Genomic DNA, 57,671 nt, shown 5'->3' with positions numbered 1-57,671 from the left:
ATGGCCGAGATACGAGGTCGAAAACATGCCGTGCAGGCAGAACCAGACTTTGGAGAAATCTAGCACGCGGCTTTTAGCCACGATGCGGTCGGTTTTATGCAGGTTCGACAACACCAGATCGAAGGGGCCGGCGTCGCGCAGCGCCATGTCGAGCTGTGCCGCGCGGCGTGACAGTTCGGTCAGCTTGCGCCACGGTTTGCGGTTTTCGTCTTTGATGACGACGTAATCCAGCCCCTGTGGCAGCGTGTATTCGCAAACCTCGCGCAACGAGAACAGCGACACCTGATGACCCTGACGCAGCAAGCCTTCGGCCAGTGTCAGCACCACTTTTTCGGCACCGCCGCCGGGCAGACCGTCGATAATAAAGAGAGTACGCATGTCAGCTCAGCAGCTCCTGATAGAGTGAGATAAGTTGCGTCGAGAGCCGCTGCGGCGTGCAGTCGAGAATGGTGTCCCGCGCCTTTTCGCCTTCACGTGAACCCAGAGCCTGCTTCGGCAGCGCCATGACCGCGCTTTGCAGCGCATCGATGTCCAGCGCATCGCAGACGTAACCATTGCTGCCAGCCCGGATAAATTCGGAGCCGCCGCAGGTTGGCGTCGTGATAACCGGCAAACCGCAGGCCATCGCCTCGAGGATCACGTTCGGGAACGGGTCATAGAGTGTGGGCAACAGCAGGGCATCGGCCATCTGATAAAACGGCAGCGTCGAGGTTTGCATGCCGAAAAAATGCACGCGATGGCTGCAACCCAACGTCGCACACAGCGCCTGATAGCGTTTTTCGTCTTTATCTTTGCCGACCACCAGAAGATGGCGATCCGTCGGCGCAATCGCTTTTATTGCCGCCTCCAGCCCCTTGCGCTCAAACCCTGAACCGACATAAATCAGGCAGGTGGCCTCTACGGGGAGCTGATATTGCCTGCGCAAGGCCTCTCGCCCGGCCTCGGTCGGAGGGAGAAAGCGCTGGCTGTCGATGGCATTGTAGATGACGCGGATCTTGTCGGCCGGTACGCCAAACTCTTGAATAATCTCCTGCTTCACCATGTCGGCGTTGCAGATAACCGCTTTGAGTTCGGGCGCGGCATACATCTGCTGTTCGGCCTGCATGACGTAACGGTGATAGCGGTCGGCAAAAAGCTGCCTGCCTTTCCAGCCCGGCAATACGCGTGCGCGCTGCTCAAGCCAGCGGCGGTGCACGCCGTCTCCGGCACGATACAGGTCACAGCCGGGAATGCGCTCGTGGCTCTGCACCAAATCGAAATCTTCTTTCTGCCACAGACTGCGCGCCGCGTTGGCGAATCCGCGGTTCGCGGCTGATACGGCCCAGTTTCCACGGGTCGCAGATATGCACTTTCCAGCCCGGTTTCACGTCGCCCTGCCATTGGCGGGTGATAACGTTCAGCTCGAGATCCTGATTCTCCAGCGCTTCCAGCGCGCGGGAGACAAAACGTTCTGCGCCGCCGTCGGGGCGATATTTTTGACGCACCAGCGCCAGTCGAAAATGTTTCATGGAAGTAACCTGTCTGCCGCATCAATGACTGCCTGAGCGGGAATGGCATCAAGGTAGCGTTCTGAAGTGTGAGTGTCGATGTCGTCGGGGTCAGGAAGCGGGCCGAAATCGCCGGCCCAGATAACCTCGCCCTTGGCCTGCCAGGGTTTCCAGAAGGTCAGCTTGGAAGGGCCAAACAACGCAATAAGCGGCGTTTGCAGCGCTGCGGCCATATGCATCGGGACCGAATCCACCCCGATAAACAGCGCCGCCTTGTCGATAAGCGCGGCTAGCTGACGCAGCGTCAGTTTTCCGGCCAAAGACACCGTATGGGCGTCGGGACAAAGTGCGAGGATTTTATCGACCATCTCCAGCTCGCGTTTGTCGGGTCCGGCGGTGACCAGAATAGGGAAACCGCGGGCCGACAACGCGCGGAATGTCTCGGCCATCTTCTCTTCGGTCCAGCATTTGAAAAACCAGCGCGAGGTCGGCTGCACGACAATAAAGGGCAGTTTTACATGATGGGCGTGCAGCAGTGCGCTTACGGCAAGCTCGTCCTGGGCTGAATAGCTCATGGTCGCCTGGCTCGCAGGCGGCGCAAGATTGAGTGGCGCGAGAATGGCGAGATTTTGCTCGACGGTGTGCAACTGGCCGTGACCCTGGGTGCTCACAAGCTGGGTATGGCATGCGGTCCATAACTTGCCGCGTCGCTTGGCGAAATCGAATCCGAGGCGTACTCGCGCGCCGGTCAGTCGCGTCACAATTGCGCTGCGCCACTGGTCTGCAAGATTGACGACCAGGTCGTAATCGCGCCGCATCAGTTGACGGGCAAGCCTGATTTCGTGGCCGATATGCGCCCGCACGCCCTGTTTTTTCCATTGGCGATCAATGGTAAACAGCTGCGACAGCGCGGGATGGCTGGCCAGCATGTCGCGCGTTTCGAGATACATCAGCATATCGATTTCGGCGTCGGGAAAGTGCTGGTGCAGCGTATTGATAACCGGAGTGGTCAGCAGCATATCGCCGTGATGACGTAGCTTGATAATAAGGATACGCCGCGGCGGAGTAGGCATTGTTTGTGCTGAAACCTGAGTCATCTTAAGTCGCTATTCAAAGATTTAGGTTACCGATTCTAATGGAGCCTGAAGAATGTGGCTACTGTTCCAGACCGTTCTTGCTATAGCTTGAAAAATATCAAAGAATAGACAACAAATTTTATTTAACGTTGTCGAATGAGCAGCGATATCAAGTTTTTTCTGATTAGGCGCGTACAATCTGCCGGCCTGACACGCAGAAAACTTTTTTGTGTTTTTATCGAGCAATTTATGACTAAACCCGCGTTTATTATCACAATCGACACCGAAGGCGATAATCTTTGGCAGAAGCACGACAGTATTTCTACCGAAAATACTCATTATCTGCCCCGATTCCAGGCGCTGTGTGAAAAGTATGGCTTCAAGCCGGTCTATCTTACCAACTATGAAATGGCGATGGATGCGCGCTACGTCGAGTTTGCCACTGACGTTATCCGCCGCGGCGCGGGTGAAGTCGGCATGCATCTCCATGCCTGGTACAGTCCGCCCCATACGCCGCTGACCGCCGATGACTGGCGTCACAAGCCCTATCTGATTGAATATCCGCGAGATGTTATTCGGGCCAAGGTCGATCACATGACCAAGTTGCTCGAAGATGCCTTCCAGACCAAAATGTTGAGCCACCGCGCCGGTCGCTGGGCATTTAACGAATACTACGCCTCGCTGCTGCTCGAATACGGCTATCAGGTGGATTGCTCCGTCACGCCGCATGTCAACTGGGCCTATTCACCGGGCAATCCCGACGGACAGGGCGGCACCGATTATCGTCACTTCCCGAGCGACGCCTACTTCCTTGACCCTGAGAATATCAGTCGTGCGGGGCAGTCGACCCTGCTCGAAGTGCCGATGAGTATTCATCTCAAGCATTCGGCGTTGATGAACAGCCTCAAGCAGAGCTATGACGCGCTGCGTGGCAAGAAACGTTCCCCTTCGGCGCTGTGGCTGCGTCCTTCCGGCGGAAACCTGGAAAAGATGAAGCAGGTTGCTACGCGTAGCCTCGCACAGGGTCATGATTACGTAGAGTTTATGCTGCACTCCTCCGAATTCATGCCGGGCGGCAGTCCAACGTTTAAAAACGAGCAGGATATCGAGGTGCTTTACCGCGATCTGGACCAACTGTTTAGCTGGCTCAGCGAGCGTACTGTGGGATTAACATTGGCTGAATATTATCAGCGGAAAGTGAAATAAGATGGCCAAGAAGTGGAAAACCGCCGTAGCAAACGCCTTTTTAAAAGGCTATACCCAGTTTGCCGGCCAGTTAAGACCTCGCGACTCCTTTGAATCCAGGCGTATTTTTACCAGCATCGTTATCTATTCGACTACGGCGCTGGGCGATTTGATGTTCAATACCCCTGCGATTCGGGCGATTAAAAACCGCTATCCGCACGCCTTTATTACGCTGGTTTCCAGCCATAAAAATAAGGGGCTGGTGGCGAAAAGCGCCTATTTCGACGACGTGGTGTACTGGGACGAAAAAGTACGCGACATGAGCGGCGTGGTTAAGGCGCTGCGTAAAAACAAGCCCGAGCTGGCTATCATCCTGCACTCGAAGCCGCCTTACGACGTGATAAGTGCCGTGCTGGCGGGCTGTGAATACATCGTCAAAGATGTTTATGGCAACGGACCCAGCGGTATCGAACAGTGGCTGGCCAACCCGCGCACCCCGTTTGAAGGCCATCTCATTCAGCGCAAACTCAATCTGGTTAAATTTCTCGGCGGCGACAACACCAACAAAGAGATGTTTATTCCGGTCGATTTCCCCGCGATAGCCAAACAGCCGGGCAAAATTACGATTGGTTTCCAGATGGGGGCGTCCGAAAAGCTGCGCTGCTGGCCGGTGTCGCGTTTTGTCGAACTGGCAAAAGTCTTGCTGGCGAAAGGGCCGCAATACGAAGTGGCGCTGATCGGCACGGAAAAAGAGAAAGAGCACGAGCAGGCGTTTCTTGCGGCATTAACCGACAGCGAAAAACAGCGCGTTATCAGTTACATCGCCAAAACCAGCCTGTCGCAGCTGTTGGGCATCATGAAGAATATGGATGTGCTGGTCACGGGCGATACCGGACCGCTGCATCTGGCGGTGGCACTCAAAACGCCGACGGTGAGTCTGTTTGTCACTGCCGTGCCGAAATACACCGGACCTTATCAGGATCCCGATTTGCATCAGATTATGTGGGTGCCGGTCGACGTTGAAAATATGGATAAGGCGGTGCGTGAACAGCCGCTGTCGATCATTCGCTGCGAAGAAGTGCAGCAGCGCATCGAGACAATCTTGCAGAGACAGATTTAACATCGCGCGGGGAGGCGACTCTCCGTCGATCGTTAGAGAAATACCTGGTGATACGCGGCTTTGGCAAAAATCTGGCTGGGGATTGCACTCTGCGGCGACAGGTTGATCACCCGAATGTGTTTCTTCTTCAACTGTGCGCTGGCGTGGGCCATCGCCGGAACAATCAAATCTTCCAGACTCTCTGCCAGGAAACTCGGCAGTTTGTTGCTCTCCGACTCGTAAAATCTTGGTTTGTTGAAGTTATTCATGTCCAACCCGACGATATAAAGCTCGTTGAATCCGAGATAGGCTGCAATCTGTAGCGCCCAATAGGCAACGGTGCCTGCATCAAAGATGCCGTGGCGGATGTCGGTGGTAAAACCGATATCGGGACGGTTGTCGGCAAACGAGGTGCAAAGCACATTGGCATAGCGCCGACCCGGTTCGGTGGCGGGTATCTTGGGCTGAAAAATCTTGAACGCCGCGTCTTCAATCAGCGCCAGCGAGCATTTGATATTCGCGAGCGTAAGCCGGTCGACGATTCGCGCAATGCCGTGTGCCGTCGTGAACAGCGTAAGATGGGGGTCTGAAACGATTTCGGCGACCATCTCGGGGCGGCAGTCGAGAAAACCCATGTCAACGATGACGTAAAATTTGAAATCGACGGACTCGTGCAGCGACCAGGCGCCGTTTAACCCCATCGAGGGGCAGGGTGCCGGATGCTTGAACTGGATATCCCGCACAGAGGGACCGGTTGCGGTCAGCATAATCGGGCCGCTAAAAGCACCCGCGAGCGAGGCCAGACTCACGATGGGAATCGCTTCTCCGCGAAAGCTCAGGCTGATGATTTCGCCACTGGTCGCCCGCGAAATACGCATATAAGGCCACAAGTTTTCATTGTGGCGATAAGGGCGCTTATGCGTATAGCGGTAGAGTTGTTTAAAGAAGGAGCTCACGACGCCTACGCTCCTTTTCCAGCAAACTTTTGACCTGCGGCGCGCTGATGTCGGCCATCGCGTTACCCTGCTCAGGGCGGCAGGTGGTCTGGTTCTGGCCATAACCGCCGATAAGGCCGGGATCGGTTGGACCATAAAGAGTAATGTTGGGGCGATCCAATGCGGCAGTCAGATGGCTAAGCCCGGTATCGACGGACACCACTTCCTGCGCACCGGCCAGAATCCCGGCCACCTTTTCCAGACTCAGCTTTGGCAGGACGTCGACGTGAGAGAAGCCTTCGGCGAGGCGAAGGGCGCGCTGGTATTCGTGATCGGCACCCCACGGCAGCTTGATGCGCAGCGATGAGTCGGCCATCAGACCAATCAGCTCGCGCCAGTGGGCTTCCGGCCAATGTTTATCGGCGCGGGTCGTGGCGTGCAGAAAGACCAGGTAAGGGTCGGCCTGTTCTGTCTCTGCGGCGAGAAAACGCGAGGCAATGGCGTAATCACCCTGTGTCGCGGGTTTCACGTAGCCCAGACTCCTGGCGAACAGCTCGCGGGTTCTCTCTACAGCGTGCTGTTTTTTATCAATAAAATGCTTCTTGTCATAAAACCAGCAGGCAAAAGGTTCACGGGCACTCTTGCTGTCCATGCCGTGCTTTTCGCCCTTTGCCACTCGGGTCACCAGCGCGGCACTTTTCATCAGGCCCTGCGCATCGATAATCATGTCATAGGTTCTTGATTGCAGAACCCTTTTGAAATCACAGCGTTGCTGGCGTGTTTCTGAGCCGAACCAGTTTTTGCGCCAGCGGCGAATCGCCACGGGAATGACGCGATCCACGGCCGGGTGCCAGGTCGGGATCTGCGCGAAGCCTTCTTCGACGACCCAGTCAAACGTGATGCCCGGCAACGCCTGCATGGCATCGGTGAGCGCAGGCAAAGTATGTAAAACATCTCCCATTGAAGATGTCTTGACGATTAAGACCCGCATACCGGCTCCTTGTTCGCCGTCAGGAGTTGTTCCAGCTCGCTGAGAACCTGAGTAGGCTGAATGTCGATCAGGCTTTGATGATAGCCTTCGGCGGCATCGCCCTTACGGACTTTGTGATAACCGGTGATCAGGCGGATAACCCGCGCCTGATGACTGAGGGGAGGAGTGAAATCGGGACTGCTTGGGCCGTACAGCGCCACCAGCGGCTTGTTGAGCGCGGCAGCAACGTGCATCAGACCCGAATCATTGGTCACGATAGCCTGACAGGCGGCAATCAGGACAACGGCCTGATCCAGCGAAGTTTTACCGGCAATATTCAGGCAGAATGCGCGGGCTTCGGAAGTCAGGGCCTGACGAATGTCTTCGCCTGCCGCATGGTCCTTGGCGGAGCCGAACAGGGCAATCTGGTAACCGGCGTCAATCAGCATCGCGGCAAGTGCCGCGTAATGATAATGCGGCCAGCGCTTGGCCGGACCAAACTCGGCACCCGGGCAAAAACCGATGGTGGGACGGGCATCGCTCAACGCAAAAGAGGCGCTGACGGTGGTTATTTCTGTCTGCGTGACGGCAAGCTGCGGCCAGAGTATGGGCTGCGGCAGGTCGGCGGCAGAGTGAATACGCGAGGCGTCATAGCCCAGCGCCGCATAGCGCTGAACCATAAGAGGAAACGCGGCTTTGTCCAGCGTACGGATGTCGTTGAGCAGACCATAGCGCATCTCGCCGCGCCAGCCGGTTCGCTTCGGAATGGACGCGAAGAACGGCACCAGCGCCGACTTGAAGGAGTTGGGCAGCACGAAAGCCTGCTGATAGGCCTCTTTGCGCAAGGCCACACCCAGACGACGGCGTTCACCCAGTTCGAGCGCACCGTGACCCAAAGGCATGGCAAGCGCCTGATTGACCTCAGGCATTCTGTCGAGAAGTGGACGGCACCACGCAGGCGCCATCACGTCTATCTCGGCAGCAGGATTATTGGCCTTGATCGTGCGGTACAAACTCTGCGACATCATCATGTCGCCAACCCAGGACGGGCCAATCACCAGCGTTTTCATCTCGCTAACTTATTCCCTTAAACTCAACGATTGAGCCAGCTCATGTACTCGCTCACGCCTTCAGCCACGGTTTTGAACGGCTTGTCATAGCCCGCCGCGCGAAGCGCCGTCATGTCTGCCTGAGTGAAGGACTGATAGCGGCCTTTCAGTTTTTCAGGGAAAGGAATGGTTTCGACAGAACCGGTCTGGTGGAACGCCAGTACGGCGTCGGCCACGGCCTGGAAGGATTCGGAACGGCCGGTGCCGCAGTTGAAGATGCCGGATTTTCCGTTCTGCCAGAACCACAGATTGACGGCTGCCACGTCGCCCACGTAGATGAAGTCACGTTTGAAATCTTCGCTGCCGGCAAACAGTTTAGGGTTCTCGCCCGCCTTGATCTGGTTGTTCAGATGGAAAGCCACGCTCGCCATGCTGCCTTTATGGCCTTCGCGCGGCCCGTACACGTTGAAGTAACGGAAACCGGTGATTTGCGACTCGGCTTCAGGCAGGATCTCGCGCACGTATTGATCAAACAGGAACTTGGAGTAACCGTAAACGTTCAGTGGCTGCTCGTATTTGCGGTCTTCGATAAAGCTGGTGTTCTGGCTGCCGTAAGTGGCGGCGGAAGAGGCATACAGGAACGGAATGCTGCGGTCGAGACAGTAGTGCAGGAGATCTTTCGAATACTGGTAGTTGTTGTCCATCATGTATTTGCCGTCCCACTCGGTGGTGGAGGAACAGGCGCCCTGATGGAATACCGCATCGATATCACCCAGATCGTCACCGGCGACGATGCTGGCAATAAATTCTTCTTTATCTATGTAATCCGCGATATCCAGGTCGACAAGATTGACAAACTTGGTGCCATCTTTAAGGTTATCAACCACTAAAATATCACGATATCCCATATCATTGAGCGATTTGATAATATTACTGCCGATAAAACCGGCACCGCCAGTGAGCGATAATCATGGGAATCACCTTAATAAGAGTTTTGACCGGACACCATGTCCAGTCAGTCAGTTGTGCTTATCATAACACTTCATCCGCCTGCTCACATTGGTAAGCTATCTGATTAGTCGTCGTAATCCAATAACGCGCGGCTCCCGTGACATATGCTACAGAATTGACATTTACCTGCCCGTTTCCTCGTTATTACCCCACCCAGTTAGTAGTCTCTGTGTTGAATGCGTAATTTCAGGAGATTATCTCATGTCAGTTTCATTCTATCGTCGATTACAGGACGAACTCGCCGAGGCACGTTCGGAAGGCCTATTCAAACAGGAACGGATCCTGACTTCCGCGCAGCAGGCGCATGTCACACTGGCCGAGGGTCGCCAGGCCATCAATTTTTGCGCCAACAACTATCTCGGACTGGCGAATCATCCGCAGGTTATCCACGCCGCGCAGCAAGGAATGGAGAAATACGGGTTTGGCATGGCCTCCGTGCGCTTTATCTGCGGCACGCAGACGATTCACAAAAAGCTGGAGCAGCGGCTGGCCGAATTCCTCGGCATGGAAGACGCCATTCTTTACTCCTCCTGCTTCGATGCCAACGGCGGCCTGTTCGAAACCCTGCTGAATGAAGACGACGCGATTATTTCCGATACGCTGAACCACGCATCGATTATAGACGGCATTCGGCTGTGCAAGGCGAAGCGCTATCGGTATGCCAACAATGACATGAACGAACTGAAAAGCTGTCTCGAGCAGGCGAAGGCGGCCGGTGCGCGACACATCATGATAGCGACCGACGGCGTATTTTCGATGGACGGCGTGATTGCCAACCTGCGCGGGATTTGCGACCTCGCCGACGCGTTCGACGCGCTGGTGATGGTCGATGATTCGCACGCGGTAGGTTTTGTGGGCGAAGAAGGCCGCGGCAGCCACGAATACTGTGAGGTGATGGGCCGCGTAGATATCATCACCGGGACGCTCGGCAAGGCGATGGGCGGCGCATCGGGCGGTTACACCGCCGCACGCCGGGACGTGGTCGAATGGCTGCGCCAGCGCTCGCGGCCCTATCTGTTTTCCAATTCGCTTGCCCCCTCCATCGTCTGTGCCTCGCTCGACGTGTTAACCCTTCTTGAGCAAAGCGGGGCGCTGCGACAAAAATTGCTGCGCAATGCCCGGCTGTTTCGCGAAAAGATGACCCAAGCCGGATTTACGCTGGCCGGTGCCGACCACGCCATTATTCCCGTGATGCTCGGCGAGGCCTCGCTGGCGCAGGATTTTGCCGCCGGTTTGCAGCAGCAGGGCATTTTCGCGACGGCGTTTTTCTACCCGGTGGTGCCACGCGGACAAGCACGGATCCGCACCCAGATGTCGGCGGCGCACAGCGAAGAGGATATCGAACGGGCCGTCACCGCCTTTATCACCACCGGCAAAACGCTGGGCGTGGTGGCCTGAGCGCCAGCCATGTGAAACGCGTCAAGGAGCTTTTATGAAGGCATTGGCCAAGCTTTTCCCCAGGCAGGGCATCTGGATGACCGATGTGCCGCTGCCGGTACTCGGGCATAACGACATCATGATCAAAATCCGCAAGACGGCGATTTGCGGGACCGACGTTCACATCTATAACTGGGACGAATGGTCGCAAAAAACCATTCCCGTGCCGATGGTGGTCGGACATGAATACGTCGGCGAAGTGGTGGATATCGGGCAGGAGGTCAAGGGTTTTGCCCTCGGCGATCGCGTGTCGGGGGAGGGGCATATCACCTGCGGACACTGCCGCAACTGCCGTGGCGGGCGCACTCACCTTTGCCGCAACACGCAGGGCGTCGGCGTCAATCGCGCGGGAGCCTTTGCCGAATATCTGGTTATTCCTGCGTTTAACGCGTTTAAAATCCCCGACAACATCTCCGACGATCTGGCCGCCATTTTCGACCCGCTGGGCAACGCCGTGCACACGGCGCTGTCGTTTGATCTGGTCGGTGAAGACGTGCTGGTGTGCGGCGCAGGGCCGATAGGCATCATGGCGGCGGCCATCTGCCGTCACGTCGGCGCACGCCACGTGGTGATTACCGATATGAACGAGTACCGTCTCGACCTGGCGCGGCAGTTTGGCGTAACGCGCGCGGTGAATGTCAGCAGGCAGAACCTCACCAACGTAATGAGCGAGCTGGGCATGACGGAAGGCTTCGACGTCGGGCTTGAGATGTCCGGCGCGCCGCCTGCGTTTCGCACCATGCTGAACGCCATGAATCACGGCGGTCGCATTGCGCTGCTCGGCATTCCCCCGGCGGATATGTCGATCGACTGGAATCAGGTCATTTTCAAGGGGCTGTTTATCAAGGGAATTTACGGGCGGGAGATGTTCGAAACCTGGTACAAGATGGCGGCGCTGGTGCAGTCGGGGCTGGATCTCACCCCGCTGATTACTCACCATTTTACTATCGATGATTTTCAGCGGGGTTTCGACGCCATGCGTTCAGGCCAGTCGGGCAAGGTTATTCTGGAGTGGTAGGGGCTTTGCCCCAGTCCGTCCACTGCCGCGAAATAAAGTTGACGACCGACGAATGGCCAAGGCTGTCGCCAATCACGCTAAACATCGCGCCTGCATAGACAGGCGGAATCGGCTGCTTGATAGCGCAGGTCGCAATGCCTTTCTGCTTCGGCCGGGCCGGTTTGGCAGGCTTGACCGGTTTGACCGGTGCAGGCATTGGCACCGGCCGCGCATTGTGACTCACCTGAGCATTCAGCAAATCGCTTGGGCGAACCAGCTGAATATCCGAGGGTAAATTTGCCAGCTCCTGTGAAATGACGGCCACCGTGCTTGGATGCGGGTGACCGATGGCAATCGCAAAGCCGTTACGACGCGCCAGCGCAATCGCCCGCTGGAACTGATGGCGGATTTCGGCATCGTTCTGCACGTCATCCAGAAACACGTTACGTTTTATTACCTTCACCGACGTGCCCTGCGCGGCCTGCACCGACCGGGTTCCGGCGATGGTCATGCTGTCCAGGAAAAACAGCCGATGCGGCGCCATGGCCTGAATGACATTCTGCATGCCGGTCAGGCTCGAGGTCATCTTGCTGCCCTGATGGTTGTTGATACCCACCGCATAGGGAATATTGGCCACCGCCTGGTCGACGATACGCTTCACTTCCTGCGCGCTCATGTCGGGCGAGAGGGTATTTTTCTCGAGGGGTTGTTTGCTGAGGGGCTCCATCGGCAGATGGATAAGAATTTCACGGCCCTGCTGGTGGGCTTTTTCCATCATCAGATGCGAGTCGGGCGCGCTTGGGAAAATGGCTACCGATACGTTGATCGGCATTTTCAGCACCTGATTTTCGTTTTGCGCCCGATAACCGAAATCATCGAACAGAATGGCCAGTTTGGCGGCCTGTACGTTCAGCGTGAACACCAGCGCACCACATAACGTCGCTAAACGTCTCTTTTTATATCGCAATGTCATCTTCCCAACCACGGCTGTGGGTTAACGGCCTGACCCTGACGACGGATTTCGAAGTACAGGGACGGCTGACCTTGTCCACCACTGGTGCCCACCTGTGCGATAGGCTGACCGGCTTTCACCTGGTCGCCTACATTCACCAGTGCGCTCTGGTTATATCCGTACAGACTCATGTCGCCCTTGCCGTGATCGACCACGACAACCAGCCCATAACCCTGCAACCAGTCTGCCAGCAGCACGCGACCATCGGCGATGGCTCTTACATCACTGCCCTCGCGGGCGGCAATAACAATACCTTTATAACGAAGCTCGCCCTGCAACTCTTCCCCGAAGCGATGCTGTACCGCGCCACGAACCGGCCAGATATCCTGACCGGCAGGACGGCCAAGACCGCCCGTTCGCGATACCAGCGCCTGTTCACTCTGCGTCGGTTTGTAGGTCGAACCCTGGGATTTCGCTTTTTGTTCCTTGGCACGCACGGCGGCGGCTTCACGCGCTTCTTTCTCTGCACGCGCCTTGGCGGCCCGCTCGGCGGCGGCAATCTTGTCTTGCAGACGCGTCTGGTTGGCGCGCAGCTCCACCAGACTGGCTTCGTCTTTATGCAATGAAGACTCGAGAGAGGTCAGCGTCTTTTGTCGTGCTGCGCGGGCCTGCTCGAGTTTTTGCTGTTGGGTCTGTTGATCCGAAAGCGCCGTTTTCTGCTGAACCTGCTTGGATTGCAACGTCACGCGCTGTGACGCCAGATCGCTGCGGGTCTTTTTCAGATCGTCGATATTTTGCTGACGTTCCTGATTGAGGTAGCTGAAGTACGCCAGAATACGCTCGCTGCGCTGGCTTTCTTCCCCGCTGAGGATCAGTTGCAGCCCGCTCTGCTTGCCCATTCTGAAAGCGGCATCGAGCTGTTTTGCCAGCATTTGTTCCTGACTCTTCTGCTGTTTTTGCAGTTTGTCGATGGAAGCATTCAGGCTGGAAATGTCTTTGTTGAGGCTGGAGAGGGTCAGTTGCGTGTCGCGCAGCTTGCGGCTGGCGGCCGCGATGTTTTTTCCTGGGACTGAAGCTGGTCGAGCAGAGATCCGCGTTGAAGCTTCTGGGCCTTAACGCTTTTTTCCTTTTCGGCGATGCTTTGCTGAATGTTCTTGAGTTGGTCCTTGTTGTCATCGGCAAAACTGTACCGTGGCTGAACCAGCAGTGCACCGCAGACAAGCAGTGCCGAACCGGAAAGAACTTTTCTCATCAAACTGAAATAGATAGATTTGCTCAAACTTTTTTCCGCTTGTCGACCCAGGATGATAGACACTCTGATCCCTGTTGGCTTTTATCGTAACACTAATCAACAACATGATGCGAAAACAAAAAAACTCGCCGTCATCATTCAAGATAGCGGGTAACAGGCTGCCTGCCAGTGAATAAACCGTAGTTGAATGAAACAGAATATCCGCGAATATATTTGTCAGCCGCCCCTTGATTTTTTCGGGATGCGCCGCAGTTTATAGTATTAGGCGGCGCATTCGGGCTGTAATTGCGCAAGACGCAAGGTATACTCGTGAGCCTTGAATTTCCCTAACTGTCGGGAGTTGTTACACCCCATGCAAGATATTATGCCATTCGTTAGCGCGCACCCAGTTCTGAGCCTGGCGTGGGTTGCTCTGCTGATTGCCGTGATTTTCACTACAATTAGAGCACGTTTCTCAAAAGTTAAAGAGATAACCCGCGGTGAAGCAACACGTCTTATCAATAAAGAAGATGCCGTGGTTGTCGACGTTCGCGCGCGCGAAGAGTTCCGTAAGGGCCATATTTCGACCTCAGTCAATCTGCTGAGCGCAGACATCAAGAGCAACAATGTCGGTGACCTTGCCAAGCACAAGGCGCAGCCGGTTATTGTTGTCTGTGCAAACGGCCAGACTTCCCGTTTGGCGGCCGAAGGTCTGGTAAACGCCGGTTTCGAGCGCGTTTACAGCCTGAAAGAAGGCATTGCGGGCTGGAGTGGCGAGAATTTGCCTCTGGCGCGCGGTAAGTGATTTCACTGCCGCTGATTCACCTTCAGCGGCAGGCACATTGATTATTTCCACAATATGATTCCGAGGTGCGTTATGGCTAAGATTGAAATGTACACCAAGGCGACCTGCCCTTTTTGTCACCGTGCCAAAGCCTTGCTGAACAGCAAGGGTGCAGCCTTTGAAGAAATTGCTATCGACGGTGATGCAGCAAAACGTGAAGTCATGATCGAGCGCAGTGGCCGCACGACCGTGCCTCAGGTATTCATCGACGGCAAGCACATCGGTGGATGCGATGATTTACACGCACTTGATGCCCGTGGCGGTCTCGACCCTCTGCTTTGAGGTGTGCGCATTTGCGCATGAAAGCGGGTGTTTCAAAGGATTATTTAACTTAAGGGTACTATTTTCATGTCAGAACAGAACAACACCGAGATGACTTTCCAGATCCAGCGTATCTACACCAAAGACATCTCCTTTGAAGCTCCAAATGCTCCACAGGTTTTCCAGAAAGAGTGGGAACCCGAGATTAAACTGGATCTGGACACCGCTTCCAACCAGCTGGCTGAAGGCGTGTTTGAAGTTGTCCTGCGTGTGACCGTGACTGCATCTGTCGCCGACGAGACGGCTTTCCTGTGTGAAGTTCAGCAGGGCGGCATCTTCTCCATCGAAGGCATCGACGGCACCCAGATGGCGCATTGCCTGGGCGCCTACTGCCCGAACATTCTGTTCCCTTACGCGCGTGAGTGCATCACCAGTCTGGTTTCACGCGGCACCTTCCCGCAGCTTAATCTGGCACCGGTCAACTTCGACGCCCTGTTCATGAACTATCTGCAGCAGCAGTCGGAAACCGAAGGTGCACAGCCACATCAGGATGCCTGATGAAAACTGTCAATGCTTCAATGACCGTTATCGGTGCCGGCTCGTACGGCACCGCTTTAGCGATTACCCTAGCCAGAAATGGCCACCCGGTTGTGCTGTGGGGGCATAACGCCGCGCATATTCAGGCGCTGCAATCCGCCCGCTGCAACCAGGCATTCCTTCCCGACGTTACCTTCCCCGATACCCTGATTCTCGAAACCGACCTTGCGACGGCGATTGCGGCCAGCCGCGATGTGCTGGTGGTGGTGCCGAGTCACGTATTCGGTGACGTATTACGTCAAATCAAACCATTTTTACGTGCCGATGCCCGCATTGTCTGGGCCACCAAGGGTCTTGAGGCCGAAACCGGTCGTCTATTGCAAGACGTCGCGCGTGAAGAGCTGGGCGATACCATTCCGCTGGCTGTGGTATCCGGTCCGACCTTCGCCAAAGAGCTCGCTGCAGGCATGCCTACCGCAATCGCTCTTGCCTCGACCGACGCGCAGTTTGGTGAAGACTTGCAACAGCTGCTGCATTGCGGCAAGAGTTTCCGCGTGTACAGCAACCCCGACTTTATCGGCGTGCAGCTTGGCGGCGCGGTGAAAAACGTTATCGCCATTGGCGCAGGCATGTCAGACGGTATCGGCTTTGGTGCCAACGCCCGCACGGCGTTGATCACCCGCGGTCTGGCAGAAATGAGCCGTCTTGGCTCGGCGCTTGGCGCTTCGCCCTCGACCTTCATGGGCATGGCAGGGCTGGGCGATTTGGTGCTAACCTGCACCGACAATCAGTCACGCAATCGCCGTTTCGGTATTATGCTTGGAGAGGGCCTCGACGTTCAGAGCGCTCAGGACAAGATAGGCCAGGTGGTTGAAGGTTATCGCAATACCAAGGAAGTTCGTGCTCTGGCGCAGCGTTTCAATGTTGAAATGCCGATAACCGAGCAGATTTTCCAGGTGCTCTACAACGGTAAAGACGCGCGTGAAGCCGCGATCAGCCTGTTGGCGCGCGCCAGTAAAGACGAGTCCGGCAGCCGCTAAGTTCGCGATGCCGATGCAGTAAAGCGCAGCCTGTAAAAACGTGCCCGCCAGTGAGTGAAGCTGGCTGGCCTACTATTCTCTGTTGCAGACCTTTTTTTAATAAAGCGGTAAGGAAGGCATGATGTCGTCAGAAGAGTTGGAACTAGTCTGGAATAACATAAAATCAGAAGCGCGTGCGCTGGCTGAGTGTGAACCTATGCTGGCGAGCTTTTTCCATGCGACATTACTCAAGCACGAGAATCTGGGCAGTGCGCTGAGCTACATTCTTGCCAACAAGCTGGGTAGCCCAATCATGCCGGCCATCGCCATTCGTGAAGTGGTTGAAGAGGCTTACCGCAACGACGAGCAAATGACCCTTTCTGCCGCCCGCGATATTCTCGCTGTTCACTCGCGTGATGCGGCCGTCGACAAATATTCAACGCCGCTGCTGTACCTGAAAGGCTTTCATGCGCTTCAGGCGTACCGCATCGGCAACTGGCTGTGGAAGCAGGACCGGCAGGCGCTGGCGGTGTATTTCCAGAATCAGATTTCCGTCACCTTTGGTGTAGATATTCACCCGGCGGCACGTATTGGCTGCGGGATCATGCTCGATCACGCGACCGGTATCGTGATCGGCGAAACGGCCGTGGTCGAAAACGACGTCTCGATTTTACAGTCTGTCACGCTGGGCGGAACCGGTAAAACCGTAGGCGATCGCCACCCGAAAATTCGCGAAGGCGTGATGATTGGCGCGGGGGCAAAAATTCTCGGCAATATCGAGGTGGGCGCAGGGGCGAAGATTGGCGCGAACTCGGTCGTCCTGCAGTCTGTGCCAGCGCACGTGACGGCGGCAGGCGTACCGGCCAGGATAGTGGGTCGTCCGGAAAGCGAAAAACCTTCCATGGACATGAACCAGTACTTCAACGGCGCGCACGGCTTCGAGTTCGGCGACGGTATCTAGTCTTTCAACGGCGTGCTTTCGCATGCCGTTTCTGTTTTCCCCGCTTTTATTCCTTAAGCAGCGCGCCCGGATAACCCAGCTGACGCCACGCTTCGTACACCACGACGGAAACGGCATTCGACAGATTCATGCTGCGGCTGTCGGGCTGCATGGGGATGCGTATTTTTTGCTGGGGCGGAAGGTTGTCCAGAATGACCGGCGGCAGTCCACGGCTTTCAGGCCCGAACACCAGATAGTCGTTGTCGCGATAAGAGACAGCGCTGTGAGCAGGGGTGCCTTTGGTCGTCAGCGCGAACAGGCGTTCGGGCGATTCGCTGGCAAGAAAAGCCTCATAGTTTTCATGATGCTTGATGTGGGTGAACTCGTGGTAGTCCAGCCCCGCGCGACGCAGACGTTTATCGTCCCAGGCAAAGCCCATCGGTTTGATAAGATGCAACTGGCAGCCGGTATTGGCACAGAGGCGAATGATATTACCGGTATTGGGTGGGATTTCTGGTTCGAATAAAACGATGTTAAGCATGCGGTCTGCGCCCCTCTGTTCGTGAGGGACGCAGAATAGCAGAATCTTAGCGCTGTTGCAGGGGAAGCCAGATAATCAGTCGAAGACCGCCCAGCGGACTGTCTTCGGCTTTAACCCAGCCACGGTGTTGCTGCACCGCCGTTTCAACGATAGCTAATCCAAGCCCCGTACCGCCCGACTCGCGATCGCGCGCTTCATCGGTACGGTAGAACGGTCGGAAAATCTGCTCGCGGTCTTCTTCACTCACGCCCGGACCATCGTCATCGACCATAATCGTGACGCCATCGCTGTCTGCCGTGAAATTGACGGCAATATGATGATGCGAGTAGCGCAGTGCATTGCGAACGATATTTTCCAGCGCGCTGTCGAGCGCGTTCGGGTTGCCAATCAGTTTCCACGGACCCGGAGGCGCGGTCACTTCCAGCGTTTTTCCCATCTGTTCGGCTTCGAATTGCGCGTTGTCTATCACGTCGGCCCACAGTTCGTTGGCTTTGAGATGTTCCCGCGTTAATTCGTTTTTATGCTGACTGCGCGACAGGACCAGCAAGTCGTTGATCATGCCGTCAAGCCGCTGCGCTTCCATTTCGATACGCTGCAACTCTTTGCCTTCGCCATGACGACGACGCATGAGCGCGGTTGCCAGCTGCAAACGGGTCAGGGGCGTGCGCAACTCGTGCGAAATATCGGAAATCAGCCGCTGCTGCGCGGTAACCATCCGTTCCAGTGCGCTCACCATCTGGTTGAAGCTCTGACCGGTAGCCAGAAACTCCTGCGGGCCGGATTCAAGTTCGGGATGCTGTTTGAGATTTCCTCGGGCTACATCATCGGCCGCGTTTTTCAGCTGTCGGGCCGGTTTGGCAAGGCTCCACGCCAGCCAAAGCAGCAGCGGAGCGCTGATAAGCATGGTGACAATCAGCAACAGCAGCGGTCGGTCAAACATCAGATTGATAAAGTCGGACTGCGCACTGCCCGCCGGACGAATCAGGTAAAGCTGATAGTTGTCTTCGCCGTCACGCACGGCAAAAGGCCCGACCATCTCGACTCGGCCGTATTTCTTCTTCTTGGGGCGATCGGAGTTGTCGGACTGGCCGATAAAGTTGCGCACCACCTGCATTTCATTGCGTTGCGCGCCTATGACCCGGCCTTCGCTTGTGACCAGCAGCAATCGCTGGCCCGGTGGTGCCCATTTGTCGATAGCGCGGAACAATCTGCGCCACCACATGAGATCATTGGCCGGATCGCCCGCCAGTTCGGCTTCGACGTGCTGTTCAATCATCAATCCCTGACGCTGCTCACTGTCGAGCAGCGGCGTAAGCTGACGGGAGTCTAGCTTGGGAACCATCAGAACCAGCATCAGAACCAGCGCGAGGGTAAACCAGAAAATGGCAAAAATACGCGCGGTAAGGCTGTTTATCATGTAGCAGATACCATTAGATAACCACGGCCACGCAGCGTTTTGAACCACGGATGGCCATCTTTGCGGTCCGGCAGTTTGCGACGCAGATTGGAGATGTGCATGTCGATTGCGCGGTCAAAAGGCGTCAGGCGCTTGCCCAGCACTTCCTGGCTGAGATGTTCGCGTGACACTACCTGACCCAGATGTTTGGCCAGCAGATACAGCAAGGTAAATTCGGTACCGGTGAGATCAAGCGGCTGTCCGCCGAAGCTGGCTTCCTGACGACCCGGATTAAGCTGCAGACCGTCGACTTCAAGCGTTGGCGAACTGTTGGTTTCGCCGCCGCTCTGCTGTTGCTCGCTCCAGTTTGAGCGGCGCAGCATGGCGCGGATACGGGCAACCAGTTCACGGTCGTTAAACGGTTTTGGCAAATAGTCGTCAGCGCCCAGCTCAAGGCCCAGCACTTTGTCCAGCTCGCTGCCGCGCGCGGTCAACATAATCACCGGCGTTTGGTGACGCTGGCGTAACTCTTTCAGAGTCTCGATGCCGTTTTTCTTCGGCATCATGACGTCAAGCAGCAACAGGCCGATGCTGCTGTCCAGTTTTTCGAGCGCCTGCTCGCCGTCGTAGGCGACCACCACGCTAAATCCTTCAATCTCTAGCAGTTCTTTCAAAAGTGAAGTCAGTTCACGATCGTCATCAACTAACAAAATCTTATTCATTGTAATTACCTCTAGACGCAAAATACGTCATCAATTGCCGCTATTCCATGACTTTACGTAGTTTTACAAGCACTGACGCTAGTTTGCAGCTCCAGGGTTAGACTGCTTTCCAATGATTCGCGTGATGCGAAAAAATTATAGGAGTTCGTGATGTGTAAGGTAGCTGCAATGGTTATGGCCTCAATGCTGTCACTTAGTTCAAGTGTAGCGTTAGCTGACAGCACAAAACCGATGCCTGCAGATACTTTAGCTCATGATGGCAATATGTTGGATAGACGTAACACTATGTTCGATGGAATTAATTTATCTGAACAGCAACGCCAGCAAATGCGAGACCTCATGCATCAGGCCCGGAAAGACTCGCCGCAAATCAATTTGCAGCAAATGGAAGCCATGCACGATTTAGTGACCGCCAAGAATTTTGATCAGGCTGCCGTCCGCGCCCAGGCTGAAAAAATAGCCCAGAACAGGTAGACCGCCAGGTAGAAATGGCGCGCATTCGTAACCTGATGTTTAACCTTTTAACGCCTCAGCAGAAAGAAGTGTTGAATGAAAAACATCAGCAGCGCATGCAGCAGCTCGCCGCGCAGATCTCCGGCATGCAACCTTCTACCGCCCAGACGCCGCTCGGTGCCGAATAACGTTTCCAAAAATTGATAAGACGTAAAGTCGACGAATTCATCAAACACGTTACTGTTTTCCCCAGCAATCTGCACCACGCACTCCTTCTTTTCCTTGCCATAGACACCATCCCTGTCTTCCCCACCGAAAGGTGGGGCTTTTTATCTTCATTACTCGGCAACCCCACAATAAATGTAACGGATTTGTTGCATTATCAGTCAGATGTCTTAATGAACAATGCTATCCTTAGGGGCAACGGCATAAAGAGTGACAAAACACGGTGTTTCTAAAAGAACTTAAAAACTCATCTAAAGTTTGTCACGCCACCCTTGTATAATCGGGGTCAGTGATATGTGAAAAGCGTTGAACAAAGCTGAATCAGCAGGACAGGTGACCTGAATCAATTCAGTTTAAGCATTTTGTTATATGATTTGAGCATTCAGACGACTAACCAGACAATTTTGCCAAAAGGCTCCGGTATAGCGGGTCTGCTCAAGAATTCTTAAGAAATTGCATCTAAAAGTTCAGAGGTAGTCATGATCAAGAAAATCGGTGTACTGACAAGTGGTGGCGACGCCCCCGGCATGAATGCGGCAATACGTGGCGTTGTTCGCGCAGCACTAACCGAGGGCCTGGAGGTCTTTGGTATCTACGACGGCTACCTTGGACTTTATGAAGATCGCATGAAGCAACTCGACCGCTACAGCGTATCGGATGTGATTAACCGTGGCGGCACCTTCCTCGGGTCGGCGCGTTTCCCCGAATTTCGCGATGAAGCCGTGCGTGGCAAAGCTATTGAAAACATGAAGAACCGCGGGATAGACGCGCTGGTGGTTATCGGTGGCGACGGCTCCTATATGGGTGCCAAGCGCCTGACCGAAATGGGTTTTCCCTGCATCGGCCTGCCGGGCACCATCGATAACGACGTCGCAGGCACCGATTACACTATCGGCTACTTCACTGCGCTCGAAACCGTAGTGGAAGCCATTGACCGCCTGCGTGACACGTCATCCTCCCACCAGCGTATCTCCATCGTTGAAGTCATGGGCCGTTACTGCGGCGATTTGACCCTGTCGGCGGCCATTGCGGGCGGCTGCGAGTTTATCGTGATCCCCGAGGTCGAGTTCAATCGCGACGATCTGGTCGAAGAGATCAAGGCGGGCATCGCCAAGGGCAAGAAACACGCCATTGTCGCCATTACCGAACATATCTGCGATATCGGCGATTTGGCGCGTCATATTGAAACGGAAACCCGTCGTGAAACCCGCGCGACAGTGCTGGGTCATATCCAGCGCGGTGGTGCGCCTTGCGCCTTTGACCGCATCCTGGCTTCCCGCATGGGTGCCTACTCCATCGAGTTGCTGCTGCAAGGTTACGGCGGTCGCTGTGTAGGCGTGCAGAACGAAAAACTGGTACATCACGACATCATCGACGCCATCGAAAACATGAAGCGTCCGTTCAAGACCGAAATGTGGGAAACCGCGAAAAAGCTCTATTAATGAGCCGTTAACGTCTCTACATGATAAAGCCTTCATAATTGGAGGCTTTTTTTTGCACAAAATCCTTATATTTCGAAATGGAATAGTAATAAATTTTTTAGTCTTTAATAGTTCCCGCGTTCTCTGGCAGGCTTTATCACACTGATTCCATGAATCAATCCAAACAAGAATTTATCCAATAACGATTAATTCACCTTAAAATATTTGCTGGGAGAAGTGCGATGCGTAAATTGGGAGTAGGACTGGCATTACTGTTGGTCACCGCCGGTGCAATGGCAAAAGATATCCAGATTTTGAACGTTTCCTATGACCCAACGCGTGAGCTTTATCAGGACTACAATAAAGTCTTCAGCAAATACTGGCTGGCAAAAACCGGCGACAACGTGACGATTCGCCAGTCGCACGGCGGCTCCGGCTCTCAGGCGACCTCTGTCATCAACGGCATTGATGCCGATGTGGTAACGCTGGCCTTGCAGTCCGATGTGGATGCCATTGCCGATCGTGGCCGCATCAATAAAGACTGGGAAGCCCGCCTGCCGGACAACTCTGCGCCATATACCTCGACCATCGTTTTTCTGGTGCGCAAAGGCAATCCTAAAGGAATTCATGACTGGAACGACCTGATCAAGCCGGGCGTGTCCGTGATTACCCCGAACCCGAAATCATCCGGCGGCGCGCGCTGGAACTATCTGGCGGCATGGGGCTACGCGCTGCATCACAACAACAACGACAAGGCCAAGGCAGAAGATTATCTGCGTGCGCTGTTTAAAAACGTTGAAGTTCAAGACTCCGGTGCGCGTGGCGCAACCAACACCTTTGTTGAACGCGGTATCGGCGACGTGCTGATTTCATGGGAAAACGACGCGATTCTGGCCGACCAGAAGCTGGGCAAAGGCAAGTTTGAAGTGATTTATCCAAGCGAATCGATTCTGGCCGAGCCGAGCGTTTCCGTGGTTGATAAAGTGGTCGACAAGCGCGGTACCCGCGACGTGGCCGATGCTTACCTGAAGTACCTTTATTCGCCGGAAGGTCAGACCGTTGCTGCGCGTAACTACTACCGTCCGCGTGATCCGGCCGTTGCGAAGCAGTTTGCTTCCCGGTTCCGCAGCTGAAGCTCTATACCGTTCAGCAGATTGCCGGTGGCTGGACTGCGGCCCAGAAAGAACACTTTGCCAACGGCGGCGTCTACGACCAGATAAACAAACGTTAATCCGCCGCGATGAATAGCCATAAAAAAACCCCGCCAAGCGGGGTTTTTTGCTACCTGAAACGGCCTCGTCATTCATGAGGCAGAAGGATATATCAGGCCTGGGCTTTTGCTTCGGCAGCGGCTTTGACAATCACGGCGAAAGCATCGGCTTTCAGTGACGCACCACCGACCAGTGCGCCGTCGATGTCTGGCTGGGTGAAGAGTTCAGCGGCGTTGCCTGCATTGACAGAACCGCCGTACTGAATGATCACTTGCTCGGCGACGGCTGTATCGTGCTTGGCAACGTGGTCACGAATAAACTTGTGAACCGCCTGTGCCTGCGCAGGAGTTGCCGATTTACCGGTACCAATGGCCCAGACCGGTTCGTAGGCGATAACCGCGCCTTCGAAGGCTTTCGCGCCCAGGGTGTTCAACACGGCATCGAGCTGTTTTGCGCAAACGGCTTCGGTTTGACCGGCTTCGTTTTCCGCTTCGGTTTCACCGATACACAGAACAGGAATCAGACCCGCTTCTTTCAGCACACCGAATTTTTTGGCAATGAACTCGTCGCTTTCTTTATGGTAGGTACGACGTTCGGAGTGGCCGATAATGATGTATTGTGCGCCCACATCTTTGAGCATCTCGGCAGAAATTTCACCGGTAAAAGCGCCCGACAGGTTAGTGTCGACGTTCTGGGCACCCAGCGCGATGCGGCTGCCGGACAACGCGTGTTTAGCCTGTGACAGGTAAACTTCCGGTGGCGCAATGGCAACGCCACAGCCTTCAACAGTGCTCAACTCGGTACGCAAAGCGGCAATCAGATCGTTAACCAACGTAGTGCTTCCGTTCAGTTTCCAGTTACCCATCACTAATGGATGTCGCATTTTATTTCCTCCGTAAGGGGACGCGAGTGTCGATTGAAATTTCTGCCGAATCGGCAGATAAACTGCACAACAGTATAAAGATCTTCGCTCACCATAGCTTTGCTTTTCGTCAAATACTCGTCGTCTATGGCACGGCCTCTGCGTTGGCCGCAGAATCACGGACTGGCGTCGGTGAGTCGAGATTCTGGTTAGTTAGACAACGCCAGTTTCACGGGTTCAACGGCGAGTGTCAGACCTTTTTCTCCGTTATCCGAAACCACATAGCGCACGGCACCGACCTGTTGCTGGTAGAACTGCTGGCCTTTGCCCTTGTCTATCAGGCTGTTCACTTTTGCGATGCTCTGATCGGCAGAAAGTGTCGGATCAAACTCGCGCACGATATTTGCCATGTAGCTTATCGCCGTGGCATGCGCGGCTTTTTCTTCCGGCCCCTGAATGGGCAGGTAGGTTATCTGCATGCTCTTGATTTTCCCTGTGCCTTTCTCGAGCGCGGTCGAGGCATAGAGGTCTTCGTTAATCTTGCTGGCGGCGCGGGTCAGCGTAACGGCATCGGGTTTGTCCGCTATCGCCCGAAACTCGCCGATGGGCTGGGTCGGATTGGCGATATTGTATTTTTCGCGGAAATTAACCAGCGTCAGCTCGAAGGTCGGCGCGCCGGGCATCAGATAAGGTGCCTTGGGCACTTCTTCGGCGGCAATACGATCGCGGTCGGGCGGCGGATCGGCCACTGCCGTACCGCCCCCCAGCGTGAGCAATAGCAGACCGGCGATGAGACGCAGAGACAGTGCGGCATTCGAAGTTTGAAATCTTTGCATGGGTTACCAGTAATGCTCACTGGTCATGTGACCGGGTTTTCGGCGCAGATGTTTGCGCATCTCGCGCGTTTCTTTCAGCACCTGCTGGGTATCGCGCACCATCTGCGGATTCCCGCACAGCATGATGTGGCTGTCGTTGGCATCCATCTTCACGCCCACGGCGGCCTCAAGCGAACCGTCTTCGATAAGCGCCGGTACGCGGCCCGTCAGCGAGCCGGGTGTCTCTTCACGGCTGACAACGGTCTGGATGTGCAATTTGCCGTTGTAATGCTGTTGCAGCTGCTGCATCAGCGGCAGATAGCTGAGATCACGGGAAAAACGCGCCGCGTGAACCAGCACGATATTTTTAAAGCGCTCAAGCCCTTTGCCTTCCTGAAGAATCGACAGGAACGGGCCAATCGCGGTGCCGGTCGCCAGCATAAACAGGTTATCGCACTCGGGAATTTCATCGATGACAAAAAAGCCCTGCGACTCTTTGGTTATCATGATTTCCGAACCCGGCTGCATCACATGAATGCGCGGGCTGAGCTTGCCTTCGGGAACATTGACCAGATAAAACTCGAGATTGTCATTGCTGGGCGCATTGACGAAGGAGTAAGCGCGGGTCACGCGTTCACCGTCGATTTCCAGCGAGAGTTTGGCGTACTGCCCGGCAGCAAAGTCATTGATAGGCGCATTAACCACGATGCTGAACAGGCTGTCTGTCCAGTGCTCCACCTTTGAAACTTTACCCGTTATCCATTCTGCCATTGACTCTCTCCACGTAGATAGAATTGAAACTAGCGTCTGATCTTATTCCATATTTTGCAGAAGGATTATCGATTAAATGTTATCAGGCCGGAGAAGACGCCGACCCGACAACGGCGATTACAGGATAAACGGGTGCAGCGCGCGGTCTTTGCGATCTAGGGAATGCGTGGATCGAATACGGCGAACGGTGCGCGATTTGCCGCGAATCAGCAGGGTTTCCGTGGTGGCAAGATTGCCCTGACGGCTGATCCCTGCGAGCAGGTCGCCCTGCGTGATACCGGTCGCCGAGAAGATGACGTTGTCGTTGCGCGCCATGTCGTCGAGCGCCAGCACCTTGCCGGTTTCAATGCCCATTTCAACGCAGCGTGCCTGCTCGTCTTCGCCCAGACGGCGATTTTCGGGCGTATCGCCCTTGACGTGGTGGCGCGGCAGCAGACGGCCCTGCATATCGCCGTCCAGCGCGCGGATCACCGCCGCCGAAATCACGCCTTCGGGTGCGCCGCCAATGCCGTACATCACATCCACTTCGCTTTCGGGCAGACAGGTCAGAATAGTCGCGGCCACATCGCCGTCGGGGAAGGCGAAAACCCGCACGCCGAGGCGATGCAGTTCGCGGATCACCGCGTCATGGCGCGGTTTCGCCAGAATCGAGACGGTCAGTTCAGTAAGCGGTTTATCGAGACGCGCGGCGATATTGCGCAGATTCTCCGCAAGCGGCAAATCAAGGTTGATCGCGCCCCTGGCCGCAGGGCCGACGACCAGCTTCTCCATGTACATGTCCGGCGCATTGAGGAAAGTGCCTTTATCGCCAACCGCCAGCACCGCCAGCGCGTTCGACTGGCCCATCGCGGTCATGCGCGTGCCTTCGATGGGGTCTACCGCGATATCGACGGCGTCGCCCAGACCGGTTCCCACTTTCTCGCCGATATACAGCATCGGCGCTTCGTCGATTTCGCCTTCGCCAATGACGATTTCACCGGCGATATCGACCTTGTTGAGCATGATGCGCATCGCCTGTACGGCGGCGTTATCGGCCAGATTCTTGTCGCCACGGCCTAACCATTTGTATCCGGCCAGGGCGGCGGCTTCTGTGACGCGGGAAAACTCGATTGCTAATTCACGTTTCATCGATAAATCCGTTTCAAGAAAATGAGAGCGGTGAGCGCGGGCTCATCTCGGGGATAAAAGTCTACCATAGCGGGGAGGGCAAAAAGCAAAACTCCCCGGGTGGGGAGTTTGCAGGTGAGGCTGTACAGGCCGAAAAACAGGCTTATTCGTGGTCTTCCCACGCGCGGACGCGGGCCACGGCTTTCTGCCAGCCTTTATAGCGGAAGTTGCGCTCGGTGGTTTCGATACCCGGACGGAACTCTTTCTCGATGGTGGCCTTGCTGCGCACTTCGTCGAGATCGTTCCAGAAGCCAACCGCCAGACCCGCCAGGAAGGCCGAACCCAGAGCCGTGACTTCACGCACTTCAGGACGTTCCACGCGCGTGCCGAGAATGTCTGACTGGAACTGCATCAGGAAGTTGTTGGAAACCGCACCGCCGTCAACGCGCAGTGACTGTAGACGCGTGCCCGCATCGGCCTGCATCGCGTCGATAACGTCACGCGTCTGATAGGCGATGGACTCAAGCGTTGCGCGGATGATGTGGTTGCTGTTGGCACCCCGGCTCAGGCCGAAAATCGCGCCGCGCGCATACGGGTCCCAATAAGGTGCGCCGAGGCCGGTAAAGGCCGGAACCACATACACGCCGTTGGTATCTTTGACTTTGCAGGCAAAGTATTCGGAGTCTGCCGCGTCGTTGATAAGTTTCAGCTCGTCACGCAACCACTGAATGGACGCCCCGCCGACGAACACTGCGCCTTCCAGTGCATAGTTCACTTCACCGCGTGGGCCGCAGGCAATGGTCGTCAGCAGGCCGTTTTTCGACACGACCGCTTCCGTGCCGGTATTCATCAGCAGGAAGCAGCCTGTGCCGTAGGTATTCTTGGCCATGCCCGGCTGAACGCAGAGCTGGCCATACAGCGCCGCCTGCTGGTCACCGGCGATACCGGCGATAGGAATACGTGTTCCGCCTTTACCGCCGATGTTGGTACGGCCGTAGATTTCGGAGGAAGGGCGCACTTCCGGCAGCATCTCGCGCGGAATATCCAGCGCTTCGAGCAGGCGGTCATCCCATTGCAGGCTGTGAATGTTGAACATCATGGTACGCGAGGCATTGGTGTAATCGGTGATGTGCACACGCCCCTGCGTCATTTTCCACACAAGCCAGGTATCGACAGTACCGAACAGCAATTCGCCCTTGCGTGCACGCTCGCGGGAGCCTTCAACGTGGTCGAGGATCCATTTGACCTTGGTGCCCGAAAAGTACGGGTCGACCACAAGACCGGTGTTGTGGCGGATATACTCTTCCAGCCCGTCTTTTTTCAGCTTTTCACAAATCTCAGCGGTACGACGGCACTGCCATACAATGGCGTTGTAAATCGGTTTGCCGGTCTCTTTCTCCCAGACGATGGTGGTTTCGCGCTGGTTGGTGATACCGATACCGGCAATTTGATCGGAGTTGATGTCGGCTTTTGCCAGGACTTCGACCAGGACAGAGCTTTGAGACGACCATATTTCCATCGGGTCGTGCTCAACCCAACCCGCCTTAGGGTAAATCTGGGTGAATTCACGCTGTGAAACGCTAACGATGTTGGCGTCGTGATCGAGCACTACGGCGCGAGAACTGGTAGTACCCTGGTCGAGTGCAACGATATATTTTTTGTCGTGAGTTTTATCTGCTGTCATGATTTATGTCCTGCAAAGTGAGCGGTGAAACAGATTAACCTATCAGGCTTTACGCTGAGACTGCTGCGGCGCAGCCTCTTCCGACGGTGCGGCAGCGATAGTCTGGGGAAGATGATTGCTGATCAGTGCGCGGTAACCCACGGCACCCAGACATGCACCTACCAGCGGCCCGAAGATAGGCACCAGGAAGTAGGGGATGTCACGTGCGCCTGTGAAGGCCACTTTTCCCCAACCGGCGAAATAGGCGAACAGTTTGGGACCGAAGTCACGCGCCGGGTTCAGTGCGAATCCGGTCAGAGGTCCCATTGACGCGCCAATTACCGCGATAAGCAGGCCGATAAGCAGGGGAGCCAGCGCGCCACGCGGAACGCCGTTGCCGTCGTCGGTCAGAGCCAGAATCAGTGCCATCAATACGGCGGTGATCACGGCTTCAACCAGGAAGGCCTGCCATACGCTGATGTGCGGATTTGGATAGGTCGAGAAAATCCCGGCAAGGTCCAGGCTGGCGACGCTGCCGCGCACCATGTTGTGACTTTGCTCGAAATCGAAGAACAAATTGTAGTAGAGGCCGTAGACCAGCGCGGCAGCACAGAAAGCGCCCGCAATCTGCGCAATAATGTACGGCACGACCTTGCGTGCATCGAAGTTGGCGAACAGGCACAGTGCAATGGTGATAGCCGGATTAAGATGGGCGCCGGAAATCGCCGCGGTCAGGTAAACCGCCATCGAGACGCCGAGGCCCCAGATGATGCTGATTTCCCACTGTCCGAACGATGCACCTGCAAGTTTCAAGGCTGCCACGCAACCCGCACCAAAAAAGATAATCAGGCCGGTTCCCAGAAACTCTGCGATACATTGACCTTTAATTGACGAACTCATATTTTGGCTCATAGTCGGATCCTGTAAAGGATAGCTGTTAAGGGTAGGGTACTTTTCGCTTGGTTTTATAATTTGGTGTTATTTATTTTAACAACTCGAACAACATGAGTCATTAATGTGAATTTATCGTTAACGAGCATAAACGAGAAATACCGAAATCAAAATGTGTGTGCCATGTCATAAAAATGAGCGAATACGCGTATTTTTTAATAATTCGCCAACCACAAAAACGGGTACTTAACGAGAAAACTACTGGATTAAGGTATTAAAAGACCCCTAAATTCGGCTTTTGCCGATAGTGATGACGTGATAATTGCTCCAGACTGCCTGCAGGGCAAGTATGTTGCTAGACAGGGAAGTGATGCCTACATACAATCGGGGTTAATTACAGTCGCGGTACGCTTTACGGTCCGTCGTTGATTGGATTATCGAGCCGCGTCGGGAAGATGTGGCGAGTCATATAAGATATACGCCTTGCGAACATAAGGGGAATAACCATGTCATTTGAAGTCTTTGAGAAACTTGAAACTAAAGTTCAGCAAGCGATTGATACCATTACTTTATTGCAGATGGAAATCGAAGAGCTGAAAGAGCACAACAACAACCTGTCACAGCAGGTTCAACAGGCCAACGGCAACCATGAGTCTCTGGTGCGTGAAAACGCTCACCTGAAAGAAGAACAGCATGTGTGGCAGGAACGTCTACGTTCTCTGCTCGGAAAAATGGAAGAAGTCTAAATCCACGGCATCTTTCAAGCTGCAGATGCGTTGACTGACTGCGCTCACTCCAGTCACTTACTTGTGTAAGCTTCTGGGGACTCGCTTGGTTGTCGCCTTACTGCAGCTCGAAATATTTGCGGATTTGGAACAGTCCATTATTCAAAATGAAAAAGACGCGCATTGGCGTCTTTTTTATTGTCTTCAGTGTGTTCAAAACGGATGATTATTCGATGTCGAGCGGGTCTTCGGAGAGGATGATCCCCGTGTTGTCGGCATAAAGGTGGTCGCCCGAGAAGAAGGTAACGCCGCCGAAATTTACGCGGATGTCGCTCTCGCCAATGCCTTCACTCGCTGCACCGGCAGGAATCGCGGCCATCGCCTGAATGCCGATGTCCAGCTCTTCGAGGTCGTCGACCTGTCGCACCGCGCCGTAAATCACCAGTCCTTCCCACTCGTTTTGCAGAGCAAGATTCGCCAGTCCGGCATCGATCAGCGCGCGTCTTACCGACCCGCCGCCGTCGACCAGCAACACGCGTCCACGCCCGTTTTCTTCCAGCAGGTCATAGAGCAAGCCATTGTCTTCAAAGCATTTCACGGTGGTGATTTGCCCGCCAAATGAAGTACGTCCACCAAAGTTGGAGAACAGGGGTTCAACGACATTCACTTCTTCATGATAAATGTCGCATAGTTCTGAAGTATCGTATTTCATAGGATTTTTTTCTGGTTGCTCGCATGAACATTAAGTATATCCCTTTCTGGCGGATGTTGGCAAAATCATCAAATTTCACGAGAAATAGTTGATTAATTAACCGGTCCGCCAAAAAGAGGGTAAAAAAGGGAGGCCAGGCCTCCCTCTTCGCAACAACGCAGGCGAGATACCGATTACAGAATGAATCGGCTCAGGTCTTCGTCGGCGACCAGCGCATCAAGGTGGTTACGCACATACTCGGCATCGATGGTGATAGACGCGCCATGACTTTCACTTGCGTCATAGGAGATGTCTTCCATCAGACGCTCAAGCACGGTGTGCAGACGACGCGCACCGATGTTCTCGGTGGTTTCGTTGACCTGCCACGCGGCTTCGGCAATACGGCGAATACCGTCGGTGGTGAAGTTGATGGTCACCCCTTCGGTTTGCATCAGCGCCTGATACTGGTGAGTCAGCGACGCGCTTGGCTCGGTCAGAATGCGCTCGAAGTCTTCGGTCGACAGCGCCTGCAGTTCAACGCGGATCGGCAGACGACCCTGAAGCTCGGGGATAAGATCCGACGGGCTGGCGGTCTGGAATGCGCCGGACGCGATAAACAGAATGTGGTCGGTCTTGACCATGCCGTGCTTGGTGGAAACCGTACAGCCTTCCACCAGCGGCAGCAGGTCGCGCTGTACACCTTCGCGAGACACGTCGGGCCCTGAACTCTGGCCACGTTTACAGATTTTGTCGATCTCGTCGATAAACACGATGCCGTGCTGCTCAACGGCTTCGATTGCCTGCTCTTTCAGCTCTTCCGGATTCACCAGCTTGGCGGCTTCTTCATCAATCAGCAGTTTGTATGCTTCCTTGATTTTCAGCTTGCGCGCTTTCTGTTTCTGACCGGCCATGTTCTGGAACATGGATTGCAGCTGGTTGGTCATCTCTTCCATGCCCGGAGGGGACATGATTTCAACGCCTGCGCCGGTATCGGCCAGGTTGATCTCGATTTCCTTGTCGTCCAGCTGGCCTTCACGCAGTTTCTTGCGGAAAGACTGACGCGCGGCAGAAGGCTCTTTCGCCTCTTCCGGCTGGCCCCAGTTGTTTTTTGCCGGTGGCACCAGCACGTCGAGAATACGCTCTTCGGCCATCTCTTCGGCGCGGTAGCGGTTCTTCTCGATGGATTGCTGACGCACCATCTTGATGGCGGAATCGGTCAGGTCACGAATAATGGAGTCGACTTCTTTACCGACATAACCCACTTCGGTGAACTTGGTGGCTTCTACCTTGATGAAAGGCGCGTTGGCCAGTTTCGCCAGACGACGGGCGATTTCGGTTTTACCGACACCGGTCGGGCCAATCATCAGAATATTTTTAGGCGTGACTTCGTGGCGCAGCACTTCGTCGAGCTGCATACGACGCCAGCGGTTACGCAGGGCAATGGCAACGGCGCGCTTGGCGTTGTGCTGGCCGATGATGTAGCTGTCCAGTTCGCTGACAATCTCGCGTGGGGTCATTTCAGACATGTTATTCGATCCTTACGCTTGGGATTGCTTCGGCAATTCCAGGAAATTGAGGTTGTGGTTGGTGTAAATGCAGATATCACCGGCAATATTCAGCGACTTCTCGGCAATTTCACGCGCACTCAGGTCGGTGTTCTCCAGCAGGGCTGTGGCCGCTGCCTGGGCATACGCGCCGCCTGAACCAATGGCAATCAGACCGTTATCCTGGCGAATCACATCGCCGTTGCCGCTAATCAGCAGCGAATCGGTCTCGTCGGCAACGACCAGCAGCGCTTCGAGACGACGCAGCATGCGGTCGGTGCGCCAGTCTTTTGCAAGCTCGACGGCCGCTTTGGTCAAATGGCCCTGATGCATTTCCAGTTTGCGTTCAAACAGTTCAAACAGGGTAAAGGCATCGGCCGTACCGCCGGCAAAGCCCGCGATCACTTTATCTTTGAAGAAGGTACGCACTTTGACGACGTTACCCTTCATTACGGTATTACCCATTGTGGCCTGGCCATCGCCACCTACCACCACGTGGCCATTACGGCGCACACATACAATTGTTGTCACGAGCTGTTCCTCGTTGCAGACGGAAGAGATCCCGGCGACGTGATGCAACCTTGTTCAGGTTACATCACGTTGCGGGCCATATTGATTGTATAGATTGGGGAGGATTATGGGTTTTCAACCCCCGACGGGGACGGGAATGCAGCCGGCGATGCCGGAGCCTTTCAAACGCGACAGTGTGCCGTCGGCACCGGAGCGATTATTGTACGGTCCGATAACCACGCGATTCCAGCCACCGTTCGAGGTGACACGGCTCTCGAAGCCTTCAAACGCCAGCTTGGCGCGCACGGATTCGGCCTGTTCGGAACCCCGGAAGGAACCACATTGCACGATAAAGCGCTGGGACTTCTCCTGCTCTTTCGGTTTCTCTTTTTCCGGAGCATTCTGAACCAGATTCTGCTGCTGTTCCTGGCGCTGCGTCTGCTGCTGCGGTTTTTCGCGCTCCGGTTTTGCCTGAGTTATCATCGGTTGAGGCACCGGCTTCGGTTTTGGCTGCACGGGGGCAGGCTGCGCCGTCTGTGGCGCTCTGACCGGCTGCTGCATAAACGTCGGCTGATTGCTCAACGGCTTCGACACGGGTGCGGTGCGCGTCGCCTGAGTCGGATCGTTATACGGCACTTCGTTCAGCTGGGTTGGTGTCTGGCGCATATCGGCCTGCATCTGTTCCAGCAGCTGCTTTTGTTCCGGCGTCAGCTGGGTTTTGGACGAGACATCGCCGCCAGAAGTCGGTTCAGTAGGCGTCTGAACGCCCATCTGCCGATTTTCGAGCTCTTTGATGTAACGCCAGCGCTCTTCGGGTTTTGGCGGAAGGCCATTGCCCGGACGGGTCGCGTGCGTCGGCAGAATCTCTGCCTCTTCCAGCTTTTTGTGAGTGATAAAGTAAAGGCCACCGATAAACACCACCACGACGGCGACGGCAATAGCCACCATCGTTTTGGAAACCATCGGGGAACTGCTTTTCTTGTTACGGCTGGTACTTTTCTTCCGCCGTGCTCCTGAGCGTCCACGGCTCACATAGTCTTTCTGGGCCACTATCGTTTCGCTGTGTCGTTATGTTTGAAGAAGTACGTCATTTTACAGAATCCTGAAAACTTGACTGTTAACTAGCGTTTAGGCGCAGCCGTGCTGCCGCGAATAACCAGTTCACTCTCGAGCAGACGTGAACCGCTTTGAACCGGATGACCGTTAAGTTGCTCCAGCAATAATAACATGGCTTCCTGGCCTAGCTGGAACCGGGGTTGTGCCACCGTGGTCAGCGGCGGGTCGTAAAACTGGCTGATTTTGATGTCATCGAAGCCCACAATAGACAAATCCTGCGGAATTCGCAGCCCTAATTTTTTCGCCTCCCACATCGCGCCGATGGCCATGATGTCGTTGTGACAGAAAATGGCGGTCGGCGGTTTCGGCTGGCTCATCAGCGTAGACAGCGCCTGCGCCCCTGATTCGTAGCTGAAATCCCCGTGGGCAATATACTGACTTTCCACGGTTTGTCCGTTGCGGCGAATGGCCTGAATATATCCCTGAAGGCGATATTGGCACAGCGGCATGGCGTCGGGGCCGGCGATACAGGCAATGCGCTGATGCCCGAGGCGGAGCAGATAATGCACGGCGTCGTAGGCGGCGGTCAGGTTGTCGATGTGTACCGTCGGCAACTCCAGTTCGGGCGCAAATTCGTTGGCCATGACCATCGGCGGCAGATTGCGCTGTTCTTCCTTGCTGGCGTCAAACGGCAGGTCCGAACCTAGCAACAGCATACCGTCAATCTGCTTGGTAATGATGAGATTGATAAAGGTTTTTTCCTGCTGATTCTGCTGCGCGCAGTCGCCAATCAGGACCAGATAGCCGTTTTCGGCGGCGGTGCGTTCTATCCCCTGGATAACGTCGGCGAAAAAAGGATCGCAGATGTCGGGAATGATGACCAGAATCGTGCGGGATTCGTTGCGCTTGAGGTTGCGAGACAGAGCGTGGGGCGAATAGCCAACGGCAATCACCGCCTGTTCAACCCGCTGACGGGTTGGCGCGGAAACCTTTTCAGGGTTCATCAACGCGCGTGAAACCGTGGCGGTCGAGACCCCGGCCTTTTCCGCCACATCTTTCATGGTAGCGGTAGGAATTACTCTGTTCTGATCCAACGCATCTCTCCTTGCACCTGCATCAAACTGACACGACATCATGGACGTTAATTTTTATAAGGTTGTTTGCAGCATCCGTGCAAATTTATTATCGGATTATCATGCTACGAAAATCTTTGCGTAGCTCATCACATTCTAAACAGAATGTGACTAGGATTAATTACTTAATTGCATAAAAAATGTGACTTATGCTGTTTTTTCGCGCTAGGCCGCAAAAATTCAGACAGAACCGTTAATTGTCGATAGGGTCGACGTCCAGCGTCCACTTGACCTTCTTGGCCTGCGGCAGACTGCCAATCAGCGGCAGCGAATTTTTAATCAGCTGTTGCAGCACCTTGCGCGACGGATGCTGAAGCAGCAACTGCCAGCGAAAACGCCCGCTGCGCTTGGCCTGTAGCGCAGGTACCGGACCCAGTATCCACAGCGATTCATCCTTGAGCGGGCTGGCTTCCAGCAGAGTGCGCAGTTGTTGCAGGAACAGCGACGCCTGACGGTTATCGTGATCTTCCGAACGGAACATGACGTGGCTGGTAAACGGCGGTAAAAACACGCTCTGTCGCTCGGCCAGCGTCTGTTTCGAAAAGGCGTCATAACCCTTCTGCAACAACACCTGCAATAAAGGATGCTCGGGATGGTGGGTCTGCAACACGACTTCACCCTGTTTGCCCGCGCGTCCGGCACGGCCCGACACCTGGGTATAAAGCTGCGCGAAGCGCTCGGCGGAGCGGAAATCTGCCGAGAACAGTGCGCCGTCGACATCCAGCAGCGAAACCAGTGTGACATCGGGAAAGTGGTGACCTTTCGCCAGCATTTGCGTCCCTATCAGGATCCTCGCGCCGCCGCGATGCACTTCGGCCAGATGTTGCTCCAGCGAACCTTTTCGGCTGGTGGTGTCGCGGTCGATGCGCGTAATGGGCGTGTCGGGGAACAGGGGCGCGAGTTCGCTTTCGAGCTGCTCGGTGCCGACGCCGACGGAAACCAGCTGGGTCGAGCCGCACTGCGGACACTGATGCGGCACCGCGCGCTGGCTGTCGCAGTGGTGGCAGCGCAACTGACGGTGATGCTGATGAAAGGTGTAATAGTGGTCACAGCGCTGGCATTCGGCAATCCAGCCGCACTCGTGGCAGAGCAGCGCCGGAGAAAAACCGCGTCGATTAAGAAACAGCATCACCTGGTTATCGGCTTTCAGATGGTGCTGCATACGCTGGATAAGCGGCTGCGAAAGACCAACCTTGAGCGGCAACCCTTTGATGTCCAAGAGATGCTGAACGGCGGCGGTGGCGTTTCCGGCGCGTTTGGTTAACGTCAGCTGACGGTATTTTCCGAGCTTCACATTGTGCAGCGTTTCCAGCGCAGGCGTGGCGGAGCCCATAACAATCGGAATGTTTTCCGCATGCGCTCTGAATACCGCCAGGTCGCGCGCGTGGTAGCGCCAGCCTTCCTGCTGTTTATAGGAGCTGTCGTGCTCTTCATCGATAATAATGACGCCAAGCCGCGCAAAGGGGGTAAACAGTGACGAACGCGTGCCGATCACAATGCCCGCTTCGCCGTTTCGGGCGCGCAGCCATACGGCGAGGCGTTCGCTGTCGTTCAGGCCCGAATGCAGCACATCGACCGGCGCGCTGAACCGTTCGCGAAAACGGGCGATGGTCTGCGGCGTCAGGCCGATTTCCGGCACCATCACCAGCGCCTGTCGGCCCTGCGCCAGAATGTTCTCCAGCACGCTGAGGTAAACTTCGGTCTTGCCGGACCCGGTAATCCCTGCCAGTAACCACGCAGAGAACTGCTGATCTTCGCTGCGTATTGCGCCGACGGCGGTCGCCTGTTCGGTATTGAGCCGCAGGCGCTCGCCCACAACGCTGAAGTTATCTCGCCAGTCCTGCGCCTCGGGTGCCACGCTTTGCAGATCAGCCAGGCCTTTTGCGCGCAGAGCCTGTAGCGCCGCCTCGTTAAGTTCCAGATCGCTGACCTGATGACGATAGATTTTGCCCTGCATCAATGCCGCCATCGCCTGCTGCTGCCTGGGTGCGCGTTTCAGGCTGTCGAGCGGCGTCGCGCGGCCCTGTTCGGTCGCGAACCATTGCCACAGCGGAGCAAGCTCGGCGGGCTTGCCTTGCCGCAGCAGAACGGGCAGGGCGTGCAATAATACTTCGCCGAGCGGAAAGTGATAATAGTCTGCCGCCCAGTGCAGCACGCGCCACAGATCGGGCGTAAAAAGGCTCGTGCCGTCGAGCACGGCGGCGACGGGTTTGAGTTTCTCAATCGGAAAATCGCTGCTGTCGCCGACGCCGATAACAATCCCGACCGCATCGCGTTTTCCGAAAGGCACGCTAACCCGACAACCGGCGACGACCTGCATTCCGGCGGGCAGTAAATAGTCGAAGGTGCGGTGAAGCGGAACGGGTAAAGCAACGTGGGCAACGGGCATTTTCAATCCAGACTGTAAAAAATTGACGAGATAGTGTACACTGTGTGACTCGGAATGCATGAACATGATTGCGCGGTCAGATTATATTCTGTATGATTCGCCGCCTTTGATGCATTCCGTATCAGAGAACTAATCATTAACACTACGTGTGGTGTCCGACGGAAACACGGTTGGATAGCGACACGGCCTAAACAGAGGTTTTCTCATGAAACAAGGTATCCACCCTAAATACGAAGTTGTTACTGCTAACTGTTCTTGCGGTAACGTTATCAAAATCGGTTCTACTGTTGGTCACGACCTGAACCTGGACGTTTGTGGTGAATGCCACCCGTTCTACACTGGTAAGCAACGTGAAGTGACTACCGGTGGCCGCGTTGACCGCTTCAACAAGCGTTTCAGCGTACCGAGCAGCAAATAAGCTACGCTCGACAGTGAAAAAGGCGCCGATGGCGCCTTTTTTAATGCCTGAATTTCGTAGAAAACAGAAACTCCGACGTATTAACTCAACTCTTCATATCGAGCCTGCCCGGCAAGCTTAATATTCCCAGGTATCGGGATCTACACCCAGTTCACGCATGAGAATTTTGGCGGCTTCCGGAATCTCGTCGCTACGTTCTTTACGCAGGTCTTCATCGTTTGGCAGCGGCTGGCCCGTAAAGGCATGCAGGAAAGCTTCGCACAGCAGTTCGCTGTTTGTGGCATGGCGCAGGTTGTTAACCTGGCGGCGCGTGCGCTCATCCGTCAAAATCTTCAATACTTTCAGAGGAATGGAAACCGTAATCTTTTTAACTTGTTCGCTTTTCTTACCGTGTTCAGCGTAGGGGCTGACATATTCGCCGTTCCACTCAGCCATGGGACACCTTAAATTTATCAAATAAAAATAAAATTCTGAAAACCCGGGGATTATGCCCGATTTCCGCAGATCTCACTATAGCCGTCGTCCTTTACGCTGCATAAATAACCTTGAAGTTACCCTGCTTTTTGCCTGCTACAGGAGAGGTAAAGCGGTCAATATCGACCGGGTCATCGCAATAATCCTGGCCTGAATGCTGTTCACTTTGTCAGCGGATACAGGTTCGTGCTTTACTGTGCCAATCAGCGCGTTACCTCTGCCAATTGCACGATACCGCCTTAATTTTAGCGGGTATTATCCTAATGCTCAATCTATACGCAAAGAAGTTTAGATGTCCAGATGTATTGACGTCTATCCCGCTAACGATTAATCTTTACACCCTCATCCTCTTTTCATCCCCGGCAGGGAGCAACAATAATGACGCTCAAGCAAGGCACAATCGCGGTTAGCAGTGGACTCAACATTGACCAGCAGTATGGCTGTGTTGTTCCACCGATTACCCTCTCCAGCACCTATAATTTCGCCGATTTCAACGAGCCACGGGCTCATGACTACTCGCGTCGCGGGAATCCTACCCGTGATATCGTGCAGCGTGCATTGGCGGATCTGGAAGGAGGCGCGGGTGCCGTGCTGACCAGCAGCGGAATGTCGGCGATTCATCTGGTGTGCACCGTGTTTCTCAAGCCGGGCGACCTGCTGGTGGCACCGCATGACTGCTACGGTGGCAGCTATCGTCTGTTCGACAGCCTGAGCAGGCGCGGTGCCTATCGCGTGCTGTTTGTCGATCAGGGCGACCCCGAGGCGCTGCGTGCCGCCCTTTTGCAGCAGCCCAAGCTGGTACTTATCGAAACCCCAAGCAATCCGTTGCTGCGTGTCGTCGATATCAAGGCAATTTGTGATGCCGCCCACGATGCCGGTGCGCTGGCGGTGGTCGACAACACCTTCCTGAGCCCTGTGCTGCAACAGCCGCTGAAACTGGGCGCCGACCTTGTCATCCACTCCTGTACCAAATATCTGAATGGTCACTCGGACATCGTTGCGGGAACCGTGATTTCCAAAACGGCCGAGCACGCGACAGAACTCGCCTGGTGGGGCAACAACATCGGCGTGACCGGTGCGGCGTTTGACAGCTATCTCCTGCTGCGCGGCCTGCGCACCGTGGGCGTGCGCGTGAAACAGCAGCAGGAAAATGCACTGGCAATTGTTGCTTATTTACAGAAACAATCGTTGGTTAAAAAGCTGTATCATCCTTCCCTGCCGGAAAATCAGGGCCATGACATTGCGCGTCGTCAGCAAAGTGGTTTTGGCGCAATGCTAAGCTTCGAATTTAACGGGGACGAGGCAAAACTGCGTCACTTCCTCGCGCAACTGAAGCTTTTCACGCTGGCCGAATCGCTGGGCGGCGTCGAGAGCCTGATTTCACATACCGCAACCATGACACACGCGGGCATGTCACCGGAAGCACGTACCGCCGCAGGGATCTCCGACAGCCTGCTCCGAGTGTCTGTCGGTCTCGAAGATAGCGAAGATTTAATTGCCGATCTGGAACAGGCTTTCCAGTCGGCGGCAAAGAGGTAAGTAATGAGTGCGATAGCGGTTGCAGCGCCGGCAGGAAGTCGGCAGTTACACAAGTTTGGCGGTAGCAGTCTGGCCGATGCGAAGTGTTATCTTCGCGTCGCAGGCATCATGGCCGAATACGGTAATCCTGGCGATATCATGGTGGTCTCTGCCGCAGGCAGCACGACCAACCAGCTGATTAACTGGCTGAAACTCAGTCAGAACGACAGAATATCCGCCCATCAGGTGCAGCAGGCGCTGCGCCGTTATCAGAGTGAGCTGATTACCGCGCTGCTGCCTGCCGAAATGGCCGAACCGCTGATTGCCTCCTTTATTCATGACCTTGAACGTCTGGCCGTGCTGCTTGACGGCAAGGTGACGGATGCGGTCTATTCCGAAGTCGTCGGCCAGGGTGAAGTCTGGTCCGCACGTCTGATGTCGGCACTGCTGTCGATTAAAGATCTGCCTTCCGCATGGCTCGATGCCCGCGACTTCCTGCGTGCCGAGCGCGCCGCCCAGCCGCAGGTTGACGAAGGCCGCTCCTATCCGCTGCTGCAACAATTGCTGGCGCAGCATCCTCATCAGTATCTGGTAGTGACCGGCTTTATCTCGCGTAACAACGCCGGAGAAACCGTCCTGCTGGGCCGTAACGGCAGTGACTACTCTGCCACCCAGATTGGTGCGCTGGCCGGTGTGCATCGCGTCACCATCTGGAGCGACGTGGCCGGGGTGTATAGCGCCGACCCGCGTAAAGTGAAAGATGCCTGTCTGCTGCCGCTGCTGCGTCTCGACGAGGCCAGCGAGCTGGCACGTCTGGCCGCGCCGGTTCTGCACACCCGCACGTTGCAGCCTGTTTCCAACAGCGATATCGACCTGCAACTGCGCTGCAGCTATCAGCCGGAGCAAGGCTCGACACGTATCGAACGCGTGCTGGCTTCCGGGTCGGGTGCGAAAATTGTCACCAGCCACGACGACATCTGTTTAATCGAACTGGATATCGCCGCCGGTCACGATTTTGCCCATGCGCACAAGGACGTCGAGCTGCTGCTCAAGCGCGCGCAGATTAAACCGCTGGCTATCGGCGTGCATGCCGACCGCAATCAACTGCAACTCTGCTACACCTCCGAAGTGGTGAACAGCGCGCTGGCGGTGCTTGAAGACGCCGCGCTGCCGGGGCGTCTGACACTGCGTGAAGGCTTGGCGCTGGTGGCGCTCGTGGGCGCGGGCGTCTGTAAAAACCCGCTGCACAGCCACCGTTTCTATCAGGAATTGAAAGACCAGCCGGTAGAATTCGTCTGGCAGGCCGAGGACGATATCAGCCTCGTCGCCGTGCTGCGCGTAGGCCCTACCGAAAATCTGGTGCAAGGCCTGCATAAGACGCTGTTCCGCGCCGAAAAACGCATCGGTCTGATGCTGTTTGGCAAAGGTAATATCGGTTCGCGCTGGCTTGAGCTGTTTGCCCGCGAGCAGAAAAACATTTCGGCCCGCAGCGGTTTTGAATTCGTGTTGGCGGGCGTGGTCGACAGCAAGCGCAGTCTGCTAAGTTATGATGGACTCGACGCCAGCCGCGCACTGGCTTTCTATGACGATGAAGCGCGCGAACATGACGAAGAGTCTCTGTTCCTGTGGATGCGCGCGCATCCCTTCGACGACCTGGTGGTACTCGACGTCACCGCCAGCGCCGAGTTGGCCGATCAGTATCTGGATTTCGCGAGCTACGGTTTCCATGTCATCAGCGCCAACAAGGTCGCGGGTGCCTCGTGCAGCAATCAGTATCGCCAGATTCGCGATGCCTTTGCCAAAACCGGCAGCCACTGGCTTTACAACGCGACCGTAGGGGCAGGTTTGCCCGTAAACCATACCGTGCGCGATTTACGTGAAAGCGGTGACAGCATTCTGGCGATAAGCGGGATCTTTTCCGGCACGTTATCGTGGCTGTTCCTGCAATTTGACGGTACGCAGCCTTTCACCGAGCTGGTGGATTTAGCCTGGCAACAGGGGCTGACAGAACCCGATCCGCGCGTTGACCTGTCCGGTCAGGACGTCATGCGCAAACTGGTGATTCTAGCGCGTGAGGCAGGTTACGACATTGAACCGAATCAGGTACGTGTCGAATCGCTGGTGCCGCAGGGATGTGAAAACGGCTCCGTGGATCAGTTCTTCGAAGGCGGCGACGAGCTTAACGAGCAGATGCTGCAACGTCTGGAAGCGGCAAGAGAGATGGGATTGGTGCTGCGCTACGTTGCCCGTTTCGATGCCAATGGCAAGGCGCGTGTGGGTGTTGAAGCCGTGCGCGACGACCATCCTCTGGCTTCTCTGCTGCCTTGCGACAATGTTTTTGCTATCGAAAGTCGCTGGTATCGCGATAATCCGCTGGTTATCCGCGGACCCGGCGCAGGCCGCGATGTCACGGCCGGTGCCATCCAGTCTGACCTTAACCGATTGACCCAGCTGCTTTAATTTTTCCCCCTGCGCATCCTCGGCGCAGGGGAATTCCTGCCTCTCCCCTTCTGCTTGAAATTCCCTCAATCTGGTTGAAGATTAATCATCCGCCGACACCATTTTTGTGTTGACTATTTAACCAAACTCGCGCATTTTACATCCATACGTTTAGACGTCTAGACGCTTACAAGTTAGCGCGTTAACCAATAAGATGCGATGCACGAGGTAGGAACCCTATGAGCTTTTTCCACGCCAATCAGCGAGAAGCGTTAAACCAGAATCTGGCCGAATTGCAGGGCCGGATTAACGTTTCTTTTGAATTTTTTCCGCCACGCACCCGCGAGATGGAAGACACGTTGTGGAGCTCGATTGACCGCCTGAGCAGCCTGAAGCCGAAATTTGTTTCCGTTACCTATGGTGCAAATTCGGGCGAACGCGAACGCACGCACAGCATCATCAAAGGCATTAAGGATCGCACCGGTCTGGAAGCGGCACCGCACCTGACCTGCATTGACGCCTCGCCTGCCGAACTGCGTCAAATTGCGCAAGATTACTGGCAGAGCGGCATCCGCCATATCGTCGCCCTGCGCGGCGACCTGCCACCCAACAGCGGCAAGCCGGAAATGTATGCCGCAGATCTTGTGCAGTTGCTGAAAGATGTGGGCGATTTCGATATCTCCGTGGCGGCCTATCCAGAAGTTCACCCAGAGGCGAAAAGCGCACAGGCGGACCTGATAAACCTCAAACGCAAGGTAGACGCCGGTGCCAACAGCGCCATCACCCAGTTCTTCTTCGACGTTGAAAGCTACCTGCGTTTCCGGGACCGCTGCGCATCCGCCGGAATAGACGTAGAAATCGTGCCGGGCATTCTTCCAGTCTCCAACTTCAAACAGTTGCAGCGGTTTGCCAAAATGACCAACGTCCGCGTACCAAGCTGGATGACCAGCATGTTTGAAGGTCTGGATGAAGACCCGGAAACCCGTAAGATGGTCGGCGCAAACATCGCAATGGACATGGTAAAAATCCTGAGCCGCGAAGGCGTAAAAGATTTCCACTTCTATACGCTAAATCGCGCGGAGATGAGTTATGCCATCTGCCACACGCTCGGCGTTCGCCCCGGAATACCGGCATCTTTCGCGCTGTAGCGTCGTTGGCCGCCTTCGTTCACCCCAGTCACTTACTTGTGTAAGCTCCCGGGGACTCTCTCACTTGCCGCCTTGCTACAACGTGAAATCTGCGCGGTATTCATACCGGCATTTTTTGCAATGTAGCGCCGTTGGCCGCTCTCGTTCACCCCAGTCACTTACTTGTGTAAGCTCCCGGGGACTCTCTCACTTGCCGCCTTGCTACAACGTGAAATCTGCGCGGTATTCATACCGGTATTTTTTGCAATGTAGCGCCGTTGGCCGCCTTCGTTCACCCCAGTCACTTACTTGTGTAAGCTCCCGGGGACTCTCTCATTTGCCGCCTTGCTACAACGTGAAATCTGCGCGGTATTCATACCGGTATTTTTTGCAATGTAGCGCCGTTGGCCGCCTTCGTTCACCCCAGTCACGTAGCAGCATAAAAAAACCCGGCCTTGAGAGCCGGGTTTTGACGTTGAAAGGGAAAGGGAATTAGCCGGTATTGCGCATGCCGGCGGCAACACCGGCGATGGTGACCATCAGCGCCTGCTCGACGCGGGCATCCAGCTCGCCTTGCTCTTCGAGCAGACGCGAACGGTGCAGCAACTCGGCCTGCAAGACGTTCAGCGGGTCGGTATAAACGTTGCGCAGCGCGATGGATTCGGCAATCCACGGCAGGTCGGCCATCAGGTGATCATCGTTGGCGATGGCGAGTACCACTTTGATGTCGCTGCTCAGCTGGTCGCGCAGCTGCTGACCCAGTGGCCACAGGTCTTTGCTGACCAGACGTTGGTCGTAGTATTCCGCGAGCCACAGGTCGGCCTTGGCAAACACCATTTCCAGCATGCCGATACGTGTGGAGAAGAACGGCCAGTCGCGGCACATTGACTCGAGCACATCGCGCTTACCGCCATCGACCACGGCTTGCAGACCGGCACCTGCGCCGAGCCAGGCGGGTAGCATCAGGCGGTTTTGGGTCCAGGCGAAAATCCACGGAATGGCACGCAGACTTTCGACGCCGCCGCTGGCTTTACGCTTGGCAGGACGTGAACCCAGTGGCAGCTTGGCCAGCTCCTGCTCCGGCGTGGCCGAGCGGAAGTACGGCACGAAGTCTTTGTTCTCGCGCACATAGCCGCGATACATGGTGCAGGAAACCTCGGAAAGCTGGTCCATAACCTCGACCCACGCCGCTTTCGGCTCGGGCGGCGGCAACAGGTTGGCTTCGAGAATGGCACCGGTATACAGCGCAAGGCTGCTGATGGTGACTTCCGGCAGGCCGTATTTGAAGCGGATCATCTCGCCCTGTTCGGTGACTCGCAGACCGCCTTTCAGGCTGCCCGGCGGTTGTGACAGCAGGGCGGCATGTGCAGGCGCGCCGCCGCGTCCGATAGAACCGCCGCGACCGTGGAACAGCGTCAGCAGTACACCGGCTTTCTCGCAGGTCTTGATAAGTGCGTCCTGCGCGCGATACTGCGCCCAGGAGGCGGCCATCACGCCCGCATCTTTTGCGGAATCGGAATAGCCAATCATGACCATCTGCTTGCCCTGTATAAAGCCGCGATACCAGTCGATACTCAGCAACTGGGTCATGACGGAATCGGCATTGTTCAGGTCATCAAGAGTTTCAAACAGCGGGGCGACCGGCATCGCAAACGGGCATCCGGCTTCTTTCAGCAGCAGATGCACGGCCAGCACGTCCGACGGCGTGCGCGCCATCGAGATAACATAGGCGGCAATCGACCCTTCCGGTGCTTCGGCAGCAACCTGACAGGTGTCGAGGACTTCCTTGGTTTCAGGGCTTGGCGTCCATTTGCGCGGAACCAGCGGACGCGCAGAGTTCAACTCACGAATCAGAAATGCCTGTTTGTCATTTTCCGACCAGCTTTCGTAATCGCCAAGCCCAAGGAAACGGGTGATTTCGGCGATGGCATCGGTGTGGCGGGTGCTTTCCTGACGAATATCGATACGTACCAACGGCACGCCGAAGCAGCGCACACGGCGCAGGGTGTCGAGCAGCTGGCCGTTGGCGATAATGCCCATATTGCAGGCCTGCAAAGACTGATAACAGGCGTAGAGCGGTTCCCAGAGCTGGTCATTGTTCACCAGCAAGTCTTTCGGACGCGGCAGGGTTTCGCCCTCGAGACGCGCCTCGAGATACGCCTGCGTCGATAAAAGCTGGGTGCGGATATTTTTCATGATGGTGCGATACGGTTCGACCACGTCTTCGCCACCGGCCAGTTCGCGCAGTTCCGGCGTCGCTTCGGTCATCGACAGTTCGGAAATCAGCACGTGAATATCGCGCAGGAACAGGTCGGTCGCCTTCCAGCGGCTCAGTTGCAGCACGTGGCGGGTAATGGCGGCCGTCACATTCGGGTTGCCGTCGCGATCGCCGCCCATCCAGGAGGTGAAACGCACCGGCACGGCTTCCACCGGCATCTTGTAGTCGAGCGAGGTTTCAAGCTGCTCGTTCAATTCGCGCAGGAAAGCAGGCACGCCTTCCCACAGGCTGTTTTCGACCACCGCAAAGCCCCATTTGGCTTCATCCACCGGCGTCGGGCGGATTTTACGGATTTCATCGGTATGCCACGACTGGGCAATCAGCTGGCGCAGACGGCGCATGATCTGTTTGCGTTCGTAATCGGCCAGGTCGTTATGGTCGAGCTGTTTCAGGCAGTTATTGATTTCGACAAGCTTGTGGATCAGGGTACGACGAGCAATTTCAGTAGGGTGCGCGGTTAATACCAGCTCGATGGACAGCTGTTCAACGGCGTCACGCAGTTGCTGATCAGAAAGATTTTTCGATTTCAGACGTTCAATCAGCTGCGCCAGTGCTTCAGGATTGCTGGCCGCTTCGCCATGCGGGGAGATGCTGTGATACTGCTCGGCCACGTTGGTCAGATTCAGAAACTGACTGAAGGCGCGAGCAACCGGCAGTAATTCGTCATTGGAAAGATTTTGCAGCGTCGTCAGCAACTCCTGACGATCGGCCTCATTTCCGGCACGTGAGGATTTGGAAAGTTTGCGGATTTTCTCCACGCGATCGAGAACCTGTTCTCCCAGAGTGTCCTTGATCGTTTCACCAAGCAGTTTACCCAACGTGCTGACATTACTTCGCATTGCGGAATATTGTTCGTTCATATTACCTCTGACCCGTTTCTTGTATGATTTTTATGTCTTGTAAATAACGTTCACCCGTAAAGCCTTCAGGCTTTTTTCATTCCGCCTTCATGGCAATTTGCAATCGTCCAAATTTAGTACTGTAGGAACTTACCGTAAAAACCCCAATTTTCTCATTACAAAAATGCTGAATCGAAGAAAGTGGGAGAAATTTAATTACAGCCGGTAGGTTATTAGTGTGGCTAATCGGACCTTTTGTACAATATCAAAGGGCATCACAAGATGCCCTTTTTAGTTACAAATATTTAACAAGAACAGGCATCAATGATGGCAGAAGTGGTGCACGACCTGGGTTATCAGCTCGCGGGTCGGCTTGATAAAGGCCATATCAATGTATTCATCGGGCTGATGCGCCTGATCGATGGACCCCGGTCCAAGAACCAGCGTCGGGCATAGTTCCTGAATAAACGGCGCTTCGGTACAGTAGTTCACGATTTCGGTTTCCGTGCCGAGCAGCTTTTCTACCACCTGCACCAGACGATGATCCGGCGGACATTCATAGCCCGGAATCGGCGGATGCAGCTGTTCAATCGCCACCCGGCCCGGCCAGCGGCTGCTGACGGGTTCGAGTGCTTCGTTAAGCAATTCATCCAAATCTGACAGCGTAAGCCCCGGCAGCGGGCGAATATCCATATGCAGTTCGCAGCAGGCGCAGATGCGGTTGGCGGCGTCGCCCCCGTTGATGTGCCCGAAGTTCATGGTGGGATAGGGAATGGCAAAGCCGCTGTGGTTATAGCGCGTTTGCAGCGTCTTGCGCAGATCCATCAGATGGGTAATGGATTCATGCATCAGTTCGATGGCATTGATGCCGCGCGAAGGATCGCTGGAATGGCCCGACTGACCGGTAATGCGAATGGCATTGGAAATATGGCCTTTGTGCGCGCGTACGGGTTTGAGCGACGTGGGTTCGCCGATAATGGCGCATTCAGGGCGAATCGACGAGGTTTTAGCGAAATAGCTCGCGCCCGCCATCGTGGTCTCTTCGTCGGCGGTGGCCAGAATATAGAGCGGTTTGCCGAGCTTGGCGGTATCGATATCACGCAGTGCGTCGACAATAAAGGCAAAGAACCCTTTCATGTCGGCCGTTCCGAGACCGTACAGACGGTTTTCGTGTTCCGTCAGCGTGAACGGGTCGCGCGTCCAGCGGCCGTCGTCGAACGGCACGGTATCGGTATGACCTGCCAGCAGCAAGCCTCCGGCACCTTCACCGATGCTGGCCAGCATGTTGAATTTATTACGCGTATTGGGGACCGGCTGAATCTCGACCTTGAAGCCCAAATCGGTAAACCAGCCTGCCAGCAAGTTGATTAGGGTTTCATTACTCTGATCCAGTGCGCTGTCGGTGGCGCTGATCGATGGCGTAGCGATTAACGCACGGTATAGCTCAATAAATGGAGGTAATTTCATCTTCACTGTTGACAGCCTTTGGTTAGGGTAATATAAATATTCATGCATTTAATGTGAATAAAAATACATTAAGCCGGTTCGTAAGGAAACCTCGAAATGCGCGGGGTCTCCACAAAAGTCATCATGTGACGAACAGGCTGAATTTCGCGGGCTTCTGGCGTAATAAACGCAGTGAGCCCTCTATTTTTGAAAAGAAGGTGAACTGAGCCCATGTTGAATACGCTGATTGTTGGTGCCACCGGTTATGCAGGCGCAGAGCTTGCGCTTTACCTGAATCGTCACCCACATATGAACATAACCGGTTTAACGGTTTCAGCGCAAAGTGCAGATGCAGGAAAGTTGCTTTCCGATCTGCATCCGCAGCTGAAGGGCATTATCGATCTGCCTGTTTTACCTCTGGAAAACGTTGCAGAAGCGGCCAAAGGTGTAGATGTCGTCTTTTTGGCGACCGCGCATGAAGTCAGCCATGACCTGGCCCCGCAATTCCTGGCCGCCGGTTGCACCGTATTCGACCTCTCCGGCGCGTTCCGTGTGAAAGACCCGGCGTTCTACACCCAGTTCTACGGTTTCGAGCATCAGCATCAGGATTGGCTCGATAAGGCCGTATACGGTCTGGCCGAGTGGCAGGCGGATAAACTGAAAGACGCGCAGCTGATTGCCGTGCCGGGTTGCTACCCGACTGCCGCGCAGCTGTCGATTAAACCGCTGCTCGAGAAAGGTCTGCTGAATCAGGATCAATGGCCGGTTATCAACGCCACCAGCGGCGTTAGCGGCGCAGGGCGTAAAGCCAGCCTCGGCACCAGTTTCTGCGAAGTCAGTCTTCAAGCCTATGGCGTGTTCAATCACCGTCATCATCCTGAAATCTCAACCCATCTCGGCACACCGGTTATCTTTACCCCGCATCTGGGCAGCTTCCCGCGCGGTATCTTGTCGACGACCACCTGCCGTCTGAAGCCGGGCGTCAGCGCCGAGCAGGTTGCCGACGCCTTCCAGAGCGCCTACAAAGACAAACCGATGGTTCGCCTTTATGACAAAGGCATGCCGGCATTGAAAAACGTGGTGGGTCTGCCGTTCTGCGATATCGGTTATGCAGTGCAGGGCGAGCACGTCATCGTTGTGGCCGCCGAAGATAATCTGCTTAAAGGCGCGTCTGCACAGGCTGTTCAGTGTCTGAATCTCAGATTTGGTTTCCCTGAATCAACGTCGCTGGTATAATAAATTGCATAAATCGGCAGTGAATGTGAAAAACCATTCATTGTCGAAAAAGAAAAATCACCACCCTCCGAGCATTTCTTCATCGACTCAGGGATGGTAAATTAGAAATAACTTCACCATTTCCGACTACGACAGGTGTGAACAGAATGAATCCTTTGGTCATTAAATTAGGCGGCGTGTTGCTCGACAATGAAGAGGCGCTCGAGCGTTTGTTCATGGCGCTGGTTGCCTATCGTCAGGAATTTCAACGTCCTCTGGTGATCGTTCACGGCGGTGGCTATCTGGTCGATGACCTGATGAATCGTCTCAACCTACCGGTGGTCAAGAAGTCGGGCCTGCGTGTGACGCCAGCAGACCAGATTGACATCATTACGGGTGCGCTGGCGGGTAGCGCCAACAAGACGCTGCTTTCGTGGGCGGTGAAGAACAATATCAATGCGGTCGGGCTGTCTCTGGCCGACGGCGGTTCTGTCAGCGTGACGCAGCTGAGCGACGAGCTGGGCTTTGTGGGTAAGGCCGAAGCGGGTTCGCCGGCGCTTATCAATACGCTGACCTCGGCGGGTTATCTGCCTATCGTCAGCTCTATCGGCATCACCGCCGACGGCGCGCTGATGAACGTCAATGCCGATCAGGCCGCCACAGCGCTGGCCGCGACTCTGGGTGCCGACTTGATTCTGCTGTCCGATGTCAGCGGGATCCTTGATGGCAATGGTCAGCGCGTGCCGGAAATGACGGCCGAAAAAGCGCAGGAGATGATTGAACTGGGCATTATCACCGACGGCATGATTGTGAAAGTCAACGCCGCACTGGATGCCGCGCGTTCACTGGGTCGTCCGGTGGATATCGCCAGCTGGCGCAATGCGGAGCAACTTCCTGCACTGTTCAACGGTATCGCCATCGGCACCCGAATTCTTGCCTGATAACCCGGCGTCTTTGGCTTCGCAGTGTTGAACCCGAGTCACTGACTCCTATCGGTTCATCGGAATTAACGAACATGCTGCAAGCCGGTCACCTGGGTAAAAGGTTGAGCAAATTTTAAAAAATCACGACGAAAGACGTCGCGGAATCAGAAATTTTTAAGGAAATTATCATGGCAGCAACTCAAGGCATCAGCAAAATCGTACTCGCTTATTCAGGCGGTCTGGATACGTCGGCTATCATTCCCTGGTTGAAAGAGAACTACGGTAACTGTGAAGTGGTGGCATTCGTTGCCAACATTGGTCAGGACCAGGCGGATCTGGAAGGCATCGAGCAGAAAGCGCTGGATACCGGTGCGTCTGAATGTCACGTGGTCGACCTGCGTGAAGAGTTCATCAAAGACTACGTGTATCCGGTTCTGAAAAGCGGTGCACTGTACGAAGGAACTTACCTGCTGGGCACCTCGATGGCACGTCCATTAATCGCCAAGGCTCAGGTCGAGCTGGCGCTGAAAGTCGGTGCAGATGCCGTATGTCACGGTGCGACCGGTAAAGGTAACGACCAGGTGCGTTTCGAAACGACCTACACCGCACTGGCACCTCAGCTGAAAGTGGTTGCGCCGTGGCGTGAGTGGGACCTGCGTTCCCGTGAAGCGCTGCTGGATTACCTGAAAGAGCGTAACATCAAGACCACTGCGTCTCTTGAGAAAATCTACAGCCGTGACGAAAACGCATGGCACATCTCTACCGAAGGCGGCGTGCTGGAAAGCCCGTGGAATGCCCCGAACAAAGACTGCTGGGCATGGACCGTTGCACCTGAAGATGCACCGGACGAAGCCGAGCTTGTCACTATCAAGGTAGAAAAAGGCGAAGTCGTTGGCGTGAACGGTCAGGAACTGAGCCCGTTCAAATGTCTGGAAGCGCTGAACAATTTGGGCGTCAAGCACGGCGTTGGTCGTATCGACATCGTTGAAAACCGTCTGGTCGGCATCAAGTCTCGCGGTTGCTACGAAACCCCGGGCGGCACCATCATGATGGCGGCACTGCGTGGCATCGAGCAGCTGGTTCTGGACCGTGACAGCTTCAAATGGCGTGAGCAGCTGGGCCAGGAAATGTCATACGTGGTTTACGATGGTCGCTGGTTCGCACCACTGCGCGAGTCCATTCAGGCCGCTGCCGACTCTCTGGCGCAGGACGTGAACGGTGAAGTCGTTATCAAGCTGTATAAAGGTACCGCGACGGCAATCCAGAAAAAATCACCAGACAGCATGTACTCCGAAGAGTTTGCGACCTTCGGCGAAGACGAAGTTTACGACCACAGCCACGCTGGCGGCTTCATTCGTCTGTTCTCGCTCTCTTCACGCATCCGTGCACTGAACGCTGCCAAGAAATAAGCAGCCTTTGCATTAGCGTTACATCAGGCGTGCGGGGCAGCTCGCACGCCTGACATCTCGTTTTCAGTATCACTTTTCAAGTACGTCAAGTCGGGAGCATTATCATGGCATTATGGGGCGGACGCTTTAGTCAGGCAGCAGATCAGCGTTTTAAAGAACTGAATGATTCACTGCGTTTTGACTATCGATTGGCAGAGCAGGATATCGTGGGCTCGGTTGCCTGGTCGAAAGCGCTGGTTACCGTCAATGTATTGACCGCAGAAGAGCAGGTGCAGCTTGAAGGCGCACTGAACATTCTGCTGGAAGAGGTGCGTGCCAACCCTCGCGCTATCGTTGAAAGTGATGCCGAAGATATTCACAGCTGGGTCGAGCAGAAGCTTATCGACAAGGTCGGTAATCTTGGCAAGAAACTGCATACCGGACGCAGCCGTAACGATCAGGTCGCTACCGACATCAAACTCTGGTGCAAGGCGCAGGTCATTGATTTGCAGCTTGCCCTCAAACATTTACAGCTCGCGCTGGTTGAAACCGCCGAAGCCAATCAAGACGCCGTGATGCCCGGTTACACGCACCTGCAACGTGCGCAGCCGGTAACCTTTGCTCACTGGTGTCTGGCGTATGTCGAAATGCTGGCGCGTGATGAAAGCCGTTTGCAAGATACGCTGACCCGCCTCGACGTCAGCCCGCTGGGCAGCGGCGCACTGGCCGGTACCGCGTATCCTATCGACCGCGAACAGCTGGCCGGCTGGCTAGGCTTTGCTTCGGCAACCCGTAACAGCCTCGACAGCGTGTCCGACCGTGACCACATTGTTGAGCTGATGTTTAATGCCTCGATGAGCATGGTTCACCTGTCGCGTTTCGCCGAAGATCTGATTTTCTTCAACACCGGTGAAGCAGGCTTTATCGATCTTTCTGACCGCGTGACTTCCGGCTCCTCGCTGATGCCGCAGAAGAAAAACCCAGATGCGCTGGAGCTTATCCGCGGCAAATGCGGTCGCGTGCAAGGTGCATTGACCGGCATGATGATGACCCTGAAAGGGTTGCCGCTGGCGTACAACAAAGACATGCAGGAAGACAAGGAAGGGCTGTTCGACGCGCTCGACACCTGGATGGACTGTCTACAGATGTCCGTGCTGGTGCTCGACGGTATTCAGGTTAAACGTCCGCGCTGCAAAGAAGCCGCAGAGCAGGGTTACGCCAACTCTACCGAACTGGCCGACTACCTGGTTGCCAAGGGCGTACCTTTCCGCGAAGCGCACCATATTGTGGGCGAAGCCGTCGTTGAAGCCATCCGTCAGGGGAAAGCGCTTGAAGCCTTGCCGCTGGCCGATTTGCAGAAGTTCAGCAACACCATTGGCGACGATGTCTATCCGATTCTGGCATTGCAGTCCTGCCTCGACAAGCGTAATGCCAAAGGCGGCGTCGCTCCCGAGCAGGTAGCTCTGGCTATTCGCGAAGCCAAGGCTCGACTGGCTTAATAGCCGTTGCTTAAAAAAGTGCATAAAAAAGCGGGCCAAAAGGCCCGCTAAACGTTCATACACTACTTTCTTTCTAATAAGACGTTCTGATTCCCGGAAACCTGAGGTACTCAGGCCGCAAAGAACTGTTCCAGATCGTCGCTTCCCCCGATGTGGCGACCGCCGATGAACACCTGTGGCACCGTTGCGCGTCCACTTACCGCACGCAGGCTGACAGTTGTTGCATCTTTACCCAACACAACTTCTTCATACTGAATGCCGCGTTCTTGCAGCATTTGTTTTGCCTTGGCACAGAAAGGGCAGCCCGGCTTGGTGAAAACGGAAACTGATTCCTGCACTTTGTATTCCGGCGCCAGATATTTGAGCATGGTATCGGCATCCGACACTTCAAACGGGTCGCCCGGTTTGTTTGGCTCGACAAACATTTTCTCTACCACGCCGTTGCGCACCAGCATGGAATAACGCCATGAACGTGGACCAAAGCCCAGGTCGGCTTTCTCGACCAGCATGTCCATGCCTTTGGTAAACTCGCCGTTACCGTCTGGAATGAAGGTGATATTGGCGGCATTCTGCTCGGCCTTCCACGCATTCATCACGAAGGTATCGTTGACGGAGACGCAAAGAATGCTGTCGACGCCATGTTGTTTAAAGACCCCGGCCAGCTCGTTATAGCGTGGCAGGTGGCTTGAAGAGCAGGTTGGTGTAAACGCGCCAGGCAGTGAAAACACGATCACGGTTTTATTTTTAAACAAGTCATCGGTCGTGGAATCGATCCACTGATCGCCCTGACGAGTGTGGAATGTCACTTGTGGTACGGTTTTTCCTTCACGGCTTGAAAACATGCATAACCTCTCAGTTGATATTCACTTTATTTCAAACTTCTTGTTTCAATCTTCGGCATTGCCGTTCGATGTGGACATTATTCATGAATACTCTTGATAGATATAATCGTTGATTGCTATCTTATCTATCGCTACTGACTATCGCACGTGCGGGTCGTAAAGGGAGAAACTATGAACATTCGTGATTTGGAATATCTGGTCGCATTGGCCGAATTCCGTCATTTTCGCCGCGCTGCCGACTCTTGCCACGTCAGCCAACCTACGTTGAGCGGCCAGATTCGCAAACTCGAAGACGAGCTGGGCGTCATGCTGCTGGAAAGAACCAGCCGCAAGGTGTTATTCACGCAGGCCGGTTTATTGCTGGTGGATCAAGCACGTACCGTGCTGCGTGAAGTGAAGGTTCTGAAAGAGATGGCCAGCCAGCAGGGCGAGGCGATGTCAGGCCCGCTGCATATCGGGTTGATTCCGACCGTCGGGCCTTATCTGCTGCCGCAGATCATTCCGTCGCTACATAAAACGTTTCCGAAGCTGGAAATGTACCTGCACGAGGCGCAGACCCAACAGCTTCTGGCGCAACTCGACAGTGGAAAACTGGACTGTGCCATCCTGGCATTGGTTAAGGAAAGTGAAGCATTCATCGAGGTGCCGCTGTTTGACGAGCCGCTGAAACTGGCTATCTATGACGATCACCCGTGGGCGTCACTGGATCGCGTACCGATGGCCGAACTTGCCGGTGAAAAGCTGCTGATGCTGGAAGATGGCCACTGCCTGCGTGACCAGGCAATGGGATTCTGTTTCCAGGCGGGCGCAGACGAAGACACGCATTTCCGCGCCACCAGTCTGGAAACATTGCGCAATATGGTCGCCGCGGGCAGCGGGATTACGTTGCTGCCCTCCCTGGCCGTGCCTCATGAGCGCAGCCGCGACGGAGTAACTTATCTGACGTGTGACAAACCGGTACCGAAGCGCACCATTGCTCTGGTGTATCGCCCCGGTTCTCCGCTGCGCAGCCGTTATGAACAGCTGGCAGAGGCGATTAAAACGCACATGCAAACCTATATGGCTTCGCAGGCGTCAAAAAAGCCGGTTTAACCCGTTGAGTGCCGCCACGCGGTAGGCTTCTGCCATCGTCGGATAGTTAAAGGTCGTATTAACGAAATACTCGATGGTATTGCCGGCCCCTTTCTGTTCCATGATGGCCTGACCGATGTGAATAATTTCGGCCGCGCGTTCACCAAAGCAGTGAATACCGAGGATCTCCTTGGTATCTCTGTGGAACAGCAGTTTGAGGCTCCCGACATTCATGCCCGCGATTTGCGCCCGCGCCAGATGTTTGAACTGCGCGCGGCCCACTTCGTAAGGCACTTTCATGGCGGTCAGTTCCTGTTCGGTTTTACCCACGGAACTGATTTCCGGAATGGTGTAGATACCGGTCGGAATATTTTCTATCAATCGCACCTTGGTTTCGCCCTGAATCATCGCCTGGGCGGCAATACGGCCCTGATCGTAGGCGGCGGAGGCGAGACTCGGATAACCAACGACATCCCCGACGGCATAAATATGCGGCAGGGCGGTCTGGTACATGCTGTTGACCTTGAGCAGACCCCGGCTGTCGGCTTCGAGACCAATCTTGTCCAGTCCCAGCGAATCGGTATTACCGGTTCGACCATTGGCATACAGCAGTGCATCGGCTTTCAGCTTCTTGCCTGATTTCAGGTGCATGATCACGCCGTCGTCGACACCTTCGATGCGCTCGAACTCTTCGTTGTGGCGAATCACCACGCCGTTGTTCCAGAAGTGGTAGGAAAGCGAGTCCGACATCTCCTGGTCGAGGAACGACAGCAGACGATCGCGGGTGTTGATCAGGTCAACCTTTACGTTCAGTCCGCGGAAAATGGAGGCGTACTCACAGCCAATGACGCCCGCACCATAGATAATCACGTGTCTTGGTTCGTGCTCGAGGCCCAGGATCAGGTCGCTGTCGTAAATGCGCGGATGAGTAAAGTCGACGGTAGCGGGGCGATAAGGCCGTGAACCACAGGCTATGACGATGTGCTCTGCGGTCACAAAGTCTTGCGGAACCGTCGGCGTAAGTGACAGAAATAGTGTTGGCATCGACAAAGCTCGCGTCACCGGCAAACAGTTTGCACTGGTTACGCTCGTAGAAGCCTTCGCGCATGCGGGTTTGCTGATTTATCACCGTGTCGGCGTGGCGCAGAATATCCGGAAAGGTCGAGCTCAATGCACGGGAACCGTCGCTGTAAAGCGGGTTCTGATTAAACTCGATGATCCTGCTGACCGCGTGGCGCAGGGCTTTGGAAGGAATAGTCCCCCAGTGTGTACAGCCGCCACCTACGTTGTTATAGCGTTCGATCACGGCAACTCTGGAGCCTTGTTTCACCAGACCCATGGCAGCACCTTCACCGCCAGGGCCGGAGCCAATTATGATGGCATCAAAATGATAGTTCTGTTGCATGGATGAGGAACCTATATTTATACAAAATCATAACGAGAATGTAACATCATAGACCTAATTTCCAACCGGCCGATTATCTATTCGTGGGAATGCCGCAACATTCAGAAGAACTTATGCTGAACTTAGTATAACGGTCGTTGTGAAAAAATTTGGTATAGTGACGTAAATTCAGGCGAATGAGTAAGTAGACACTATCGGATGAAGGTTATGGGCGTAAGAGCACAACAAAAAGAGCGTACACGCCGCTCGCTGATTGAGGCGGCCTTTAGCCAACTGAGCGCCGAGCGTAGTTTCGCCAGTTTAAGCCTGCGTGAAGTCTCCCGGGAAGCGGGCATCGCGCCCACGTCTTTTTATCGGCATTTTCGTGATGTCGATGAACTGGGACTGACAATGGTCGATGAAAGCGGTCTGATGCTGCGTCAATTGATGCGTCAGGCACGGCAGCGCATTGCCAAAGGCGGCAGCGTGATCCGCACCTCCGTTTCCACCTTCATGGAATTCATCGGCAACAATCCCAACGCCTTCCGCCTGTTGCTGCGTGAACGTTCGGGCACCTCCTCGGCGTTTCGTGCCGCCGTCGCGCGTGAAATTCAGCATTTCATCGCGGAACTTGCCGACTATCTGCAACTCGAAAATCATATGCCGCGCAGTTTTACCGAAGCGCAGGCAGAAGCCATGGTTATCATTGTTTTCAATGCGGGTGCCGAAGCGCTGGATGTCGACATTGCCCAGCGTCGTCAGCTTGAAGAGCGGCTGGTGCTGCAACTGCGCATGATTTCCAAAGGTGCCTACTACTGGTATCGCCGTCAGCAAGAGAGAACGGCTGACACATCAGTTAACGATGAGACTGTCCCCAGCGAGTAAAAGTTGTGGCAAGCTCGTAAATTCATTGAGCAGCGCCCGCTGCCGTCGCCAATTTGAAAAGGATGAGAGGAGTAGAAGATGACCGTACAACCACGCCAGGATAATGGCACCCTGGTCCTGGCTCTGATTGCCGGATTATCGATTAACGGCGCCTTTGATGCCTTGTTCAGTTCCGTTGTCGCGTTTTCCGTGTTCCCGATTATTGCGTTGGTCCTGGCAATCTATTGCCTGCACGTGCGCTATCAGAAATGTGAAATGCCGCTCGGTATGCCAAAACTGGCCGCTGCGTGTTTTGTTCTCGGACTTCTGCTTTACAGCACTATCGTGCGCGCCGAATATCCGCAGCTTGGCTCCAACTTCCTGCCGTCGGTAATTTGTGTCGTGCTGGTGTTCTGGATTGCCTACCGCATGAAAAAGCGCAAAGAGAACAAAGCCTGACAGGGCATGTAACAGGCAGGAAAAAGAAGAGGGCAGCTTTCGAGCTGCCCTTTTTGTCTTTTATGCGTCGATACGTTCAAGCAGAAACGCCGCATTCCATATGATGGGTATACGGGAACTGATCGAACAGCGCCAAACGGGTTACGCGGTGGGTGTGTTGCAGAACCTCGAGGTTGGCACACAGCGTCTCCGGGTTACAGGAGATATAAAGGATACGGGAATATCCCTGCACCAGTTTAACGGTATCGTCGTCGAGGCCGCTGCGCGGAGGGTCGACAAAAATGGTTTCGCATTGATAGCTTTTTAAATCTACGCCTTCCAGACGGCGGAA

General features: G+C 55.1%; 48 protein-coding genes and 6 pseudogenes (2 of these 54 cut by a window edge). 24 read left to right on the top strand and 30 right to left on the bottom strand.

Features of this window, described 5'->3' with window-relative positions; genetic code table 11:
• The 3 genes and pseudogenes from O1V66_RS16825 to rfaQ form a co-directional block, all read right to left on the bottom strand.
• A protein-coding gene (locus tag O1V66_RS16825; RefSeq protein ID WP_045049656.1) for a glycosyltransferase crosses the window boundary here: on the bottom strand, positions 1–378 show its beginning. 708 nt of this gene lie to the left of the window's left edge; 378 of the gene's 1,086 nt are visible here — the first part of the coding sequence; the start codon lies at positions 376–378; its stop codon lies beyond the left edge, outside the window.
• A gap of 1 nt (position 379) precedes the next feature.
• Positions 380–1,508: pseudogene (locus O1V66_RS16820) on the bottom strand (glycosyltransferase family 4 protein).
• On the bottom strand, positions 1,505–2,584 hold the full coding sequence (gene rfaQ, locus O1V66_RS16815) for a putative lipopolysaccharide heptosyltransferase III (RefSeq protein WP_045049654.1): 1,080 nt from the start codon (positions 2,582–2,584) through the stop codon (positions 1,505–1,507). The pseudogene O1V66_RS16820 and the gene rfaQ overlap by 4 nt, the downstream one beginning before the upstream one ends.
• 228 nt (positions 2,585–2,812) lie before the next feature.
• Here rfaQ and O1V66_RS16810 point away from each other — a divergent pair, with 228 nt between their 5' ends.
• Positions 2,813–3,769 carry a polysaccharide deacetylase family protein gene (locus O1V66_RS16810; protein WP_045049713.1) on the top strand — a complete coding sequence of 319 codons (957 nt, stop codon included), beginning with the start codon at positions 2,813–2,815 and terminating at the stop codon, positions 3,767–3,769.
• Between the two features lies 1 nt (position 3,770).
• Entirely contained in the window at positions 3,771–4,868 is a 1,098-nt protein-coding gene (locus tag O1V66_RS16805; protein ID WP_045049653.1) for a glycosyltransferase family 9 protein, read from the top strand.
• A 32-nt stretch (positions 4,869–4,900) separates the two neighbouring features.
• Here the strand turns inward: O1V66_RS16805 and O1V66_RS16800 are convergent, their stop codons facing one another.
• From O1V66_RS16800 to rfaD, 4 genes and pseudogenes are all read right to left on the bottom strand, one after another.
• Entirely contained in the window at positions 4,901–5,803 is a 903-nt protein-coding gene (locus tag O1V66_RS16800) for a sugar glycosyltransferase (protein ID WP_269127908.1), read from the bottom strand.
• Positions 5,787–6,773, bottom strand: coding sequence for a lipopolysaccharide heptosyltransferase RfaC (rfaC, locus tag O1V66_RS16795; RefSeq protein WP_045049651.1), 987 nt, complete (start codon positions 6,771–6,773; stop codon positions 5,787–5,789). The genes O1V66_RS16800 and rfaC overlap by 17 nt, the downstream gene beginning before the upstream one ends.
• A complete protein-coding gene (gene rfaF / locus O1V66_RS16790; RefSeq protein WP_045049650.1) occupies positions 6,761–7,822 on the bottom strand; it encodes an ADP-heptose--LPS heptosyltransferase RfaF in 1,062 nt (353 codons plus the stop codon). Before rfaF ends, rfaC begins: the two co-directional genes overlap by 13 nt.
• Positions 7,823–7,845: 23 nt before the next feature.
• Positions 7,846–8,763: pseudogene (gene rfaD / locus O1V66_RS16785) on the bottom strand (ADP-glyceromanno-heptose 6-epimerase); the annotation flags it as partial.
• A gap of 250 nt (positions 8,764–9,013) precedes the next feature.
• Here rfaD and O1V66_RS16780 point away from each other — a divergent pair.
• Both O1V66_RS16780 and tdh read left to right on the top strand, forming a co-directional pair.
• Positions 9,014–10,210 carry a glycine C-acetyltransferase gene (locus tag O1V66_RS16780; RefSeq protein ID WP_045049648.1) on the top strand — a complete coding sequence of 399 codons (1,197 nt, stop codon included), beginning with the start codon at positions 9,014–9,016 and terminating at the stop codon, positions 10,208–10,210.
• 34 nt (positions 10,211–10,244) lie between these two features.
• Positions 10,245–11,267, top strand: a complete 1,023-nt coding sequence (tdh, locus tag O1V66_RS16775; RefSeq protein WP_045049647.1) for an L-threonine 3-dehydrogenase — start codon at positions 10,245–10,247, stop codon at positions 11,265–11,267.
• On the opposite strand, the gene O1V66_RS16770 is transcribed toward tdh, so the two are convergent.
• Both O1V66_RS16770 and envC read right to left on the bottom strand, forming a co-directional pair.
• Entirely contained in the window at positions 11,251–12,213 is a 963-nt protein-coding gene (locus tag O1V66_RS16770) for a divergent polysaccharide deacetylase family protein (RefSeq protein WP_082051074.1), read from the bottom strand. The two genes, tdh and O1V66_RS16770, sit on opposite strands and share 17 nt — an antisense overlap.
• A 2-nt stretch (positions 12,214–12,215) precedes the next feature.
• Positions 12,216–13,450 (bottom strand): annotated as a pseudogene (gene envC, locus O1V66_RS16765) (murein hydrolase activator EnvC).
• A 352-nt stretch (positions 13,451–13,802) separates the two neighbouring features.
• Here envC and O1V66_RS16760 point away from each other — a divergent pair.
• The 5 genes from O1V66_RS16760 (at position 13,803) to cysE (ending at position 17,051) form a co-directional block, all read left to right on the top strand.
• Positions 13,803–14,234: a rhodanese-like domain-containing protein gene (locus tag O1V66_RS16760; RefSeq protein ID WP_045049645.1), complete on the top strand. Its 432-nt coding sequence runs from the start codon at positions 13,803–13,805 to the stop codon at positions 14,232–14,234.
• Between the two features lie 72 nt (positions 14,235–14,306).
• On the top strand, positions 14,307–14,555 hold the full coding sequence (grxC, locus tag O1V66_RS16755; protein WP_045049644.1) for a glutaredoxin 3: 249 nt from the start codon (positions 14,307–14,309) through the stop codon (positions 14,553–14,555).
• A 66-nt stretch (positions 14,556–14,621) separates the two neighbouring features.
• Positions 14,622–15,092, top strand: a complete 471-nt coding sequence (gene secB, locus O1V66_RS16750; protein WP_045049643.1) for a protein-export chaperone SecB — start codon at positions 14,622–14,624, stop codon at positions 15,090–15,092.
• Complete coding sequence (gene gpsA, locus O1V66_RS16745; RefSeq protein ID WP_045049642.1) at positions 15,092–16,111, top strand: NAD(P)H-dependent glycerol-3-phosphate dehydrogenase; 1,020 nt, start codon at positions 15,092–15,094, stop codon at positions 16,109–16,111. The genes secB and gpsA overlap by 1 nt, the downstream gene beginning before the upstream one ends.
• 121 nt (positions 16,112–16,232) lie before the next feature.
• The gene (cysE, locus tag O1V66_RS16740) at positions 16,233–17,051 is read left to right on the top strand and encodes a serine O-acetyltransferase (RefSeq protein ID WP_045049641.1); all 819 of its coding nucleotides are present in this window, start codon (positions 16,233–16,235) and stop codon (positions 17,049–17,051) included.
• A gap of 46 nt (positions 17,052–17,097) precedes the next feature.
• On the opposite strand, the gene trmL is transcribed toward cysE, so the two are convergent.
• From trmL to cpxR, 3 genes are read right to left on the bottom strand one after another with little or no spacing between them, the layout of a single operon-like run.
• Positions 17,098–17,571 carry a tRNA (uridine(34)/cytosine(34)/5-carboxymethylaminomethyluridine(34)-2'-O)-methyltransferase TrmL gene (gene trmL / locus O1V66_RS16735; RefSeq protein ID WP_045049640.1) on the bottom strand — a complete coding sequence of 158 codons (474 nt, stop codon included), beginning with the start codon at positions 17,569–17,571 and terminating at the stop codon, positions 17,098–17,100.
• 46 nt (positions 17,572–17,617) lie between these two features.
• Positions 17,618–18,988: an envelope stress sensor histidine kinase CpxA gene (cpxA, locus tag O1V66_RS16730; RefSeq protein ID WP_045049639.1), complete on the bottom strand. Its 1,371-nt coding sequence runs from the start codon at positions 18,986–18,988 to the stop codon at positions 17,618–17,620.
• Complete coding sequence (gene cpxR, locus O1V66_RS16725; RefSeq protein WP_045049638.1) at positions 18,985–19,689, bottom strand: envelope stress response regulator transcription factor CpxR; 705 nt, start codon at positions 19,687–19,689, stop codon at positions 18,985–18,987. The genes cpxA and cpxR overlap by 4 nt, the downstream gene beginning before the upstream one ends.
• A 150-nt stretch (positions 19,690–19,839) precedes the next feature.
• Here cpxR and cpxP point away from each other — a divergent pair.
• The 3 genes and pseudogenes from cpxP (at position 19,840) to O1V66_RS16710 (ending at position 23,019) form a co-directional block, all read left to right on the top strand.
• A pseudogene (gene cpxP / locus O1V66_RS16720) lies at positions 19,840–20,330 on the top strand (cell-envelope stress modulator CpxP).
• A 516-nt stretch (positions 20,331–20,846) separates the two neighbouring features.
• Positions 20,847–21,809, top strand: coding sequence for a 6-phosphofructokinase (gene pfkA, locus O1V66_RS16715; RefSeq protein ID WP_045049636.1), 963 nt, complete (start codon positions 20,847–20,849; stop codon positions 21,807–21,809).
• A gap of 221 nt (positions 21,810–22,030) precedes the next feature.
• Positions 22,031–23,019 (top strand): annotated as a pseudogene (locus O1V66_RS16710) (sulfate ABC transporter substrate-binding protein).
• A gap of 92 nt (positions 23,020–23,111) precedes the next feature.
• Here the strand turns inward: O1V66_RS16710 and tpiA are convergent.
• From tpiA to O1V66_RS16680, 6 genes are all read right to left on the bottom strand, one after another.
• On the bottom strand, positions 23,112–23,882 hold the full coding sequence (gene tpiA, locus O1V66_RS16705) for a triose-phosphate isomerase (RefSeq protein WP_045049634.1): 771 nt from the start codon (positions 23,880–23,882) through the stop codon (positions 23,112–23,114).
• Positions 23,883–24,070: 188 nt separating this feature from the next.
• The gene (locus O1V66_RS16700) at positions 24,071–24,697 is read right to left on the bottom strand and encodes a DUF1454 family protein (protein ID WP_045049633.1); all 627 of its coding nucleotides are present in this window, start codon (positions 24,695–24,697) and stop codon (positions 24,071–24,073) included.
• 3 nt (positions 24,698–24,700) lie between these two features.
• Positions 24,701–25,447, bottom strand: a complete 747-nt coding sequence (gene fpr, locus O1V66_RS16695) for a ferredoxin--NADP(+) reductase (RefSeq protein ID WP_045049632.1) — start codon at positions 25,445–25,447, stop codon at positions 24,701–24,703.
• A gap of 117 nt (positions 25,448–25,564) precedes the next feature.
• Entirely contained in the window at positions 25,565–26,575 is a 1,011-nt protein-coding gene (glpX, locus tag O1V66_RS16690) for a class II fructose-bisphosphatase (protein WP_045049631.1), read from the bottom strand.
• A 142-nt stretch (positions 26,576–26,717) separates the two neighbouring features.
• Positions 26,718–28,238: a glycerol kinase GlpK gene (gene glpK, locus O1V66_RS16685; RefSeq protein ID WP_045049630.1), complete on the bottom strand. Its 1,521-nt coding sequence runs from the start codon at positions 28,236–28,238 to the stop codon at positions 26,718–26,720.
• 42 nt (positions 28,239–28,280) lie between these two features.
• The gene (locus tag O1V66_RS16680) at positions 28,281–29,129 is read right to left on the bottom strand and encodes an MIP/aquaporin family protein (RefSeq protein ID WP_045049629.1); all 849 of its coding nucleotides are present in this window, start codon (positions 29,127–29,129) and stop codon (positions 28,281–28,283) included.
• 485 nt (positions 29,130–29,614) lie between these two features.
• Between O1V66_RS16680 and zapB the strand changes: the two genes are divergently transcribed.
• Positions 29,615–29,854, top strand: coding sequence for a cell division protein ZapB (zapB, locus tag O1V66_RS16675; RefSeq protein ID WP_045049628.1), 240 nt, complete (start codon positions 29,615–29,617; stop codon positions 29,852–29,854).
• Between the two features lie 205 nt (positions 29,855–30,059).
• Here zapB and rraA read toward each other — a convergent pair whose 3' ends face one another.
• The 6 genes from rraA to priA form a co-directional block, all read right to left on the bottom strand.
• Positions 30,060–30,545, bottom strand: coding sequence for a ribonuclease E activity regulator RraA (rraA, locus tag O1V66_RS16670; RefSeq protein WP_045049627.1), 486 nt, complete (start codon positions 30,543–30,545; stop codon positions 30,060–30,062).
• Between the two features lie 173 nt (positions 30,546–30,718).
• Positions 30,719–32,050 (bottom strand): HslU--HslV peptidase ATPase subunit, encoded by a 1,332-nt coding sequence (gene hslU / locus O1V66_RS16665; RefSeq protein WP_045049626.1) that lies wholly within the window; start codon positions 32,048–32,050, stop codon positions 30,719–30,721.
• A gap of 12 nt (positions 32,051–32,062) precedes the next feature.
• Positions 32,063–32,599 (bottom strand): ATP-dependent protease subunit HslV, encoded by a 537-nt coding sequence (gene hslV, locus O1V66_RS16660; protein ID WP_009637730.1) that lies wholly within the window; start codon positions 32,597–32,599, stop codon positions 32,063–32,065.
• Between the two features lie 114 nt (positions 32,600–32,713).
• Positions 32,714–33,628 (bottom strand): cell division protein FtsN, encoded by a 915-nt coding sequence (ftsN, locus tag O1V66_RS16655; protein WP_072045127.1) that lies wholly within the window; start codon positions 33,626–33,628, stop codon positions 32,714–32,716.
• Positions 33,629–33,699: 71 nt separating this feature from the next.
• Positions 33,700–34,728 (bottom strand): DNA-binding transcriptional regulator CytR, encoded by a 1,029-nt coding sequence (cytR, locus tag O1V66_RS16650; protein WP_082051071.1) that lies wholly within the window; start codon positions 34,726–34,728, stop codon positions 33,700–33,702.
• A 232-nt stretch (positions 34,729–34,960) separates the two neighbouring features.
• Positions 34,961–37,156, bottom strand: coding sequence for a primosomal protein N' (gene priA, locus O1V66_RS16645; protein ID WP_045049625.1), 2,196 nt, complete (start codon positions 37,154–37,156; stop codon positions 34,961–34,963).
• Positions 37,157–37,361: 205 nt separating this feature from the next.
• Here priA and rpmE point away from each other — a divergent pair, with 205 nt between their 5' ends.
• A complete protein-coding gene (rpmE, locus tag O1V66_RS16640; protein ID WP_072045125.1) occupies positions 37,362–37,574 on the top strand; it encodes a 50S ribosomal protein L31 in 213 nt (70 codons plus the stop codon).
• A 117-nt stretch (positions 37,575–37,691) separates the two neighbouring features.
• On the opposite strand, the gene metJ is transcribed toward rpmE, so the two are convergent.
• Positions 37,692–38,009: a met regulon transcriptional regulator MetJ gene (metJ, locus tag O1V66_RS16635; RefSeq protein WP_004392248.1), complete on the bottom strand. Its 318-nt coding sequence runs from the start codon at positions 38,007–38,009 to the stop codon at positions 37,692–37,694.
• Between the two features lie 417 nt (positions 38,010–38,426).
• Between metJ and metB the strand changes: the two genes are divergently transcribed.
• From metB to metF, 3 genes are all read left to right on the top strand, one after another.
• Positions 38,427–39,587, top strand: coding sequence for a cystathionine gamma-synthase (metB, locus tag O1V66_RS16630; protein WP_045049624.1), 1,161 nt, complete (start codon positions 38,427–38,429; stop codon positions 39,585–39,587).
• Positions 39,588–39,590: 3 nt separating this feature from the next.
• On the top strand, positions 39,591–42,026 hold the full coding sequence (locus tag O1V66_RS16625; protein ID WP_045049623.1) for a bifunctional aspartate kinase/homoserine dehydrogenase II: 2,436 nt from the start codon (positions 39,591–39,593) through the stop codon (positions 42,024–42,026).
• Positions 42,027–42,244: 218 nt separating this feature from the next.
• A complete protein-coding gene (metF, locus tag O1V66_RS16620; protein ID WP_045049622.1) occupies positions 42,245–43,153 on the top strand; it encodes a methylenetetrahydrofolate reductase in 909 nt (302 codons plus the stop codon).
• A gap of 471 nt (positions 43,154–43,624) precedes the next feature.
• Here metF and ppc read toward each other — a convergent pair whose 3' ends face one another.
• Complete coding sequence (ppc, locus tag O1V66_RS16615) at positions 43,625–46,270, bottom strand: phosphoenolpyruvate carboxylase (RefSeq protein WP_045049621.1); 2,646 nt, start codon at positions 46,268–46,270, stop codon at positions 43,625–43,627.
• A 300-nt stretch (positions 46,271–46,570) separates the two neighbouring features.
• Positions 46,571–47,722, bottom strand: coding sequence for an acetylornithine deacetylase (gene argE / locus O1V66_RS16610; protein WP_045049620.1), 1,152 nt, complete (start codon positions 47,720–47,722; stop codon positions 46,571–46,573).
• A gap of 204 nt (positions 47,723–47,926) precedes the next feature.
• Here argE and argC point away from each other — a divergent pair, with 204 nt between their 5' ends.
• From argC to argH, 4 genes are all read left to right on the top strand, one after another.
• A complete protein-coding gene (gene argC, locus O1V66_RS16605; RefSeq protein WP_045049619.1) occupies positions 47,927–48,931 on the top strand; it encodes an N-acetyl-gamma-glutamyl-phosphate reductase in 1,005 nt (334 codons plus the stop codon).
• Positions 48,932–49,077: 146 nt separating this feature from the next.
• Complete coding sequence (gene argB, locus O1V66_RS16600) at positions 49,078–49,851, top strand: acetylglutamate kinase (protein WP_045049618.1); 774 nt, start codon at positions 49,078–49,080, stop codon at positions 49,849–49,851.
• Between the two features lie 170 nt (positions 49,852–50,021).
• A complete protein-coding gene (locus O1V66_RS16595) occupies positions 50,022–51,242 on the top strand; it encodes an argininosuccinate synthase (RefSeq protein WP_045049617.1) in 1,221 nt (406 codons plus the stop codon).
• Positions 51,243–51,346: 104 nt separating this feature from the next.
• Positions 51,347–52,720, top strand: a complete 1,374-nt coding sequence (argH, locus tag O1V66_RS16590; protein WP_045049616.1) for an argininosuccinate lyase — start codon at positions 51,347–51,349, stop codon at positions 52,718–52,720.
• A 110-nt stretch (positions 52,721–52,830) separates the two neighbouring features.
• Here argH and O1V66_RS16585 read toward each other — a convergent pair whose 3' ends face one another.
• Entirely contained in the window at positions 52,831–53,562 is a 732-nt protein-coding gene (locus O1V66_RS16585) for a glutathione peroxidase (RefSeq protein WP_045049615.1), read from the bottom strand.
• Between the two features lie 171 nt (positions 53,563–53,733).
• Here O1V66_RS16585 and oxyR point away from each other — a divergent pair, with 171 nt between their 5' ends.
• Entirely contained in the window at positions 53,734–54,654 is a 921-nt protein-coding gene (oxyR, locus tag O1V66_RS16580; protein WP_045049614.1) for a DNA-binding transcriptional regulator OxyR, read from the top strand.
• Here oxyR and sthA read toward each other — a convergent pair.
• Positions 54,637–56,038, bottom strand: a pseudogene (gene sthA / locus O1V66_RS16575) (Si-specific NAD(P)(+) transhydrogenase). The gene oxyR and the pseudogene sthA overlap by 18 nt on opposite strands.
• Before the next feature lie 207 nt (positions 56,039–56,245).
• Here sthA and fabR point away from each other — a divergent pair.
• On the top strand, positions 56,246–56,902 hold the full coding sequence (gene fabR / locus O1V66_RS16570) for an HTH-type transcriptional repressor FabR (RefSeq protein WP_045049709.1): 657 nt from the start codon (positions 56,246–56,248) through the stop codon (positions 56,900–56,902).
• A gap of 78 nt (positions 56,903–56,980) precedes the next feature.
• Positions 56,981–57,340: a YijD family membrane protein gene (locus O1V66_RS16565; RefSeq protein WP_045049612.1), complete on the top strand. Its 360-nt coding sequence runs from the start codon at positions 56,981–56,983 to the stop codon at positions 57,338–57,340.
• A gap of 76 nt (positions 57,341–57,416) precedes the next feature.
• Here O1V66_RS16565 and trmA read toward each other — a convergent pair whose 3' ends face one another.
• Positions 57,417–57,671, bottom strand: partial view of a tRNA (uridine(54)-C5)-methyltransferase TrmA gene (trmA, locus tag O1V66_RS16560; protein ID WP_269127907.1) — the 3' end only. The gene runs 837 nt beyond the window's last position; 255 of the gene's 1,092 nt are visible here — the last part of the coding sequence; its start codon lies beyond the right edge, outside the window; the stop codon is at positions 57,417–57,419.

It is taken from the genome of Rouxiella chamberiensis, assembly GCF_026967475.1.
Classification (GTDB): Bacteria; Pseudomonadota; Gammaproteobacteria; order Enterobacterales; family Enterobacteriaceae; genus Rouxiella; species Rouxiella chamberiensis.
The sequence above is the reverse complement of the archived record's forward strand: the minus strand, read 5'-3'. Positions and strand labels throughout refer to the sequence as shown.

Excerpts from the sequence above, each read along its gene's own strand:
- rfaQ (WP_045049654.1), bottom strand. The coding sequence starts at position 2,584 with ATGACTCAGGTTTCAGCACAAACAATGCCTACTCCGCCGCGGCGTATC.
- O1V66_RS16810 (WP_045049713.1), top strand. The coding sequence starts at position 2,813 with ATGACTAAACCCGCGTTTATTATCACAATCGACACCGAAGGCGATAAT.
- O1V66_RS16805 (WP_045049653.1), top strand. The coding sequence starts at position 3,771 with ATGGCCAAGAAGTGGAAAACCGCCGTAGCAAACGCCTTTTTAAAAGGC.
- rfaC (WP_045049651.1), bottom strand. The coding sequence starts at position 6,773 with ATGCGGGTCTTAATCGTCAAGACATCTTCAATGGGAGATGTTTTACAT.
- rfaF (WP_045049650.1), bottom strand. The coding sequence starts at position 7,822 with ATGAAAACGCTGGTGATTGGCCCGTCCTGGGTTGGCGACATGATGATG.
- O1V66_RS16780 (WP_045049648.1), top strand. The coding sequence starts at position 9,014 with ATGTCAGTTTCATTCTATCGTCGATTACAGGACGAACTCGCCGAGGCA.
- tdh (WP_045049647.1), top strand. The coding sequence starts at position 10,245 with ATGAAGGCATTGGCCAAGCTTTTCCCCAGGCAGGGCATCTGGATGACC.
- O1V66_RS16760 (WP_045049645.1), top strand. The coding sequence starts at position 13,803 with ATGCAAGATATTATGCCATTCGTTAGCGCGCACCCAGTTCTGAGCCTG.
- grxC (WP_045049644.1), top strand. The coding sequence starts at position 14,307 with ATGGCTAAGATTGAAATGTACACCAAGGCGACCTGCCCTTTTTGTCAC.
- secB (WP_045049643.1), top strand. The coding sequence starts at position 14,622 with ATGTCAGAACAGAACAACACCGAGATGACTTTCCAGATCCAGCGTATC.
- gpsA (WP_045049642.1), top strand. The coding sequence starts at position 15,092 with ATGAAAACTGTCAATGCTTCAATGACCGTTATCGGTGCCGGCTCGTAC.
- cysE (WP_045049641.1), top strand. The coding sequence starts at position 16,233 with ATGTCGTCAGAAGAGTTGGAACTAGTCTGGAATAACATAAAATCAGAA.
- trmL (WP_045049640.1), bottom strand. The coding sequence starts at position 17,571 with ATGCTTAACATCGTTTTATTCGAACCAGAAATCCCACCCAATACCGGT.
- cpxA (WP_045049639.1), bottom strand. The coding sequence starts at position 18,988 with ATGATAAACAGCCTTACCGCGCGTATTTTTGCCATTTTCTGGTTTACC.
- cpxR (WP_045049638.1), bottom strand. The coding sequence starts at position 19,689 with ATGAATAAGATTTTGTTAGTTGATGACGATCGTGAACTGACTTCACTT.
- pfkA (WP_045049636.1), top strand. The coding sequence starts at position 20,847 with ATGATCAAGAAAATCGGTGTACTGACAAGTGGTGGCGACGCCCCCGGC.
- tpiA (WP_045049634.1), bottom strand. The coding sequence starts at position 23,882 with ATGCGACATCCATTAGTGATGGGTAACTGGAAACTGAACGGAAGCACT.
- O1V66_RS16700 (WP_045049633.1), bottom strand. The coding sequence starts at position 24,697 with ATGCAAAGATTTCAAACTTCGAATGCCGCACTGTCTCTGCGTCTCATC.
- fpr (WP_045049632.1), bottom strand. The coding sequence starts at position 25,447 with ATGGCAGAATGGATAACGGGTAAAGTTTCAAAGGTGGAGCACTGGACA.
- glpX (WP_045049631.1), bottom strand. The coding sequence starts at position 26,575 with ATGAAACGTGAATTAGCAATCGAGTTTTCCCGCGTCACAGAAGCCGCC.
- glpK (WP_045049630.1), bottom strand. The coding sequence starts at position 28,238 with ATGACAGCAGATAAAACTCACGACAAAAAATATATCGTTGCACTCGAC.
- O1V66_RS16680 (WP_045049629.1), bottom strand. The coding sequence starts at position 29,129 with ATGAGCCAAAATATGAGTTCGTCAATTAAAGGTCAATGTATCGCAGAG.
- zapB (WP_045049628.1), top strand. The coding sequence starts at position 29,615 with ATGTCATTTGAAGTCTTTGAGAAACTTGAAACTAAAGTTCAGCAAGCG.
- rraA (WP_045049627.1), bottom strand. The coding sequence starts at position 30,545 with ATGAAATACGATACTTCAGAACTATGCGACATTTATCATGAAGAAGTG.
- hslU (WP_045049626.1), bottom strand. The coding sequence starts at position 32,050 with ATGTCTGAAATGACCCCACGCGAGATTGTCAGCGAACTGGACAGCTAC.
- priA (WP_045049625.1), bottom strand. The coding sequence starts at position 37,156 with ATGCCCGTTGCCCACGTTGCTTTACCCGTTCCGCTTCACCGCACCTTC.
- rpmE (WP_072045125.1), top strand. The coding sequence starts at position 37,362 with ATGAAACAAGGTATCCACCCTAAATACGAAGTTGTTACTGCTAACTGT.
- metJ (WP_004392248.1), bottom strand. The coding sequence starts at position 38,009 with ATGGCTGAGTGGAACGGCGAATATGTCAGCCCCTACGCTGAACACGGT.
- metB (WP_045049624.1), top strand. The coding sequence starts at position 38,427 with ATGACGCTCAAGCAAGGCACAATCGCGGTTAGCAGTGGACTCAACATT.
- O1V66_RS16625 (WP_045049623.1), top strand. The coding sequence starts at position 39,591 with ATGAGTGCGATAGCGGTTGCAGCGCCGGCAGGAAGTCGGCAGTTACAC.
- metF (WP_045049622.1), top strand. The coding sequence starts at position 42,245 with ATGAGCTTTTTCCACGCCAATCAGCGAGAAGCGTTAAACCAGAATCTG.
- ppc (WP_045049621.1), bottom strand. The coding sequence starts at position 46,270 with ATGAACGAACAATATTCCGCAATGCGAAGTAATGTCAGCACGTTGGGT.
- argC (WP_045049619.1), top strand. The coding sequence starts at position 47,927 with ATGTTGAATACGCTGATTGTTGGTGCCACCGGTTATGCAGGCGCAGAG.
- argB (WP_045049618.1), top strand. The coding sequence starts at position 49,078 with ATGAATCCTTTGGTCATTAAATTAGGCGGCGTGTTGCTCGACAATGAA.
- O1V66_RS16595 (WP_045049617.1), top strand. The coding sequence starts at position 50,022 with ATGGCAGCAACTCAAGGCATCAGCAAAATCGTACTCGCTTATTCAGGC.
- argH (WP_045049616.1), top strand. The coding sequence starts at position 51,347 with ATGGCATTATGGGGCGGACGCTTTAGTCAGGCAGCAGATCAGCGTTTT.
- O1V66_RS16585 (WP_045049615.1), bottom strand. The coding sequence starts at position 53,562 with ATGTTTTCAAGCCGTGAAGGAAAAACCGTACCACAAGTGACATTCCAC.
- oxyR (WP_045049614.1), top strand. The coding sequence starts at position 53,734 with ATGAACATTCGTGATTTGGAATATCTGGTCGCATTGGCCGAATTCCGT.
- fabR (WP_045049709.1), top strand. The coding sequence starts at position 56,246 with ATGGGCGTAAGAGCACAACAAAAAGAGCGTACACGCCGCTCGCTGATT.
- O1V66_RS16565 (WP_045049612.1), top strand. The coding sequence starts at position 56,981 with ATGACCGTACAACCACGCCAGGATAATGGCACCCTGGTCCTGGCTCTG.